The 54,616-nt window shown below is 72.5% G+C and carries 54 protein-coding genes and 5 tRNA genes (3 of these 59 only partly in view); 42 read left to right on the forward strand and 17 right to left on the reverse strand.

What is annotated here, in order from left to right; translation table 11 throughout:
• From pheS to ACZ3OF_RS23800, 8 genes are all read left to right on the forward strand, one after another.
• On the forward strand, nucleotides 1-557 hold the 3' end of the coding sequence (gene pheS / locus ACZ3OF_RS23765; RefSeq protein ID WP_361438928.1) for a phenylalanine--tRNA ligase subunit alpha. Its footprint begins 571 nt before the window's first position; the window shows 557 of its 1,128 coding nt (coding positions 572-1,128); the start codon falls outside the window, past its left edge; the stop codon is at nucleotides 555-557.
• Entirely contained in the window at nucleotides 557-3,085 is a 2,529-nt protein-coding gene (pheT, locus tag ACZ3OF_RS23770; protein WP_361670945.1) for a phenylalanine--tRNA ligase subunit beta, read from the forward strand. The genes pheS and pheT overlap by 1 nt, the downstream gene beginning before the upstream one ends.
• A 144-nt stretch (nucleotides 3,086-3,229) precedes the next feature.
• Complete coding sequence (locus ACZ3OF_RS23775; RefSeq protein WP_467306623.1) at nucleotides 3,230-4,018, forward strand: hypothetical protein; 789 nt, start codon at nucleotides 3,230-3,232, stop codon at nucleotides 4,016-4,018.
• Between the two features lie 8 nt (nucleotides 4,019-4,026).
• Nucleotides 4,027-4,491 carry an NAD(P)/FAD-dependent oxidoreductase gene (locus ACZ3OF_RS23780; protein WP_361670939.1) on the forward strand — a complete coding sequence of 155 codons (465 nt, stop codon included), beginning with the start codon at nucleotides 4,027-4,029 and terminating at the stop codon, nucleotides 4,489-4,491.
• A 9-nt stretch (nucleotides 4,492-4,500) separates the two neighbouring features.
• Nucleotides 4,501-4,902, forward strand: coding sequence for a tetratricopeptide repeat protein (locus tag ACZ3OF_RS23785; RefSeq protein ID WP_467306625.1), 402 nt, complete (start codon nucleotides 4,501-4,503; stop codon nucleotides 4,900-4,902).
• Between the two features lie 216 nt (nucleotides 4,903-5,118).
• Nucleotides 5,119-6,198, forward strand: coding sequence for a PP2C family protein-serine/threonine phosphatase (locus tag ACZ3OF_RS23790; protein ID WP_361670933.1), 1,080 nt, complete (start codon nucleotides 5,119-5,121; stop codon nucleotides 6,196-6,198).
• 266 nt (nucleotides 6,199-6,464) lie between these two features.
• On the forward strand, nucleotides 6,465-7,805 hold the full coding sequence (locus tag ACZ3OF_RS23795) for a transcriptional regulator (RefSeq protein WP_467306627.1): 1,341 nt from the start codon (nucleotides 6,465-6,467) through the stop codon (nucleotides 7,803-7,805).
• 51 nt (nucleotides 7,806-7,856) lie between these two features.
• The gene (locus ACZ3OF_RS23800; RefSeq protein ID WP_467306629.1) at nucleotides 7,857-8,387 is read left to right on the forward strand and encodes an NUDIX hydrolase; all 531 of its coding nucleotides are present in this window, start codon (nucleotides 7,857-7,859) and stop codon (nucleotides 8,385-8,387) included.
• An 81-nt stretch (nucleotides 8,388-8,468) separates the two neighbouring features.
• Here the strand turns inward: ACZ3OF_RS23800 and ACZ3OF_RS23805 are convergent, their stop codons facing one another.
• Nucleotides 8,469-9,329 carry a 3-hydroxybutyryl-CoA dehydrogenase gene (locus ACZ3OF_RS23805; protein ID WP_361438912.1) on the reverse strand — a complete coding sequence of 287 codons (861 nt, stop codon included), beginning with the start codon at nucleotides 9,327-9,329 and terminating at the stop codon, nucleotides 8,469-8,471.
• Between the two features lie 170 nt (nucleotides 9,330-9,499).
• Between ACZ3OF_RS23805 and ACZ3OF_RS23810 the strand changes: the two genes are divergently transcribed.
• Nucleotides 9,500-10,732 (forward strand): glycoside hydrolase family 10-like protein, encoded by a 1,233-nt coding sequence (locus tag ACZ3OF_RS23810; RefSeq protein ID WP_467306632.1) that lies wholly within the window; start codon nucleotides 9,500-9,502, stop codon nucleotides 10,730-10,732.
• Nucleotides 10,733-10,742: 10 nt separating this feature from the next.
• On the opposite strand, the gene ACZ3OF_RS23815 is transcribed toward ACZ3OF_RS23810, so the two are convergent.
• Both ACZ3OF_RS23815 and ACZ3OF_RS23820 read right to left on the reverse strand, forming a co-directional pair.
• Nucleotides 10,743-10,937 carry a DUF1918 domain-containing protein gene (locus ACZ3OF_RS23815; protein WP_352186468.1) on the reverse strand — a complete coding sequence of 65 codons (195 nt, stop codon included), beginning with the start codon at nucleotides 10,935-10,937 and terminating at the stop codon, nucleotides 10,743-10,745.
• Nucleotides 10,938-11,086: 149 nt separating this feature from the next.
• Entirely contained in the window at nucleotides 11,087-12,010 is a 924-nt protein-coding gene (locus ACZ3OF_RS23820) for a DMT family transporter (protein ID WP_467306634.1), read from the reverse strand.
• On the opposite strand from ACZ3OF_RS23820, the gene ACZ3OF_RS23825 reads away from it, so the two are divergent.
• The 3 genes from ACZ3OF_RS23825 (at nucleotide 12,009) to ACZ3OF_RS23835 (ending at nucleotide 15,476) form a co-directional block, all read left to right on the forward strand.
• On the forward strand, nucleotides 12,009-13,445 hold the full coding sequence (locus ACZ3OF_RS23825) for an aminotransferase-like domain-containing protein (RefSeq protein ID WP_361670923.1): 1,437 nt from the start codon (nucleotides 12,009-12,011) through the stop codon (nucleotides 13,443-13,445). The two genes, ACZ3OF_RS23820 and ACZ3OF_RS23825, sit on opposite strands and share 2 nt — an antisense overlap.
• Nucleotides 13,446-13,659: 214 nt before the next feature.
• Nucleotides 13,660-14,235 (forward strand): histidine phosphatase family protein, encoded by a 576-nt coding sequence (locus tag ACZ3OF_RS23830; protein ID WP_361670920.1) that lies wholly within the window; start codon nucleotides 13,660-13,662, stop codon nucleotides 14,233-14,235.
• A gap of 41 nt (nucleotides 14,236-14,276) precedes the next feature.
• Nucleotides 14,277-15,476 (forward strand): methyltransferase, encoded by a 1,200-nt coding sequence (locus tag ACZ3OF_RS23835; protein WP_467306638.1) that lies wholly within the window; start codon nucleotides 14,277-14,279, stop codon nucleotides 15,474-15,476.
• On the opposite strand, the gene ACZ3OF_RS23840 is transcribed toward ACZ3OF_RS23835, so the two are convergent.
• The 3 genes from ACZ3OF_RS23840 to ACZ3OF_RS23850 form a co-directional block, all read right to left on the reverse strand.
• A complete protein-coding gene (locus tag ACZ3OF_RS23840) occupies nucleotides 15,421-16,164 on the reverse strand; it encodes a DUF2071 domain-containing protein (protein ID WP_361670914.1) in 744 nt (247 codons plus the stop codon). The genes ACZ3OF_RS23835 and ACZ3OF_RS23840 overlap by 56 nt on opposite strands.
• Before the next feature lie 77 nt (nucleotides 16,165-16,241).
• Nucleotides 16,242-17,843: an ABC-F family ATP-binding cassette domain-containing protein gene (locus ACZ3OF_RS23845; RefSeq protein ID WP_467306640.1), complete on the reverse strand. Its 1,602-nt coding sequence runs from the start codon at nucleotides 17,841-17,843 to the stop codon at nucleotides 16,242-16,244.
• Between the two features lie 244 nt (nucleotides 17,844-18,087).
• A complete protein-coding gene (locus ACZ3OF_RS23850; RefSeq protein WP_467306642.1) occupies nucleotides 18,088-18,936 on the reverse strand; it encodes a sigma-70 family RNA polymerase sigma factor family protein in 849 nt (282 codons plus the stop codon).
• 176 nt (nucleotides 18,937-19,112) lie between these two features.
• On the opposite strand from ACZ3OF_RS23850, the gene ACZ3OF_RS23855 reads away from it, so the two are divergent.
• The 8 genes from ACZ3OF_RS23855 to ACZ3OF_RS23890 all read left to right on the forward strand — a co-directional run bounded on the left by ACZ3OF_RS23855 (nucleotide 19,113) and on the right by ACZ3OF_RS23890 (nucleotide 27,204).
• Nucleotides 19,113-19,553, forward strand: a complete 441-nt coding sequence (locus ACZ3OF_RS23855) for a helix-turn-helix transcriptional regulator (RefSeq protein ID WP_361670905.1) — start codon at nucleotides 19,113-19,115, stop codon at nucleotides 19,551-19,553.
• A 274-nt stretch (nucleotides 19,554-19,827) separates the two neighbouring features.
• Nucleotides 19,828-21,255 (forward strand): rifampin monooxygenase, encoded by a 1,428-nt coding sequence (gene rox / locus ACZ3OF_RS23860; protein ID WP_361670902.1) that lies wholly within the window; start codon nucleotides 19,828-19,830, stop codon nucleotides 21,253-21,255.
• Nucleotides 21,256-21,515: 260 nt separating this feature from the next.
• The gene (locus ACZ3OF_RS23865; protein WP_361670899.1) at nucleotides 21,516-22,256 is read left to right on the forward strand and encodes a VOC family protein; all 741 of its coding nucleotides are present in this window, start codon (nucleotides 21,516-21,518) and stop codon (nucleotides 22,254-22,256) included.
• 78 nt (nucleotides 22,257-22,334) lie between these two features.
• Nucleotides 22,335-23,363 (forward strand): N-acetyl-gamma-glutamyl-phosphate reductase, encoded by a 1,029-nt coding sequence (gene argC / locus ACZ3OF_RS23870; protein WP_467306646.1) that lies wholly within the window; start codon nucleotides 22,335-22,337, stop codon nucleotides 23,361-23,363.
• Nucleotides 23,360-24,526: a bifunctional glutamate N-acetyltransferase/amino-acid acetyltransferase ArgJ gene (argJ, locus tag ACZ3OF_RS23875; protein WP_361670893.1), complete on the forward strand. Its 1,167-nt coding sequence runs from the start codon at nucleotides 23,360-23,362 to the stop codon at nucleotides 24,524-24,526. Before argC ends, argJ begins: the two co-directional genes overlap by 4 nt.
• Nucleotides 24,523-25,434 carry an acetylglutamate kinase gene (gene argB, locus ACZ3OF_RS23880; RefSeq protein WP_361670890.1) on the forward strand — a complete coding sequence of 304 codons (912 nt, stop codon included), beginning with the start codon at nucleotides 24,523-24,525 and terminating at the stop codon, nucleotides 25,432-25,434. Before argJ ends, argB begins: the two co-directional genes overlap by 4 nt.
• Nucleotides 25,431-26,660, forward strand: coding sequence for an acetylornithine transaminase (locus ACZ3OF_RS23885; RefSeq protein WP_467306649.1), 1,230 nt, complete (start codon nucleotides 25,431-25,433; stop codon nucleotides 26,658-26,660). The genes argB and ACZ3OF_RS23885 overlap by 4 nt, the downstream gene beginning before the upstream one ends.
• Nucleotides 26,661-26,667: 7 nt before the next feature.
• Entirely contained in the window at nucleotides 26,668-27,204 is a 537-nt protein-coding gene (locus ACZ3OF_RS23890) for an arginine repressor (RefSeq protein WP_361438879.1), read from the forward strand.
• Between the two features lie 42 nt (nucleotides 27,205-27,246).
• On the opposite strand, the gene ACZ3OF_RS23895 is transcribed toward ACZ3OF_RS23890, so the two are convergent.
• Nucleotides 27,247-27,843, reverse strand: coding sequence for a pyridoxamine 5'-phosphate oxidase family protein (locus tag ACZ3OF_RS23895; protein WP_361670885.1), 597 nt, complete (start codon nucleotides 27,841-27,843; stop codon nucleotides 27,247-27,249).
• Between the two features lie 138 nt (nucleotides 27,844-27,981).
• Between ACZ3OF_RS23895 and ACZ3OF_RS23900 the strand changes: the two genes are divergently transcribed.
• Both ACZ3OF_RS23900 and argH read left to right on the forward strand, forming a co-directional pair.
• Nucleotides 27,982-29,175, forward strand: a complete 1,194-nt coding sequence (locus ACZ3OF_RS23900; RefSeq protein ID WP_361670882.1) for an argininosuccinate synthase — start codon at nucleotides 27,982-27,984, stop codon at nucleotides 29,173-29,175.
• Nucleotides 29,176-29,257: 82 nt separating this feature from the next.
• Nucleotides 29,258-30,685, forward strand: a complete 1,428-nt coding sequence (argH, locus tag ACZ3OF_RS23905; RefSeq protein ID WP_361670880.1) for an argininosuccinate lyase — start codon at nucleotides 29,258-29,260, stop codon at nucleotides 30,683-30,685.
• 11 nt (nucleotides 30,686-30,696) lie between these two features.
• On the opposite strand, the gene ACZ3OF_RS23910 is transcribed toward argH, so the two are convergent.
• Complete coding sequence (locus ACZ3OF_RS23910; protein ID WP_467306654.1) at nucleotides 30,697-31,206, reverse strand: HAD domain-containing protein; 510 nt, start codon at nucleotides 31,204-31,206, stop codon at nucleotides 30,697-30,699.
• 85 nt (nucleotides 31,207-31,291) lie between these two features.
• Between ACZ3OF_RS23910 and ACZ3OF_RS23915 the strand changes: the two genes are divergently transcribed.
• Complete coding sequence (locus ACZ3OF_RS23915; RefSeq protein WP_361670874.1) at nucleotides 31,292-31,843, forward strand: TetR/AcrR family transcriptional regulator; 552 nt, start codon at nucleotides 31,292-31,294, stop codon at nucleotides 31,841-31,843.
• Complete coding sequence (locus ACZ3OF_RS23920; protein WP_361670872.1) at nucleotides 31,840-33,384, forward strand: MFS transporter; 1,545 nt, start codon at nucleotides 31,840-31,842, stop codon at nucleotides 33,382-33,384. The genes ACZ3OF_RS23915 and ACZ3OF_RS23920 overlap by 4 nt, the downstream gene beginning before the upstream one ends.
• Before the next feature lie 103 nt (nucleotides 33,385-33,487).
• Here ACZ3OF_RS23920 and ACZ3OF_RS23925 read toward each other — a convergent pair whose 3' ends face one another.
• Nucleotides 33,488-34,159, reverse strand: coding sequence for a lysophospholipid acyltransferase family protein (locus ACZ3OF_RS23925; RefSeq protein ID WP_352186489.1), 672 nt, complete (start codon nucleotides 34,157-34,159; stop codon nucleotides 33,488-33,490).
• Nucleotides 34,160-34,384: 225 nt separating this feature from the next.
• Here ACZ3OF_RS23925 and ACZ3OF_RS23930 point away from each other — a divergent pair, with 225 nt between their 5' ends.
• The 3 genes from ACZ3OF_RS23930 to ACZ3OF_RS23940 all read left to right on the forward strand — a co-directional run bounded on the left by ACZ3OF_RS23930 (nucleotide 34,385) and on the right by ACZ3OF_RS23940 (nucleotide 36,758).
• On the forward strand, nucleotides 34,385-35,560 hold the full coding sequence (locus ACZ3OF_RS23930; RefSeq protein WP_361670869.1) for a glycerophosphodiester phosphodiesterase: 1,176 nt from the start codon (nucleotides 34,385-34,387) through the stop codon (nucleotides 35,558-35,560).
• A 152-nt stretch (nucleotides 35,561-35,712) separates the two neighbouring features.
• Entirely contained in the window at nucleotides 35,713-36,258 is a 546-nt protein-coding gene (locus ACZ3OF_RS23935) for a sigma-70 family RNA polymerase sigma factor (protein ID WP_361670867.1), read from the forward strand.
• A gap of 17 nt (nucleotides 36,259-36,275) precedes the next feature.
• Nucleotides 36,276-36,758, forward strand: coding sequence for a GNAT family N-acetyltransferase (locus tag ACZ3OF_RS23940; protein ID WP_361670864.1), 483 nt, complete (start codon nucleotides 36,276-36,278; stop codon nucleotides 36,756-36,758).
• A 15-nt stretch (nucleotides 36,759-36,773) separates the two neighbouring features.
• Here the strand turns inward: ACZ3OF_RS23940 and ACZ3OF_RS23945 are convergent, their stop codons facing one another.
• Both ACZ3OF_RS23945 and ACZ3OF_RS23950 read right to left on the reverse strand, forming a co-directional pair.
• Nucleotides 36,774-37,184 carry a hypothetical protein gene (locus ACZ3OF_RS23945; protein WP_361670861.1) on the reverse strand — a complete coding sequence of 137 codons (411 nt, stop codon included), beginning with the start codon at nucleotides 37,182-37,184 and terminating at the stop codon, nucleotides 36,774-36,776.
• A complete protein-coding gene (locus tag ACZ3OF_RS23950) occupies nucleotides 37,184-37,546 on the reverse strand; it encodes a hypothetical protein (protein ID WP_361670858.1) in 363 nt (120 codons plus the stop codon). The genes ACZ3OF_RS23945 and ACZ3OF_RS23950 overlap by 1 nt, the downstream gene beginning before the upstream one ends.
• Before the next feature lie 227 nt (nucleotides 37,547-37,773).
• Between ACZ3OF_RS23950 and ACZ3OF_RS23955 the strand changes: the two genes are divergently transcribed.
• From ACZ3OF_RS23955 to ACZ3OF_RS23995, 9 genes are all read left to right on the forward strand, one after another.
• Nucleotides 37,774-37,911 (forward strand): hypothetical protein, encoded by a 138-nt coding sequence (locus tag ACZ3OF_RS23955; RefSeq protein ID WP_361670855.1) that lies wholly within the window; start codon nucleotides 37,774-37,776, stop codon nucleotides 37,909-37,911.
• A 369-nt stretch (nucleotides 37,912-38,280) separates the two neighbouring features.
• Nucleotides 38,281-39,333, forward strand: a complete 1,053-nt coding sequence (locus ACZ3OF_RS23960) for a methionine ABC transporter ATP-binding protein (protein ID WP_361670852.1) — start codon at nucleotides 38,281-38,283, stop codon at nucleotides 39,331-39,333.
• The gene (locus ACZ3OF_RS23965; RefSeq protein ID WP_361670849.1) at nucleotides 39,330-39,998 is read left to right on the forward strand and encodes a methionine ABC transporter permease; all 669 of its coding nucleotides are present in this window, start codon (nucleotides 39,330-39,332) and stop codon (nucleotides 39,996-39,998) included. Before ACZ3OF_RS23960 ends, ACZ3OF_RS23965 begins: the two co-directional genes overlap by 4 nt.
• A gap of 91 nt (nucleotides 39,999-40,089) precedes the next feature.
• Complete coding sequence (locus tag ACZ3OF_RS23970; RefSeq protein WP_361670845.1) at nucleotides 40,090-40,947, forward strand: MetQ/NlpA family ABC transporter substrate-binding protein; 858 nt, start codon at nucleotides 40,090-40,092, stop codon at nucleotides 40,945-40,947.
• Between the two features lie 204 nt (nucleotides 40,948-41,151).
• On the forward strand, nucleotides 41,152-41,787 hold the full coding sequence (locus tag ACZ3OF_RS23975; protein ID WP_467306662.1) for a GNAT family N-acetyltransferase: 636 nt from the start codon (nucleotides 41,152-41,154) through the stop codon (nucleotides 41,785-41,787).
• A gap of 70 nt (nucleotides 41,788-41,857) precedes the next feature.
• The gene (gene cbiE / locus ACZ3OF_RS23980) at nucleotides 41,858-43,063 is read left to right on the forward strand and encodes a precorrin-6y C5,15-methyltransferase (decarboxylating) subunit CbiE (protein WP_361670840.1); all 1,206 of its coding nucleotides are present in this window, start codon (nucleotides 41,858-41,860) and stop codon (nucleotides 43,061-43,063) included.
• A gap of 331 nt (nucleotides 43,064-43,394) precedes the next feature.
• Entirely contained in the window at nucleotides 43,395-46,928 is a 3,534-nt protein-coding gene (cobT, locus tag ACZ3OF_RS23985; protein ID WP_467306664.1) for a nicotinate-nucleotide--dimethylbenzimidazole phosphoribosyltransferase, read from the forward strand.
• A 276-nt stretch (nucleotides 46,929-47,204) separates the two neighbouring features.
• Nucleotides 47,205-48,446 (forward strand): uroporphyrinogen-III C-methyltransferase, encoded by a 1,242-nt coding sequence (gene cobA, locus ACZ3OF_RS23990; RefSeq protein ID WP_467306666.1) that lies wholly within the window; start codon nucleotides 47,205-47,207, stop codon nucleotides 48,444-48,446.
• 73 nt (nucleotides 48,447-48,519) lie between these two features.
• Nucleotides 48,520-49,338: a TrmH family RNA methyltransferase gene (locus ACZ3OF_RS23995; RefSeq protein WP_260230355.1), complete on the forward strand. Its 819-nt coding sequence runs from the start codon at nucleotides 48,520-48,522 to the stop codon at nucleotides 49,336-49,338.
• A gap of 25 nt (nucleotides 49,339-49,363) precedes the next feature.
• Here the strand turns inward: ACZ3OF_RS23995 and ACZ3OF_RS24000 are convergent, their stop codons facing one another.
• Nucleotides 49,364-50,524, reverse strand: coding sequence for a serine/threonine-protein kinase (locus ACZ3OF_RS24000; RefSeq protein WP_361670833.1), 1,161 nt, complete (start codon nucleotides 50,522-50,524; stop codon nucleotides 49,364-49,366).
• 195 nt (nucleotides 50,525-50,719) lie between these two features.
• On the opposite strand from ACZ3OF_RS24000, the gene ACZ3OF_RS24005 reads away from it, so the two are divergent.
• From ACZ3OF_RS24005 to ACZ3OF_RS24020, 4 genes are all read left to right on the forward strand, one after another.
• Nucleotides 50,720-50,953: a hypothetical protein gene (locus ACZ3OF_RS24005; protein WP_260230356.1), complete on the forward strand. Its 234-nt coding sequence runs from the start codon at nucleotides 50,720-50,722 to the stop codon at nucleotides 50,951-50,953.
• Between the two features lie 185 nt (nucleotides 50,954-51,138).
• Complete coding sequence (locus tag ACZ3OF_RS24010; protein ID WP_361438831.1) at nucleotides 51,139-51,306, forward strand: hypothetical protein; 168 nt, start codon at nucleotides 51,139-51,141, stop codon at nucleotides 51,304-51,306.
• Nucleotides 51,307-51,499: 193 nt separating this feature from the next.
• The gene (locus tag ACZ3OF_RS24015; protein ID WP_361670830.1) at nucleotides 51,500-52,456 is read left to right on the forward strand and encodes a phosphotransferase family protein; all 957 of its coding nucleotides are present in this window, start codon (nucleotides 51,500-51,502) and stop codon (nucleotides 52,454-52,456) included.
• 40 nt (nucleotides 52,457-52,496) lie between these two features.
• On the forward strand, nucleotides 52,497-52,784 hold the full coding sequence (locus ACZ3OF_RS24020) for a TFIIB-type zinc ribbon-containing protein (RefSeq protein WP_361438827.1): 288 nt from the start codon (nucleotides 52,497-52,499) through the stop codon (nucleotides 52,782-52,784).
• A gap of 60 nt (nucleotides 52,785-52,844) precedes the next feature.
• Here the strand turns inward: ACZ3OF_RS24020 and ACZ3OF_RS24025 are convergent.
• The 5 genes from ACZ3OF_RS24025 to ACZ3OF_RS24045 form a co-directional block, all read right to left on the reverse strand.
• Nucleotides 52,845-52,916, reverse strand: a tRNA-Val gene (locus ACZ3OF_RS24025).
• Nucleotides 52,917-52,962: 46 nt separating this feature from the next.
• Nucleotides 52,963-53,034: transfer RNA gene (locus tag ACZ3OF_RS24030), tRNA-Val, on the reverse strand.
• A 39-nt stretch (nucleotides 53,035-53,073) separates the two neighbouring features.
• Nucleotides 53,074-53,145, reverse strand: a tRNA-Val gene (locus tag ACZ3OF_RS24035).
• A 1-nt stretch (nucleotide 53,146) separates the two neighbouring features.
• Nucleotides 53,147-53,220: transfer RNA gene (locus ACZ3OF_RS24040), tRNA-Cys, on the reverse strand.
• 39 nt (nucleotides 53,221-53,259) lie between these two features.
• A tRNA-Gly gene (locus ACZ3OF_RS24045) sits at nucleotides 53,260-53,332 on the reverse strand.
• A 233-nt stretch (nucleotides 53,333-53,565) separates the two neighbouring features.
• Between ACZ3OF_RS24045 and ACZ3OF_RS24050 the strand changes: the two genes are divergently transcribed.
• Nucleotides 53,566-54,616 carry the 5' portion of a chorismate-binding protein gene (locus ACZ3OF_RS24050; protein ID WP_467306672.1) on the forward strand. The gene runs 2 nt beyond the window's last position, so only the first 1,051 of its 1,053 coding nucleotides appear in the window; it begins with the start codon at nucleotides 53,566-53,568; the stop codon is cut by the window's right edge — 1 of its three bases falls inside, at nucleotide 54,616.
• A protein-coding gene (locus ACZ3OF_RS24055) for an aminotransferase class IV (protein ID WP_361670825.1) crosses the window boundary here: on the forward strand, nucleotides 54,615-54,616 show a 2-nt sliver of it. 829 nt of this gene lie beyond the right edge of the window; only 2 of the gene's 831 nt are visible here; its start codon straddles the right edge of the window (only 2 of its three bases are visible, at nucleotides 54,615-54,616); its stop codon lies beyond the right edge, outside the window. The genes ACZ3OF_RS24050 and ACZ3OF_RS24055 overlap by 4 nt, the downstream gene beginning before the upstream one ends.

Here is a 54,616-nt window from a genome sequence, read left to right on the forward strand (position 1 = left end):
TGCTGCGGACGCACACCTCCCCGGTGCAGGCCCGCACGCTCATCGACCGGGAGCCCCCGGTCTACGTGGTGTGCCCCGGCCGCGTCTACCGCACCGACGAGCTCGACGCCACGCACACCCCGGTCTTCCACCAGATCGAACTGCTCGCCGTCGACGAGGGCCTGACCATGGCCGACCTCAAGGGCACCCTCGACCACATGGTCCAGGCGCTCTTCGGGCCCGACATGAAGACCCGGCTCCGCCCGAACTTCTTCCCGTTCACCGAGCCGTCCGCCGAGATGGACATGCTCTGCTACGTCTGCCGCGGCGAGTCCGTCGGCAACCCGGACCGGCCCTGCCGCACCTGCGGCAGCGAGGGCTGGATCGAGCTGGGCGGCTGCGGCATGGTCAACCCCAAGGTGCTCGTCGCCTGCGGTGTCGACCCGGAGAAGTACAGCGGATTCGCCTTCGGGTTCGGCATCGAGCGGATGCTGATGTTCCGCCACAACGTCGAAGACATGCGAGACATGGTCGAGGGTGACGTCCGGTTCACCCGGCCGTTCGGGATGGAGATCTGATGCGGGTCCCGCTTTCTTGGCTGCGGGAGTACGTCGACCTGCCGGCGACGGAGACCGGACGTGACGTCCAGGCCAAGCTCATTTCGGCAGGACTCGAGGTCGAGACCGTCGAGCAGCTCGGCGCCGGCCTGACCGGCCCGCTGGTGGTCGGCAAGGTCCTCACCATCGAGGAGCTGACGGAGTTCAAGAAGCCCATCCGCTTCTGCACCGTCGACGTCGGCCAGGCCAACGGCACCGGCGAGCCCCAGGAGATCATCTGCGGCGCCCGGAACTTCGCCGAGGGCGACAAGGTCGTCGTGGCGCTGCCCGGCGCCGTCCTCCCCGGTGACTTCCGGATCGCCGAGCGCAAGACGTACGGCCGGGTCTCCCGCGGCATGATCTGCTCCGGCGACGAGCTGGGCATGGGCGACGACGGTTCGCACGGCATCATCGTGCTGCCGCCCGAGCTCGAGATCGGCATCGACGCCACGAAGCTCCTGGAGCTGTACGACGAGGTCCTCGACATCGCCGTCACGCCCGACCGCGGCTACTGCCTCTCGATGCGCGGTGTCGCCCGCGAGACCGCCATCGCGTACGGCCTGCCGCTGCGCGACCCGGCGCTGCTCGACGTGCCCGCGCCGAACTCGTACGGCTACCCGGTCCAGGTCGCCGACCCGATCGGCTGCGACCGCTTCACCGCCCGTACGGTCGTCGGTGTCACGCCCGAGGCGCGCACCCCGATCTGGATGCAGCGCAGGCTCCAGAAGGCCGGCATGCGCACGGTCTCGCTCGCCGTCGACATCACCAACTACGTGATGCTGGAGCTCGGCCAGCCGCTGCACGCCTACGACCGCACCCGGCTCGACGGCCCCATCGGCGTCCGCCGCGCCGCCGCCGGAGAGACGATCACCACGCTCGACGGCGTCAAGCGCGTCCTCGACTCCGGGGACCTGCTGATCACCGACAACACCGGCCCCATCGGTCTCGCCGGCGTGATGGGCGGCGCCCACACGGAGATCGCCGACCCGGTGACCGACCCCGAGACGGGCATCGTCACGGGCACCACCGAGGTCGTCATCGAGGCCGCGCACTTCGACGCGATCTCGATCGCCCGTACGGCCCGCCGGCACAAGCTGGCCTCCGAGGCGTCCAAGCGCTTCGAGCGCGGGGTCGACCCGCAGGCCGCGGCCGCCGCCGCGCAGCGCTGCGTCGACCTGCTCGTGCTGCTCGCGGGCGGTACGGCCGAGGCCGGGGTCACCGAGATCGTCGCGCCGTCCGCGCCGCGCACGGTCACCATGCCGGCGAACCACCCGGACAAGGTCGCGGGTGTCGCCTACGGCCGCGAGACCGTCGTCCGCCGTCTCCAGGAGATCGGCTGCGACGTCTACGGGCAGGACGAGCTCGTCGTCACCGTCCCGTCGTGGCGCCCCGACCTCTATGTGCCGAACGACCTGGCCGAAGAGGTCATCCGCCTGGAGGGCTACGAGAACCTGCCCTCCACGCTGCCCAAGCCGCCCGCCGGGCGTGGCCTCACCGAGCGCCAGCGCACCCACCGCCGGGTCGGCCGCGCGCTGGCCGGCGCCGGGTACGTGGAGGCGCTGAACTACCCGTTCATCGGCGCGCAGGTCTTCGACCAGCTCGGCCTGGACGCGGACGACGCCCGCCGCCGTGTGGTCACGCTCGTCAACCCGCTCTCCGACGAGGAGCCCGCGCTCCGTACGACGCTGCTGCCGGGCCTGCTCGGCGCGCTGCGCCGGAACGACGGGCGCGGCAGCCACGACCTGGCGCTCTTCGAGACCGGTCTGGTCTTCCGGCCGGGCGAGCAGCCGGGCGTCGCCGTGCGGCTGCCCGTCGACCGCCGTCCCACCGACGAGGAGATCGAGGGCGTCAACGCCGCGCTGCCCGCGCAGCCGCGTCGCGTCGCCGTCGTCCTCGCCGGGGCCCGTGAGCAGGCCGGCTGGTGGGGCAAGGGCCGTCCGTCCAACTGGGCCGACGCGATCCAGGCGGCGCGCACCGTGGCCGCCGAGGCCGGTGTCGAGCTGATCATCAGCGCCGACCAGCACGCCCCGTGGCACCCGGGCCGCTGCGCCGCGTTCCACGTGGTGGTGGACGGCGAGAAGGTCCTCGTCGGCCATGGCGGCGAGCTGCACCCGCGCGTCGTGAAGGCGCTCGGTCTGCCGGACCGCACCTGCGCGATGGAGCTGGACCTGGACCTGGTGGAGCAGGCGAACGAGGGCCCGCTGAAGGCCCCCGCCATCTCCTCCTTCCCGGTCGCCACGCAGGACGTCGCCCTGGTCGTCGACGCGTCGGTCCCGACCGCCACGGTCGAGGCCGCGCTGCGCGACGGCGCCGGTGAACTCCTGGAGGCCATCCGGCTGTTCGACGTGTACACCGGCGACCAGCTCGGCGAGGGCAAGAAGTCCCTGGCGTACGCCCTGAAGTTCCGCGCCACGGACCGCACCCTCACGGTCGACGAGGCCAGCGCCGCCCGCGACGCGGCCGTCGCCCTCGCGTCCGAGCGCACGGGCGCGGCACTGCGCGGCGCCTGAACGCGGTGACCCCAGGAGGGGGCCGGACCGGTGGTCACCGGTCCGGCCCCCTCCGGCGTTCTCCCGCGACGCCTCCTCCTGCGTTCCCGGGGCCCTCGGCCTGACAGGCCCCCGATCGCGAGGTGCAATGGGGGAGGAGGCGCCATGGACGTCGCTGCGGAACTCGAACAGGCCAGGGATGCCTTCGGTCGCCAGGCGTGGCTGGATGCCTACACCTCGTTGTCGCACGCCGACCGGGAGCAGCCGCTCGGGCCCGACGACCTCGTACGGCTGGCCACCGCCGCCTACCTGGTCGGACACGACGCGGAGAGCGGCGCGGCGACCGAGCGGGCGCATCACGCGTACCTGCGTGAGGGCCTGCCGGCGCGAGCGGTGCGGTGCGCCTTCTGGATGGCGATGCCGCTCATCCTGAAGGGCGAGGTGGCCCGCGGCGGCGGCTGGCTCGCCCGGGGGCAGCGACTGATCGACGACGCGCGGCTCGACTGCGTGGAGCAGGGCTATGTGCTGTTCCCCTCCGGCGTGCGGCTCATTTACGAGGGAGACGCCGAGGCCGCGTACGCCGTCTTCACCAAGGCCGTCGAGATCGGCGAACGCTTCGCGGAACCGGAGCTGGTGGCCCTCGCACGGCACGGCCAGGGCCGGGCGCTGATCGCCGGGGGAGAGATCGCCGCCGGTGTGACGCTCCTCGACGAGAGCATGGTCGCGGTCACCTCCGGAGAGCTGTCGCCGCTCGTGACCGGCATCGTCTTCTGCAGCGTCATCGAGGCCTGCCAGGAGATGTTCGACCTGCGCCGCGCGCAGGAGTGGACGGCGGCGCTGTCCGACTGGTGCGCCTCCCAGCCGGACCTGGTGCCGTATCGCGGCCAGTGCCTGGTCCACCGCTCCCACGGTGCGAGATCCCGTTCGACATCGAGGGCGGGCCAGCGCACGTGATCTTCCCGGTGCTGTGGTTGCTGGCGCAGCACCTGCTGACTCTCCGGACCCCCATCGGCCGTGCGATGCGTCCCGAGGTCAGAGCCCATGGCGGGCCGCTGATCCGGATCAAGCGGGCCGACCTCGCCCGCGCCGGCGTCGAGATGGTCCCGGAGCGGACCGCCGGTGTGAGCGACGGGCTGCCGGTCCTCGACGGGGGCCGTGTGCTCGACGTCGCCAACGTCGTCTGGTGCACCGGCTTCCGGCAGGATTTCTCCTGGATCGACATCCCGGTCACGGACGACGACGGCTGGCCGCTCGAGGAACGCGGCGTGGTGCCCTCGTCGCCCGGTCTGTACTTCGTCGGCCTGGCCTTCCAGTACGCCTTCGCGTCGATGCTCGTCGGAGGCGCCGGCCGGGACGCGGAGTATGTCGTCCGGCACCTCGCGGGAAAGGGCGTGCACCACCGTCCGAAGGCGAAGGCCCTCGCGTAGGGGTGCTTCGTGGACACGACGACGGACACGACGGCACTCCGGCGCCGCGTGGGCGAGCATCTGGCGCGGGCACGGTGGCACCGGGCCGGCGGCCGTTACACGGAGGCCGAGCGCGCGCTGCGGGCGGCCCTCCGGCTCGCGCGCGGCACGGCCGGTCCGGCCTCGGCCGATGTGGCCGACGCGGCGTCCGCCCTGGGCATCCTGCTCGAAGCGCTGGGCCGTCCCGCCGAGGCGGAAGAGGCCCTGCGCCACGTGGTGCACCTCTACGAAAGCGTCTACGGCCCCGACGACACGCGTCTCGCTCCGCCGCTGAACGCCCTGGGCGCCGTCCTGCGCCTGCACGGCGACCTGACCGGGGCGGAGCGGCTCTGCCGACGGGTGGTCGACATCGTGGGCCGCACGACGGCCTGAGGCCGAGGGGGCGCATCCGTGCGGGACTGCGCCTTCTGTGCGGGTGGCGCACGGGTGGCGCGCTGCGGCGTACCCGGGGCGCTCACTCCTTCGGGTGAGATGTCCGGACCGTGTTCCCCCGGGCCCGGTGCGGTCGGGAGAATCGACGCGGCCACAGGGGCGGGCCTGTGCGCCGCAGGGCCTTCGGGCGCTGCAGGGCCTCAGGAAGGGCCGTGCATGATCCGTACAAGGACGTTGCTCCCCCACGACTCCCGGCTGCGCCGGCTGGGACCACTCGCCCTTCCCACCCTCTGGGGTGCCGTGGCCGTGACGTGGAAACTCGGCTGTCCCCTGGCGCAACAACCCGGTCTCCCCATGCGCATCGCCACCAGCGTGCTCTTCTTCACCGTCGGCACCGGGCTCATCCTCGGCATCCGCCGTGGCCTCTCGCGCGAGCTGGAGCGGATGAGGGCCATCGCGGACGCCACCCAGCGCGTACTGCTGCGCCCGCCCGCGCCCCGGCTCGACGGCCTCTCCGTCGCCGCCGGCCAGCTCTCCGCCTCCCGGGGCGCGTCCGTCGGCGGGGATCTGTACGAGGCGGTGGCCACGCCGTACGGCGTGCGGGTCGTCATCGGCGACGTCCGGGGTCATGGTCTCGCGGCCCTCGGCGCCGTGGTCGCCGTGCTCGGCAGCTTCCGCGAGGCCGCCCACGACGAGCGCGAACTCGGCGGCGTGCTGCGCCGGCTCGACCGTGCGCTCGCCCGCCATCTGCGGGAGCGGGCCCGCGACGAGCACCCGGCGGTCTGCGCCGGGCGGGAGCCGGAGCACCCCGCGGCCGAGGAGTTCGTCACCGTGCTGCTCCTGGAGATCCGTGCGGACGGGGAGGTGTACGCCCTCAACTGCGGGCACCCGGGCCCGTACCGGATCGCCCATCGCGTGGAGGCCGTCGCCGGGGGCGACCCGCTTCCGCCGCTCGGTGCCTTCCCGCTCCCGGCGGAACTCCCCGTGTACCCCTGCACCCGGCTGCTGCCGGGCGAGACGCTCTTCCTGCACACCGACGGCGCGGAGGACGCCCGGGACCGGGCGGGCCGGTTCTTCGCCCTCGAACGGGCCCTGGCCGAGGCCGCCCGTGACGCGCCCGTCTCCCCGGCCGCGCTGGTCCGCCGTGTGCATGAAGCCCTGTTGCGGCACACCGGCGGCCGACTCGCCGACGACGTGGCGCTGCTGGTCGTCCGCAACGACCGCGTGCGGGTTCCGGCGCAGCCCGCCGAACCCGGGCTGCGCCGTACCCGACCTGCACCCTCCCCTCACTGTTGAGCGACGGGACATGAGGCCGGCGCCGCCCGGACCGCCGCGGAGTGTCGGGCAGGTCGGCGGGCGGGCGGCGCGGGGCGGGCCGCCGCACTGTACGAGGGGGGAGCCCGGCGGCCCGGGTCGCCTTGCGGCGAGGCGCTCAGTCAACCGGCAGCGGGGCGGCGGCGGCAGAGCGCTCGGACCGGAAGAACGGGCACTTCATTCACACCCCGTGCGAAATCGCCCTCCACTACGGTGGTCGGGCGCGGACCGAGTCATCGGAGGGGCCCATGCAGCCCAACACCCTGCTCGACGCCCTGCTGGACGAGGCGGGCATCTCGCGGGCGGGCCTCGCCGCCCACGTCAACCGCGCCGGTCGTGCCCGGGGGCTCGCGCTGCGGTACGAACACACGGCCGTGGCCCGGTGGTTGAAGGGCCAGCGGCCGCGCGGCCAGGTGCCCGACCTGATCTGCGAGGTGCTCGGGTCGCGGCTGCACCGGGCGGTCACGCTCGACGACATCGGGCTCGGCGTCGGCGGCGGTGACGCCGTCGCGTCCAGCTCGCCGCTCTCCGGCTTCGTCGAGCGGGCCACCGCCCTGTGGCGCTCCGACGAGCAGCAACGGCCGCACATACTCGGCGCGCAGGCGGTCACCGGTACGCCCGCCGTGATGCCGGTCTGGGAGTGGGAGAACCCGCCGGAGGACTCCGACGTCTCCCGCGACGGCCGGACGCGGGTCTCCATGGCCGACATCACCATGCTCGGCGCCGCCCGGACGCACTACGAGCAGATGTACCGCAAGGCCGGCGGCGTCGCGACGCGCGTGCGGATCGTCGGCTTCCTCAACTCCGAGACCGCGCCGCTGCTGCGCGGGTCGTACAGCGACAGCCTCGGCCGGCAGCTGCACCGCGCCACCGGCGGACTGGTGGCGGTGGCGGGCATCTGCGCGTACGACTCCGACGCCCATGGTCTCGCGCAGCGCTACTTCCACCAGGCGCTGCGGCTGGCGAAGGCGAGCGGGGACCGGGGCCTCGGCGCCTATGTGGTCGCGCTCCTCGTCAACCAGTCGCTGTTCATGGGGGAGTACCGGCAGGGGGTGGCCTTCGCCGAGGCGGCGCTGCGGTCGGCCGGACGGCAGATCACCCCGGCGCTCGCGGCGGACCTCTCCGCGATGCAGGCGAAGGCGTACGCCCATCTCGGGGACGGCGCCTCGGCGCTGGTCTGCATCCGGCGCGCGGAGGCGGAGGCGGAGCGGATCCGGCCGGGCCATGAGCCGGCCGAGACCGGCTATGTCCAGCCGGGGCTGGTCAACGTGCAGGTCGCCGAGGCGCTGCTCAGTCTGGGGGATCTTCCGGCGGCCCGGGAGCACGCGCGGGAGGCCGTGGAGACACCGGCGCACGACCGGGGCCGGGTGCACCGGCTGGCCATGCTCTGTCAGATCGAGCTGCGGCAGGGGGAGGCCGACGCGGCGGCGCGGACGGCCGTGGAGATGACGGAGCGGGCGCGCGGGATGGAGTCGCAGCGGCTGCGTGACCGGCTGAGGCTGGTGCGGGAGTACCTGCTGGCCACCGACTGCGCGGACGCGAGGCAGGCGGCCGAACTCATCGACGGGGCGCTACGCGTTCCCCTGTGAGCCCCGGGCTGCTGCCATATTGCCACCGACCAATCGGAAGGTGGCAAAAACGTGCAGTGGACGAAACTGAGCGAACAACCTGTCTATGAGAACCGCTGGTTCCGGGTGAACCTCGCGGACGTCGAGCTCCCGGACGGCCGCCACCTCGACCACTATCTGATCCGGCTCCGCCCGGTCGCCGTGGCGACCGCCGTCAACGAGGCCAACGAAGTCCTCATGCTCTGGCGGCACCGCTTCATCACCGACAGCTGGGGCTGGGAGCTGGCCGCCGGCGTCGTCGAGGACGGCGAGGATCTCGCGGCCGCCGCCGCCCGCGAGATGGAGGAGGAGACGGGCTGGCGCCCCGGCCCCCTGCGCCATCTCCTCACCGTCGAGCCCTCCAACGGCCTCACCGACGCCCGGCACCATCTCTACTGGGCCGAGGAAGCCACGTACATCGGCCCGCCCGAGGACGAATTCGAGTCCTCACGGCGTGAGTGGATACCCCTCAAGCTGATCCCGGACATGATCGCCCGGGGTGAGATCCCGGCCGCCAACATGGCCGCCGGACTGCTCCTGCTCCACCATCTGCGCCTCGGCTGACCGGCCGGCGCCGCACACGTGGCGGAACGCCGAACGGCCCGTACCTGTGCGGGTGTACGGGCCGAACGGTGATCGTGGGGCTCAGGGGTACGGGTAGAAGCCCGAGCCCGTCTTGCGGCCGAGCCGGCCCGCGTCCACCATGCGCTGGAGCAGCGGGGGAGCGGCGTACAGCGGCTCCTTGTACTCGGTGTACATGGAGTCGGCGATCGAGGCGATCGTGTCCAGGCCGATCAGGTCGGCGAGCTTCAGCGGACCCATCGGGTGGGCGCAGCCGAACTCCATGCCGTTGTCGATGTCCTCACGGCTCGCGATGCCCGACTCGAACATCCGGATCGCGGAGAGCAGGTACGGGACCAGCAGTGCGTTCACCACGAAGCCCGACCGGTCCTGCGCGCGGATCGCGTGCTTGCCGAGCACCTTCTCGGCGAAGACCTGGGCGCGGCTGATCGTGCCCTCGGAGGTGGTGAGGGCCGGGATCAGCTCCACCAGCTTCTGCACGGGCGCCGGGTTGAAGAAGTGGATGCCGATGACCTGGTCCGGGCGGGAGGTCGCCACGGCCAGCTTCACCAGCGGGATGGAGGAGGTGTTCGAGGCCAGGATCGCGTCGGGCCGGGTCATCACCTGGTCCAGCACCTGGAAGATCTCGGTCTTGATCTGCTCGTTCTCCACCACGGCCTCGATGACGAGGTCGCGGTCGGCGAACTCGCCGAGGTCGGTGGTGAAGCTGAGGCGCGCCAGCGTCGCGTCGCGCTCCTCCTCGCTGATCTTGCCGCGTTCGGCGGCCTTCGCGAGCGAGTTGTACAGCCGCGTACGGCCGATCTCCAGCGCCTCGCCGGTCGTCTCGGCGACCTTCACCTCGAGGCCGCTGCGGGCACACACCTCCGCGATGCCCGCGCCCATCTGGCCGCAGCCCACCACTCCGACGCGCTCAATGTCGGCCATGGAGTCCGTCACCTCGTGCCTTTCGCTCTTCACTGGCGGCGGGCCCCGTGTGATTCCGGTGCGTCCGCCTCGACCCCACGACGTTACCGCTCATTAACCGATGATCGATCGCCCGGGGCGGGCATGCTCTGCCTGGGGGTGTGACGTATCCGACAGAAGAGGACAGGTGGATGGGACGTATCGGGAGAAGAGGGTTCGTGGCGGGTGCGGCACTGGCGGCGCTCGGTGTGACCGGTTCGGGCACCGCGGGGGCGGTACGGAAGAAGCCGAGGGCGGGCGGCGAGTTCCGCGGCATGTGGATGGCGACGGTCTTCAACGTCGACTGGCCCTCGGCTCCCGGTCTCACTCCCGGGCGGCAGCGGGCCGAACTCCTCGCCCATCTGGACATGGCCGTCGAGCGCAGGCTGAACGCGGTGATCCTCCAGGTGCGGCCGAGCGCCGACGCCCTGTGGCCCTCACCGCACGAGCCGTGGGCGGAGTGCCTCACCGGCGTGCAGGGCCGCGATCCCGGCTGGGACCCGCTGGGGACGGCCGTCGAGGAGGCCCACCAGCGGGGGCTCGAGCTGCACGCCTGGTTCAACCCGTACCGCGTGGCGAATCACACGGATCCCACCCGGCTGACCCCCACCCATCCGGCCCGGCGCAACCCGGAGTGGATCGTCCCGTACGGCGGGAAGCTCTACTACGACCCCGGGCTGCCCGAGGTCCGCCGCTTCGTCCAGGACGCGATGCTCGACGCAGTCCGGCGCTACGACATCGACGCCGTGCACTGGGACGACTACTTCTACCCGTACCCGGTCGACGGTGAGGTCTTCGACGACGACGACGCCTACGCGCGGTACGGCGGGGACTTCACGAGCCGGGCGTCCTGGCGGCGGAACAACATCGATCTCCTGGTCTCCGAGATGTCCGCCCGGATCAAGGAGGCCGACTCCCCGCCGAGCTTCGGGATCAGCCCCTTCGGGATCTGGCGCAACGCCGCCACCGACCCCGCGGGATCGGACACCCCGGAGGGGCTGCAGAGCTACGACGACCTCTTCGCCGACACCAGGAAGTGGATCAGGGAGGGCTGGATCGACCACGTGGTGCCGCAGCTCTACTGGCACATCGGCTTCGCCGAGGCCGACTACGCCACGCTCGTGCCCTGGTGGGAGGCGGCGGTGCGGAACACCGGCGTCCGTCTGTACATCGGCGAGGCCCTCTTCAAGTGCGGTGACCCCGACCAGCCGGCGGCGTGGCAGGACCCCGACGAACTCTCCCGCCATCTGACACTCGCCGGCCGTCATCCGGGGGTGGCCGGGCACTGCTTCTTCTCGGCGACGCAGGTCACGGCAGACCGGATCGGGGCGATGGCCGCCGTCGTGGCCGACCACTACCCGACCGCGGTCCGCCCGGCGCGCTAGACGGCTCGCGTCACATCTTCTCGTGGTGGCGTACGACGGTGTCGGGGCCCGGAGCCATCAGGGCCTCGTGGCCGTCGTCGTCGAACTTGACGCGGTACGGGGGGTTGCCGTTCTCGCCCAGTACCTGAAGTACCTCGGCCGTACGGTCGTGCTGACCGACGGTCCGGCCGTGCACCAGCAGTTTGTCGCCCACGCTCGCTTGCATCGGGGTGACCTCCTCGCGGCCGCGCTCGTCCTCTTCGGGAGCCTATGTTCGCCATTGTGTCCCGCATCGCCTCCGGCCGCGCGCCCAGTCCGGCGTCGCGGCTCCGCGCGGTGTCCCGGCTCCAGGCGGTGCCGGCTCCGCGCGGTGTCTCAGCTCTTCGCGCGCTGGGTCACCGCGATGCAGACCAGGACCGCCACGGCCGCGAGCGGCGCGGCGAGGGGCAGGGACTCGCCGAGCAGCGAGACCGACCAGACGAGGGTGAGGAGCGGCTGGGCGAGCTGGAGCTGGCTCGCCTTGGGGATGCCGATCGCCGCCATGCCGCCGTACCAGACGTACATGCCGACGAAGGTGGAGCCGGCCGCGACCCAGACCAGCCCGATGACGCCGTGGGCGCCCAGCCGGACGGGTTCGAGGGTGAGCGCGACGGCCGAGCCGACGACCATCAGCGGCAGGCAGAGGATCAGCGCCCAGCCGATGACCTGCCAGCCCGGCATGAGCCGGGCGAGCCTGCCGCCCTCGGTGTATCCGGCCGCGCAGACCAGGAGCGCGCCGAAGAGGTACAGGTCGCCCGTGGACAGGGCGCCGCCGCTCTGCTGGACCGTGAAGGCGATGACGACCGCCGCTCCGGCGAGAGCCGCGATCCAGAACGTACGCGACGGGCGGCGGCCCGTGCGGATCGCGGCGAAGGTCGCCGTGGTGAGCGGCAGCAGGCCCACGACCACGGCGGCGTGCGAGGTGGTCGAGGTCTGCAGGGCGAGGGTCGTCAGGAGCGGGAAGCCCACCACCACGCCACCGGCCACGACGGCGAGCCCCGCCCAGTGGCGGCGCTCGGGCAGCGGGACCCTCATGGCGAGCAGGAAGGTGCCCGCGAGGAGCGCGGCGAGCGTCGACCGCAGGGCGACGAGCGACCACGGGCCGAAGCTCTCCAGACCCCAGGCGGTGGAGGGGAAGGTGAGCGAGAACGCCACCACGCCGAGGCCGGCGAGGAGCGTGCCGCGGGCCTGGGGGGAGGCCCATGGGGTGCTGCCGACCGCTATCGTGGAGGTGGGAGTAGCGCTATCCTGTGCTGTCATGCACGAGCGTAGCAGTGTGGGTGAACTGGCCAACTCCCTGAGGGCGGAACTGAACCGCTACTCACCTGGTGGGAAGCTGCCGTCGAGCCGGGCCCTCGTCGAGCGGTACCGCGTCTCCCCGGTGACGGTGACCCGGGCGCTCGCCCAGCTCGCCGCCGAGGGCCTCGTCGTCACCCGGCCGGGAGCCGGGGCGTACCGCGCGGAGCCGCGCGGCCGGACGCCCGTGGCCGGCGACACCTCCTGGCAGGAGGTGACGCTGAGCGCCGACACGGCGACCGAGCTGGTCCCGCGCAGCGTCGACGCCTCCGGCGTCCTCGTGACCCTCTCGGCGCCGCCGCCGGGCGTCGTCGAGTTCAACGGCGGCTATCTCCACCCCTCGCTCCAGCCCGAGCGCGCCATGGCCGCCGCCCTGGCCCGGGCGGGCCGCCGCCCCGGCGCCTGGGGCAGGCCGCCCACCGACGGCCTGCCCGAACTGCGCGAGTGGTTCGCCCGCGAGATCGGCGGTACCGTCACCGCCGCCGACGTCCTCGTCACCGCGGGCGGGCAGCCCGCGATCACGACCGCCCTGCGCGCCCTCGCCCCGCCCGGCACGCCCGTCCTCGTCGAGTCGCCCACCTACCCGGGCATGCTCGCGGTCGCCCGCGCGGCCGGCCTGCGTCCCGTACCCGTACCGGTCGACGCCGACGGGGTACGTCCCGAGCTCCTCGAAGCCGCCTTCCGCGCCACCGGCGCACGGGTCTTCGTCTGCCAGCCGCTCTTCCAGAACCCGACCGGCGCCGTGCTCACCGCCGAGCGGCGGCGCGAGGTGGTCCGGATCGCCAGGGCCGCCGGAGCCTTCGTCGTCGAGGACGACTTCGCCCGCCGGCTCGTCCACGAGGACTCCGGGCCGCTCCCCGCGCCCCTGGCCGCCGAGGACCCGGACGGCGTCGTCGTCCACGTCTGCTCCCTGACCAAGCCGACCTCGCCCAGCCTGCGCGTCGGCGCGCTCGCCGCCCGTGGCCCCGTCCTCGAACGGCTGCGCGCCATCCATGTCGTCGACAGCTTCTTCGTCCCGCGCCCCCTCCAGGAGACCGCCCTGGAGCTCGTCGGCTCGCCCGCCTGGAGCCGCCATCTGCGCGCCGTCTCCCAGGAGCTGAAGAACCGCCGCGACGCCATGACCGGCGCCCTCGGCCTCCACCTCCCCGAGCTGGCCCTGCCCCACGTTCCCTCCGGCGGCTACCAGCTCTGGCTCCGGCTCCCCGACGGCCTCCCGGAGGCCGCGCTCCTCACGAGTGCCCTGCGGGCCGGCGTCGCCGTGGCCCCCGGCCGCCCCTACTTCAGCGCCGAACCGCCCGCAGGACACATCCGCCTCAGCTTCGCCGGCGTGGCCGGGCCGACGGAGATCGCCGAGGGGGTGCGCAGGCTGCGGTCGGCCGTCTCCGAACTCACGGCCTGACCGGCCAGCCGCCGACCGCACACCGCTCCGCGCCCTTCCCGCCACCACGGACGCGCGCGGTGTGTACGGGAACGCCGGTTTCGCGCACCGGCGGAACCGGGACAAGTGGAGGACTTTCGGACGCGACCGGCCCGCAGGGGCCCCCACGACCTCGGCCGGAGCCCGCGCATATGACCTCTTGACCTGCCAGGCATCCGGCCTCACGATCGCGGCCATGGGTCTTCGGGTCACGCTCGTCGCAGCGGCGCGCAGCTCCTCCCTGCTCGCCGAGCGCTTCGACGACGACCGACCGCTCGACGAGGCCGGCTGGTACGAGGTGCAGCTCGCCGCGCACTCGCTGGTCCCGCTCGGCGCGGCCGAGCTGCGCTACTGCTCCCCGACGCCCCGCAGCCGGGCCACCGGCACCGCCCTCGGCTACGCACCGCTCGCCCAGCCCGCCCTCCGCGACTGCGACATGGGCCGCTGGCGCGGACTGACCCTCGCCGAGGTCGCGGCCCTCGAACCCGCCGCCGTCGACGCCTGGCTCTCCGACCCGCGCATCGCCCCGCACGGCGGTGAGAGTCTGCTCGCCTTCATCTCGCGGATAGGGAGCTGGCTCGACACCCGCCCCGCCGACGACGGCTCCATCGTCGCCGTCGCCGAACCCGCCGTCGTCCGCGCCGCCCTGGTGTACGCGCTGAAGGCCCCGCCCTCCACGTTCTGGAACGTGGACGTCCGCCCGCTCTCCACGGTCACGCTCACCGGCCGCCCCGGCCTCTGGCACCTCCACCTCCAGGCGGCCGTCGGCTGAGCGACGGGGCAGGGGCGGCGACCGGCTAGCCTGAGACCACGATGAACCGTCTGACCACGTCATGGGGCGAGTTCCCGCTCACCCGCTTCCCCGAGGACCCTCGCGACCCGCTCCGTGCCTGGGACGCGTCCGACGAGTACCTGCTGCGCCACCTCGCCGAGACGGACACCGACCTGTCCGGCACGGTCGCCGTCGTCGGCGACCGCTGGGGCGCCCTCGCCACCGCCCTCGCCGCCCGCCGCCCGGGCGCGCTCGCGCAGATCACCGACTCCTACCTCGGCCGCCGGGCCACGGAGGAGAACCTGGCCCGCTCCGGGGCCGCCCCGGACGCGGTCCGGCTCCTCACCACCCAGGACGCGCCGCCCGAGCGGATCGACGTGCTCCTCGTCCGCGTCCCCAAGAGCCTCGCGCTCCTGGAGGACCAGCTGCACCGGCTCGCGCCCGCCCTGCACGAGGGCACCGTGGTCGTCGGGACCGGCATGGTCAAGGACATCCACACCTCCACGCTCCAGCTCTTCGAGACGATCCTCGGCCCCACCCGCACCTCGCTCGCCGCGAAGAAGGCCCGACTGATCCTCTGCACCCCGGACCCAGGGCTGGGCCGGGTGTCCAATCCCTGGCCGTACCGGTACGCACTCCCCGCCGACACCGGGACCGTCGCCGGCCGGACGGTGGTCAACCAGGCCGGGATCTTCTGTGCCGACCGCCTCGACATCGGCACGCGCTTCTTCCTGAAACACCTGCCGACGGGCCTCGACCGCACCCGCGTCGTCGACCTGGGCTGCGGCAACGGCGTCGTCGGCCTGGCCGTCGCACTCGCCGAGCCCGCGGCGGAGCTGGTGTTCACCGACGAGTCGTACCAGGCCGTCGCCTCCGCCGAGGAGAACTTCCGCACCCACGCGGCCGCCGGCCGTACCGCCGAGTTCGTCGTCGGGGACGGGACGGCCGAGCTCGCGGCGGAGTCGGTGGACCTCGTCCTGAACAACCCGCCCTTCCACAGCCACCAGGCCACCACCGACCGCACCGCCCGCCGGATGTTCACGGACGCGCGGCGCGTCCTCCGGCCGGGCGGCGAACTGTGGGTCGTCGGCAACCGGCACCTCGGCTACCACGTCACGCTGCGCCGGATCTTCGGCTCCTGCGAACTGGTCGCGAGCGACCCGAAGTTCGTGGTCCTGCGGGCCGTCAAGCGGACAGGCGGGCCGGCCCGACGACCCGACCGGGCAGCGGCAGCCACCTGACCGGCACCTGACGCATGACGAGGACCGAGTCCAGCTCGGCGGTGCCGGGCGGGAAGCGGTCCGGGTCCTCGAAGAAGCTGGAGCGGGCGGACGTGATCCGGCCGGGCTCGATGTGCCAGGCGTCCGTGTCCAGCTCCATCCCGTCGAGGCGAGGGCCGGTGCGGGTCGCCGACCAGCCCTTGGCGCCGCCGCGGAAGAACACCGACGCCTCGTCGAGGTCGGCGAACAGCCCGCTGCCCTCCAGGCTGTCGGTGATCTCCGCGGCGACGTCCACGCGCGTCTCACCGTCGCGGGTCGCGAAGGCCACCCGCACCGCGTCCGCGCTCTCGCTCACCTCGAAGTCCGCGCGCCCGTGCTCGCCGGGGAAGAGCCGGCCGCCCGCCCAGCGGTTGACCAGCGAGGCGGTGTCCCGGCGCGGGATGTACACACCCGTCTCGACGCCGTCCGGACCGTCCCACTCGACGGCGATCCGGTGCGCCGCGTTCTCGCTGCGCAGGCCCACCGCGGCGGGCGCCCATACGGGCCGCACGGAGCCGAGCCGCAGGAGACAGATCCCGGCGACGGCGTGCCCGCGGACCAGCTGCGGGCGCAGCCCCTCCGGCAGGAGACGGGCGGCCACCTCCGGCTCGACCCGGTAGTTGACGAGCAGCCGTCGCTCGATGACGCTCGCCAGCGTGAGGTGGTTCATGGGACCGGACTCCGCTCGTACGGGAAGGGCACGCGCCCGGGAGGGCGACGACTCGGGGGGAGCGTAGCCCCGCGCCCTCAGGCCAGGGCGACGAGGTCCCGGTACTCCTCGCTCCAGAGGTCCTCGTCCCCGTCCGGGAGCAGCAGCACCCGGTCCGGCCGGAGCGCGTCGATCGCCCCTTCGTCGTGCGTGACCATCACGATCGCGCCCGGGTACGTGCCCACGGCCGCCAGGACCTCGTCCCGGGAGGCCGGGTCCAGGTTGTTCGTGGGCTCGTCGAGGAGCAGGACGTTGGCGCCCGAGTGGACGAGCCCGGCCAGCGCGAGCCGGGTCTTCTCGCCGCCCGACAGCACCCCGGCCGGCTTGTCGGCGTCTTCGCCCCGGAACAGGAACGCCCCGAGCACCCGCCGTACCTCACCGTCCGTCAGATGCGGCGCCGCTGCGGCGAGGTTGGCGCGGACCGTGCGGCCCGCGTCGAGCGTCTCGTGCTCCTGGGCGAAGTAGCCGATCCGCAGACCGTGACCGCGCACCACCCGCCCGGAGTCGGGCTGCTCCTCGCCCGCGAGGAGCCGCAACAGCGTGCTCTTCCCGGCGCCGTTGAGGCCCAGCACCACGAGGCGGCTGCCCCGGTCCACGGCGAGGTCGATCCCGGCGAGGACCGGGCGCCCATCCCCGTACGACTTGACCAGGGAGACCGCACCCAGCGGCATCCGCCCGCACGGAGCGGGCTCGGGGAGCCGGATCCGAGCCACGCGCTCGGCCTGCCGTACGGGATCGAGCCCGTCGAGCAGCCGGTCGGCGCGCCGCGCCATGCTCCGGGCCGTCGTCGCGGTCGCGACACGGGACTTCATCTTCTCCGCCTGCGCGTGCAGCGCTGCGGCCTTGCGCTCGGCGTTGGCGCGCTCGCGCGTGCGGCGTCGCTCGTCGGCGTCCCGCTGGGCGAGGTAGCCGGCCCAGCCGGTGTTGTGGACGTCGATCGCGGCGCGCTGCGGATCGAGATGGAAGACCCGGTTGACCGTCTCGGCCAGGAGCGAGATGTCGTGGCTGATCAGGACGAGGCCGCCCTGGTGCGCGGCGAGGAAGCCGCGCAGCCAGCCGATCGAGTCGGCGTCGAGGTGGTTGGTGGGCTCGTCCAGCAGCAGCGTGCCGTCGCTGCCGTGCCCGGCGAAGAGGATCCTGGCGAGTTCCACACGGCGCTTCTGGCCGCCGGAAAGCGTGCCGACGGCCCGCCCCATGACCTCGGCGGGCAGCCCGATCCCGGCGGCGACCCGGGCGGCCTCGGCCTCCGCGGCGTACCCGCCGCGGGCCTCGAACTCCGCCTCGGCGCGCGCGTACGCGGCCATGCGCCGCTCGTCGGGCGTCTCGCCGAGCGCGAGGGCGGCCGCGTGCAGCTCGCGCACGGCCCGGTCGAGCCCGCGCGCGGACAGGATCCGGTCGGTGACCGACACGCCGGGGTCGGCGGCGCGGGAGTCCTGGGCGAGATGCCCGACGGCGCCGGTACGGGTGACGGTCCCGGCGGCCGGCGCGCGCAGCCCGGCCAGGGTGTCGAGGAGGGTCGTCTTGCCGGCGCCGTTGCGGCCGACGAGGCCGATCCGGTCGCCCGGGGCGATGTGGAAGGAGAGGTCGGCCAGCAGGAGACGGGCGCCGACGCGCACGTCGGCACCACGAACGGTGATCATGAGGTAACGCTCCGAAACAGCAGAAGGACACACGGGTGGCGTGGAGGTGGGTCCTTGAGCTAGGAGATTCGGGGCGTAGACATGGGATCGAGGCTAACGCGACCCGGGGGAGGGACGCATCGCATTAATCGCGGGCGGCGGACCGGGGCGGCGGGCGGTGCGCGGGGGCCGCCGGGCGGGCGGTGCGCGGGGGCCGCCGGGCGGGCGGTGCGCGGGAGCCGCGCTCCGGGTCCACGTGCCTCCGTCACCAGTCCGGGAACGCCAGGTCGAGACCCCCTACCCGCTCCGGACCCGTCGTGATGTCGAGCGTGACGATCCTGTCCTGGCGGAGCGTGAGCGCCACCGCCGAGACCGGCCGCCCGCCGGCGAAGGCCACGAGCCCGATCGACCCGTCGACCAGCGCGGGCCGCGTCACCGCCCCGGTCCGCGCGAACGCGGCCACGCCCTCCGCCACGGCGGGCGCCCCATGGACCGGTCCGCGCTCGGAGTACGCCACGACGTCAGGGTCGAGGGCGGCGGAGAGGCCGCGGGCGTCCCCCGCGCGGGCGGCACCGAGGAACCGCTCCACGATCGCGCGGTGCCGCGACAGGTCCGCGCCGGACGCCTCCGTACCGCAGCCACCGCCGCGACCGCCCCCGGCGCCCCGTACATGCCGCCGGGCGCCGCGGGCGAGCCGTGCCGCCTCCGGCGTCGTACGGCCGGTGAGGCGGGCGACCTCGGGCAGCGGCAGGGCGAACAGCTCGTGCAGCACGAGGACGAGCCGCTCGTCCGGGGCGAGGGACTCCAGGACCACGAACAGCGCGAGCTCCGCGCCGTCCGCGAGCTCCACCCCGTCCGCGACCTCCACCCGCTCCGGCCGCGCGACGTCCGCGTCCCGCCCGCACCCACCCCGCCGTGCCCGCAGGCGCTCCACGCACACCCGAGCGACGGCCGTCGTCAGCCAGCCGTCGATGCCGCCGAGCCCGGCTGCCCTGGCCTCGCGCAGCGCCTCCTCGGCCTCCCGCCGCGACCCCAGCATCCGCAGGGCGACAGCCCCCAGCCGCTCCCGCTGGAGGTCGAACCGCCTGGCCAGAAACGCGTCGCCGTCGTCCATGGGCGCATCACTCCTCTTCGTCCGCGTACGAAGCCATGACGCGTCCGGCGGAGGCGATGTGACAGCGGTCGTCGTCCGGCCGCCATCGACCCCTGCGCCCACCGCATTTCGCTCCGTCAAGCTCGATGAATCGGAACGGGCGAGGCATGTCGGACCCATCTGCCATGCTGGATGACGTGACGCTCGAAGACCTGGTGCGCCTCCGCCGCGCGCGCGACACGATGGACCGCGACTACGCGCAGCCGCTGGACGTCCAAGCGCTGGCGAACGTCGCCCTCATGTCGGCCGGCCACTTCTCCCGCAGCTTCCGTGCGGCCTTCGGGGAGACGCCGTACAGCTATCTGATGACGCGCCGTGTCGAGCGGGCGAAGGCGCTGCTGCGGCGCGGGGACCTGAGCGTGACGGAGGTCTGTTTCGAGGTCGGATGTACCTCGCTCGGCTCCTTCAGCTCACGCTTCACCGAACTGGTCGGCGAGAGCCCCAGTGCCTACCGCGCCCGCTCCCACGAGGCGGGGGCCGCGATCCCGGCCTGCGTGGCGAAGATCCACACGCGCCCTGTCCGGAACGGCGCCGCCGCCGGAAGGGACCGGCCGGTCGGGATCGGAGAGGCGGAGTAGGACGTCGACTTCGCTTCGACGCCATGCGCCTCACGCTCGCCCCGGGCTCCCTCGCGCCCTGGAGGGCGAAACACGAAAGGCAAGGAGGTCGGACGCTCCTTGCCACTCTCAACTTATAGCGCACAGGGGGCCTTGCGGCAAGGCCCCCGTCGTGGCGCAGAATGGCCGACCTGAGCCGGGGACCTGCACGAACGAGAGATTTGTGCGGACTTCGCGGGACCGTGCGGAGCGGTGGCCGGCCGGAGAGACGAATGGGCGAGTGGGGCGGTTTCCGATGATGGACGTGATCGTTGCCGGCGGTGGGCCGACCGGCTTGATGCTGGCCGCGGAACTGCGGCTGCACGGTGTGCGGGTGGTCGTACTGGAGAAGGAGGCGGAGCCGACCCTGCAGTCCCGTGCGCAGGGACTGCATGTGCGCAGTATCGAGGTGATGGAGCAGCGCGGTCTGCTGGAGCGCTTCCTCCCGCTCGGCAAGCAGGTCACCGCCGGTGGTTTCTTCGCCGGTCTCAGTGAGACCTGGCCGGAGGGGCTGGACACGGCGCACTCGTACGTCCTCGCCGTCCCGCAGCAGATCACCGAGCGCCTGCTGGGCGAGCGCGCCACGGAACTCGGCGCCGAGATCCTTCGCGGGTCCGAACTGGTCGGGCTGAGCCAGGACGACGACGGAGTGACCGTCGAACTGGCGGACGGCACACGGCTCCGCTCGCGCTACCTCGTCGGCTGCGACGGCGGCCGCAGCACGGTGCGCAAGCTGCTCGGGATCGACTTCCCGGGCGACCCGTCGACGGTCGAGACGCTGCTGGGCGAGATGGAGCTGACCGCGTCGCCGGAGGAACTGGCCGCCGTGATGGCCGAGGTCCGCAAGACCCAGCTGCGGTTCGGCGCCATGCGCCAGGCCGACGGGACGTACCGCGTCGTGGTGCCCGCCGAAGGGGTGGCCGAGGACCGTACGACCGCGCCGACCCTGGAGGAGTTCAAGCAGCAGCTCCGGGCTTACGGCGGAACGGACTTCGGCGCTCACTCCCCGCGCTGGCTCTCCCGCTTCGGCAACGCGACCCGGCTCGCCGAGCGTTACCGGAGCGGTCGCGTGCTGCTGGCCGGCGACGCGGCGCACATCCACCCCCCGACGGGCGGACAAGGGCTCAACCTCGGCATCCAGGACGCGTTCAACCTCGGCTGGAAACTGGCCGCCGAGGTCGCCGGCTGGGCACCGGAGGGCCTCCTCGACAGCTACCAGACCGAGCGGCACCCGGTGGCGGCCGACGTACTGGACAACACGCGCGCGCAGATGGAGCTGATGTCCACCGCGCCCGGTGCCCAGGCGGTGCGCCGGCTGATGTCGGAACTGATCGGTTTCGAGGAGGTGAACCGCTACCTGATCGAGAAGATCACCGGCATAGGGATCCGCTACGACTTCGGCGAGGGCCACGACCTGCTCGGCCGGCGGCTGCGGGACGTGAAGCTGAAGCGCGGCAGCCTGTACGAGCTGACGCACGAAGGCCGCGGCCTGCTCCTCGACCGGACCGGCCGCCTCTCGGTGGACGGCTGGGCGGACCGGGTCGACCACGTCGTCGACGTCAGTGAGGAACTGGACGCCCCGGCGGTACTGCTCCGGCCGGACGGCCACGTGGCCTGGGTGGGCGAGGACCAGCAGGACCTGCTGAGCCACCTGCCCACGTGGTTCGGCGCTCCGCTGGGCTGATCACCACACCGCGGTACCGCTCGGCCCCGGGGTCGGACGCCGTGGAGCTCACCCGGCCGCGAGCGGGCGGTACCGCACGTCCACCTCGGTGCCGTCCCATGTTCGTCACGGGCGGGGTGGGCGTGTTGTCGGGCATGATCGATCCTCTCGGCGCGGGCTGAAACCGGTCCCGTACGGGTGGACCGCGCACGCCCCGCCAACTCATCGCGTCGGGCGGCATTGCGGGTGTCGCCGCGGAGCGTGTGCTTAGGATCACCGGTATGGCACTGCGCCCTGTTCAGGTGAACATCAAGGCCCTTGACGGCTCGGCGGTGGGCCGGTTCTGGGCGGAGGCGCTCGGCTGGAGCGCCTACAGCCCCGGCGTGACCACCTATGTCGGCCCCGCCGGCGGACTCGTATGGCCGGACCCGGTCGGTGTCGGCATCGACGTCGTGCCCGTCCCGGAACCCAAGACGCCGACCAAGAACCGTATGCACCTCGATCTCGCCACCACCTCCGCGACCCATCAGGCGGAGCTGGTCGCGCGTCTCCTGGCCCTCGGTGCGACGCCCGCCGACGTGGGCCAGGGCGATGTGCCGTGGACGGTCCTCGCCGACCCGGAGGGCAACGAGTTCTGCGTGCTGGAGCCCCGGGAGATCTACCGGGACACCGGGCCGATCGCCGCGATGGTGGTCGACTGCGCGGATCCGCGTGCGATGGCCCGGTTCTGGGGCGAGACGCTCGACTGGACGCTGCACGAGGTGACCGACGACCAGGCGACGTTGCGCTTCGCCCAGGGCGGCGGCCCCTATCTGGAGTTCCTCCGCACACCCGGCGCGAAGACCGTGCCGGACCGCGTCCACCTCGACCTCCTGCCCCACCCCGGTGACGACGAAGCGGCGGAGGTGGCCCGGCTGCGCGCCCTCGGCGCCACCGACCTCGACCTCGGCCAGGGCGACGTCCCGTGGACGTGCCTGGCCGACCCGGAGGGCCACGAGTTCTGCGTCCTCGCCCTGCCCTGACGCCCGGGCCCCGGAATCCGGCTTTGCATAAAACTGCGGTGATGCGTATAGTCATGCCATCGATGGAGGAGGGTTCCGATGACGGTACGAGCAGCAGTGGCAGGCGCGAGCGGGTACGCGGGCGGCGAGCTTCTGCGTCTGCTTCTGGCGCACCCCCACGTCGAGATCGGGACCCTGACCGGGCACTCCAACGCCGGTCAGCGGCTCGGTGGGCTCCAGCCGCATCTGGTGCCGCTCGCCGACCGCGTCCTCGCGCCGACCACCCCCGAGGCGCTCGCCGGGCACGACGTCGTCTTCCTCGCGCTCCCGCACGGGCAGTCCGCCGCCGTCGCGGAGCAGCTCGGGCCTGACGTCCTCGTCGTCGACATGGGCGCCGACTTCCGGCTCCAGGACTCGGCCGACTGGGAGACCTTCTACGGCTCCCCGCACGCCGGCACCTGGCCCTACGGCCTCCCGGAACTGCCGGGCGCGCGCGCCGCGCTGGAGGGGTCCAAGCGCATCGCGGTGCCCGGTTGCTACCCCACCGCCGTCTCCCTCGCGCTCTTCCCCGCGTACGAGAACGGCCTCGCCGAGCCCGAAGCGGTGATCGTCGCCGCCACCGGTACCTCCGGTGCGGGCAAGGCCCTCAAGCCGCATCTGCTCGGCAGCGAGGTCATGGGCTCCATGTCCCCGTACGGCGTCGGCGGCGGCCACCGCCACACCCCCGAGATGATCCAGAACCTCAGCGCCGTGGCCGGCGAGCGGGTGGCGGTCTCCTTCACGCCGACCCTCGCCCCCATGTCCCGCGGCATCCTCGCCACCTGCTCCGCCAAGGCGAAGCTGGGCGCCACGGCCGAGACCGTGCGCGCCGCGTACGAGAAGGCCTACGCGGACGAGCCGTTCGTCCACCTGCTTCCCGAGGGGCAGTGGCCCGCCACGGCGTCCGTATACGGTTCCAACGCCGTTCAGATCCAGGTCGCCCACGACCCGGCGACCCACCGGATCATCGCGATCAGCGCCATCGACAACCTGGCCAAGGGCACCGCCGGCGGCGCGGTGCAGAGCATGAACATCGCCCTCGGGCTCCCTGAGGACACCGGACTTTCCACGATTGGAGTCGCTCCATGAGCGTCACCGCAGCGAAGGGATTCACGGCAGCGGGCATCGCCGCCGGGATCAAGGAGAACGGCAACCCGGACCTGGCCCTCGTGGTCAACGACGGGCCCCGCCGCGCCGCCGCGGGCGTCTTCACCTCCAACCGCGTCAAGGCCGCACCCGTCCTGTGGTCGCAGCAGGTCCTGGCCGACGGCGAGCTGGCCGCCGTCGTCCTCAACTCCGGTGGCGCCAACGCCTGTACGGGCCCGCAGGGCTTCCAGGACACCCATGCGACGGCCGAGAAGGTCGCCGAGGTGCTCGCCGCGAAGGGCAAGGACATCGGCGCCGGCGAGGTCGCCGTCGCCTCCACCGGCCTCATCGGCCTGCTGCTCCCCATGGACAAGGTCCTGGCCGGTGTCGAGAAGGCCGCGGGCGAACTCTCCGAGTACGGCGGCGAGAAGGCCGCCATCGCCATCAAGACCACCGACACCGTCCACAAGACCGCCGTCGTCACCAAGGAAGGCTGGACGGTCGGCGGCATGGCCAAGGGCGCGGGCATGCTCGCCCCCGGCCTCGCCACCATGCTCGTCGTCCTCACGACCGACGCCGACGTCGAGAGCAAGGACCTCGACGCCGCGCTGCGCCGGTCCACCAAGGTCACCTTCGACCGGGTCGACTCCGACGGCTGCATGTCCACCAACGACACCGTCCTCCTGCTCGCCTCCGGCGCCTCCGGCATCACGCCCGCCCAGGACGAGTTCGCCGAGGCCGTGACGGCCGTCTGCGACGACCTCGCCCGCCAGCTCATCGGCGACGCCGAGGGCGCCAGCAAGGACATCCGTATCGAGGTGGTCAACGCCGCGACCGAGGACGACGCCGTCGAGGTGGGCCGCTCCATCGCCCGTAACAACCTCCTCAAGTGCGCCATCCACGGCGAGGACCCCAACTGGGGCCGGGTGCTCTCCGCCATCGGCACGACGGCGGCCGCCTTCGACCCCGACCAGCTGAACGTCGCCATCAACGGCGTCTGGGTCTGCAAGAACGGCTCGGTCGGCGAGGACCGTGACCTCGTCGACATGCGCTTCCGGGAGGTCACCATCACCGCCGACCTCGCCGCGGGCTCCGAGACCGCCGTCATCTGGGCCAACGACCTCACCGCCGACTACGTCCACGAGAACAGCGCCTACTCGTCATGACCGAGACCCGGAAGCACACCGCGCTCCCCAAGGCCGAGATCCTCATCGAGGCCCTGCCGTGGCTGACCCGCCACAACGGCAAGACGGTCGTCATCAAGTTCGGTGGCAACGCCATGATCGACGAGGAGCTCAAGGCGGCCTTCGCCCAGGACGTCGTCTTCCTGCGCCACGCCGGCCTCAAGCCGGTCGTCGTGCACGGCGGAGGCCCGCAGATCAGCGCCGCGCTGGACCGGCACGGCATCGTCAGCGAGTTCAAGGCCGGCCTGCGCGTCACCACCGAGGACGCCATGGACGTCGTACGGATGGTCCTGGCGGGCCAGGTCCAGCGCGAGCTCGTCGGGCTGCTCAACCAGCACGGCCCGTTCGCCGTCGGAATGACCGGCGAGGACGCGCACACCATCAGCGCCACCAGGCACCAGCCGGTCATCGAGGGCGAACAGATCGACATCGGCCGGGTCGGCGAGATCACCGCCATCGACACCGGCGCCATCGAGGCGCTCCTGGAGGACGGCCGGATCCCGGTCATCTCCTCCATCGCCCGCTCCGAGGACGACGGACATGTCTACAACGTCAATGCTGATACGGCGGCTGCGGCTCTCGCTGCGGCGCTGGGCGCCGAGACCCTGATGGTCCTGACCGACGTCGAGGGCCTCTACGAGGACTGGCCGAACAGCGACGAGGTCATCAGCCGGCTCACCGCGAGCCAGCTGGAGAAGCTGCTGCCCGAGCTCTCCAGCGGGATGGTCCCCAAGATGGAGGGCTGTCTGCACGCGGTACGGAACGGGGTCACCACGGCCCGTGTGATCGACGGGCGCGTCCAGCACTCGATCCTGCTGGAAATCTTCACCGACTCGGGCATCGGCACGATGGTCGTGCCCGACGAGACGACGGGGGACGGGAAAAAATGAGCACGACGGACCCGAGCACGACGGCACCGGGCAACGCGGACCTGACCCGGCGGTGGCGGGGCTCGCTGATGGACAACTACGGCACCCCCAAGCTGTCGCTCGTCCGCGGCGAGGGCGCCAAGGTCTGGGACGCCGACGGCAACGAGTACCTCGACCTCGTCGGCGGCATCGCCGTCAACGCGCTCGGTCACGCCCACCCGGCGATCGTCGAGGCCGTGTCGCGGCAGGTCGCGACCCTCGGCCATGTCTCCAACCTCTTCGTCGCCGAGCCGCCCGTCGCGCTCGCCGAGCGGCTGCTCCAGCTCTTCGGCCGGCCGGGCCGGGTCTTCTTCTGCAACTCCGGCTCCGAGGCCAACGAAGGCGCCTTCAAGATCGGCCGGCTGACCGGCCGGTCCCACATGGTCGCCACCCAGGGCGGATTCCACGGCCGGACCATGGGCTCGCTCGCCCTCACCGGCCAGCCCGGCAAGCAGACCCCGTTCCTCCCGCTCCCCGGTGACGTCACGCACGTCCCGTACGGAGACGTCGAGGCGCTGCGCGCCGCGGTCACCGAGGAGACCGCGCTGGTGATCATCGAGCCGATCCAGGGCGAGAACGGCGTCGTCGTACCGCCCGTCGGCTATCTCCAGGCCGCCCGCGAGATCACCCGCGCCACCGGCACCCTGCTCGTCCTCGACGAGGTCCAGACGGGTATCGGCCGGACCGGCCACTGGTTCGAGTACCAGGGCCACGAGGGCGTCGAGCCCGACATCGTGACCCTGGCGAAGGGCCTCGGCGGCGGTCTGCCGCTCGGCGCGACGGTGGCCTTCGGCGAGGCGGCCGAGCTCTTCCGGCCCGGTCACCACGGCACGACCTTCGGCGGGAACCCGGTCGCCTGCGCCGCCGGACTCGCTGTCGTCGACACCCTCGCGGCCCACGGAACCCTCGACGACGTGAAGCGGCTCGGCGAGAAGCTGCGCAGCGGAATCGAGGGTCTGCACCACCCGCTGGTCTCCCATGTCCGTGGTGCGGGCCTCCTGCTGGGTATCGTGCTCACCGAGTCCCTCGCGCCCCAGGTGCAGCAGGCGGCTCAGGACGCCGGTCTCCTGGTGAACGCGCCCGCCCCCGATGTCGTACGGCTCATGCCGGCACTGATCATCGGAGACGCTGAGGTGGACGCGTTCCTCGCGGCCCTCCCCGGTGTCCTCGACGAAGCGGTGAACGGGGAAGGACGAACCGGAGAATGAGACGACGATGACCGACGCGCAGGAAACCGAGCACGGCGGGCCGTCCGTTCCGCAGACCCGCACCGCACGCCACCGCAGGATCGTCGACATCCTCAACCGGCAGCCGGTTCGCTCCCAGAGCCAGCTCGCCAAGCTCCTCGCGGACGACGGGCTGAGCGTCACCCAGGCGACGCTCTCCCGCGACCTCGACGAGCTCGGCGCGGTGAAGATCCGCAACACGGGCGGCGAGCTGATCTACGCGGTTCCCAGCGAGGGCGGCTTCCGCACCCCGCAGGCGCCGCTCGGCGAGTCCGCCAAGGAGGAGCGCATGCGGCGCCTCTCCGGCGAACTGCTGATCTCCGCCGAGGCCTCGGCCAACCTGGTGGTCCTGAGGACTCCACCGGGTGCGGCCCAGTTCCTCGCGTCGGCCATCGACCAGGCCGAACTCCACGCGATCCTCGGCACGATCGCGGGAGACGACACCCTGCTCCTGATCTCCCGCGACCCGCTGGGCGGCCAGGCACTCGCCGACCATCTGCTGCGCCTGGCGCAGAACGACCGCTAGGCGGTCGGGGCCGGCGGGGCGACCCGTACGGCCCCGCCCGGCCTAGTGCCCCGGCCGGGGGAGCGGCGGCAGCGGCAGCGGCAGCCCAGGCAGCCCGTCCATGCTGACGCCGATGTGGTCCTTCTTCTCGAAGTACGCGCTCAGCGAGGCGTCGTCCTCGCGCGCGAACCGCCTCCCGTGCAGATCGCGGTCCTCGTCGTACGTCATGAACGGCACGGCGTACCCGCAGGAGTCCCGGATCACCTCGGCCGTGACGACGATGATCGCGCGCAGCCCGTGCTGCGTCACGTCGATCGAGGGGAAGTGCGCCATCAGCCCTTCCCACCGCGGATCGTCCCGGAACACGGGCTCGCCCCGCCCGTGCACGCGCACGATGCTCGGCGGTCCCTGAAACGCGCACCACATGAGCGTGATGCGCCCGTTCTCGCGCAGATGCGCGACGGTCTCGGCGGTGGACCCGGCGAAGTCCAGGTAGGCGACGGTCAGTTCGTCGATGACGGCGAAGGATCCCGTCAGCCCCTTGGGCGAGAGGTTGACGGTGCCGTCGGCGTCGAGCGGGGCAGTGGCGTGGAAGAAGATCGGCTGGGCCTCGATGAAGGTCCGAAGCCGGCCCTCGATGCGTTCATATGTCTTTCCCATGTGGCTCATTCTGCGCGCCGGCCTCCCGCCGGAGCCGTCCGCCCCATGATCGCCCGCGCCCCTTTCGACTGCATTGACAAAACATACGGAGGACTGCATAGTTATACCTATCAGTGCTTGCAAGGTAAGGAGAAGCCCGTGACCGAGCGTGTCGTACTCGCCTACTCCGGCGGCCTGGACACCTCCGTCGCCATCGGCTGGATCGCCGAGGAGACCGGCGCCGAGGTCATCGCCGTCGCCGTCGACGTCGGCCAGGGTGGCGAGGACCTGGACGTCATCCGCAAGCGCGCCCTCGCCTGCGGCGCGGTCGAGGCCGAGGTCGCCGACGCCAAGGACGAGTTCGCCGACGAGTACTGCCTCCCGGCGATCAAGGCCAACGCCCTCTACATGGACCGCTATCCGCTGGTCTCCGCCCTCTCCCGGCCCGCCATCGTCAAGCACCTCGTCGCGGCCGCCAGGAAGCACGGCGCCGGCGTCGTCGCCCACGGCTGCACCGGCAAGGGCAACGACCAGGTCCGCTTCGAGGCGGGGATCCAGGCTCTCGGGCCCGACCTGACGTGCATCGCCCCGGTCCGTGACTACGCCATGACCCGCGACAAGGCCATCGCCTTCGCGGAGAAGGCGCAGCTCCCGATCGCGACCACCAAGAAGTCCCCGTACTCCATCGACCAGAACGTGTTCGGCCGCGCCGTCGAGACCGGATTCCTCGAGGACATCTGGAACGCGCCGATCGAGGACATCTACGAGTACACCGCGAACCCGGCCACCCCGCGCGAGGCCGACGAGGTCGTCATCTCCTTCGAGGAGGGCGTCCCGGTCGCCCTCGACGGCAGGCCCGTCACCGTCCTCCAGGCGATCCAGCAGCTCAACGAGCGCGCCGGCGCCCAGGGCATCGGCCGGATCGACATGGTCGAGGACCGGCTCGTCGGCATCAAGTCCCGTGAGGTCTACGAGGCTCCCGGTGCGATCGCCCTGATCACCGCCCACCAGGAGCTCGAGAACGTCACCGTCGAGCGCGAACTGGCCCGCTACAAGCGGCAGGTCGAGCAGCGCTGGGGCGAGCTGGTCTACGACGGCCTGTGGTTCTCCCCGCTCAAGCGCGCCCTGGACGGCTTCATCCACGAGGCCAACCAGCACGTCACCGGAGACATCCGGATGACTCTGCACGGCGGCCGCGCCGTCGTCACCGGCCGGAAGTCCGAGGAGTCGCTGTACGACTTCAACCTCGCGACCTACGACTCGGGCGACACGTTCGACCAGTCCAAGGCGCAGGGCTTCATCGACGTCTTCGCCCTCTCCGCGAAGATCGCCGCACGGCGTGACCTCGCCTGACCGCGATTCGTTCCCCAGCCGCCTCCCCACCGCAGGGACCGGGGAGGCGGCCTGTTATCCACCCTCCTGAGGAGCAGTAGCTGTGAGCAGCAACAACGGTGACGTCCGGCTCTGGGGCGGCCGTTTCGCCGACGGGCCGGCCGAGGCCCTCGCGAAGCTGTCCGCGTCGGTCCACTTCGACTGGCGGCTGGCGCCGTACGACATCGCCGGTTCCCGCGCCCACGCGCGCGTGCTCCACAAGGCCGGGCTGCTCACCGAGGACGAGCTGACGCGCATGCTCGCGGGTCTCGACCAGCTGGAGGCGGACGTCGCCGACGGCTCCTTCGTGGGCACCATCGCCGACGAGGACGTCCACACCGCCCTGGAGCGGGGCCTCCTGGAGCGCCTCGGCGCGGACCTCGGCGGCAAGCTGCGCGCCGGCCGGTCCCGCAACGACCAGGTCGCCACCCTCTTCCGGATGTACCTGCGCGACCACGCCCGGATCATCGGCGGCCTGATCGCCGAGCTCCAGGACGCCCTCGTGGGCCTCGCCGAGGCGCACCCGGACGTCGCCATGCCGGGCCGGACCCACCTCCAGCACGCCCAGCCGGTGCTCTTCGCCCACCATGTCCTCGCCCACGTCCAGTCCCTCTCCCGGGACGCCGAGCGGCTGCGGCAGTGGGACACCCGTACGGCGGTCTCGCCGTACGGCTCCGGAGCCCTGGCCGGCTCCTCCCTCGGGCTCGACCCGGAGGCGGTCGCCAAGGACCTGGGCTTCGAGCGGGGCTCGGCGGGCAACTCCATCGACGGCACGGCCTCGCGCGACTTCGTGGCCGAGTTCGCCTTCATCACCGCGATGATCGGGATCAACCTCTCCCGGATCGCGGAGGAGATCATCATCTGGAACACGAAGGAGTTCTCCTTCGTGACCCTCCACGACGCCTTCTCCACCGGCTCGTCGATCATGCCGCAGAAGAAGAACCCGGACATCGCCGAGCTGGCCCGGGGCAAGTCCGGCCGTCTCATCGGCAACCTCAGCGGTCTGATGGCCACGCTCAAGGCCCTGCCGCTCGCCTACAACCGCGACCTCCAGGAGGACAAGGAGCCCGTCTTCGACTCCTGCGACCAGCTGGAGGTCCTGCTCCCCGCCTTCACCGGCATGATGGCCACGCTCACCGTCAACCGGGAGCGCATGGAGGAGCTGGCCCCGGCCGGCTTCTCGCTCGCGACCGACATCGCCGAGTGGCTGGTCAAGCAGGGCGTGCCGTTCCGGGTGGCGCACGAGGTGGCCGGCGAGTGCGTGAAGGTCGCCGAGGCGGAGGGCAAGGAGCTCGACGAGCTCACGGACGACCAGTTCGCCAAGATCTCCGAGCACCTCACCCCCGAGGTCCGCACGGTGCTCAATGTTCCGGGCGCGCTGGCCTCGCGTGACGGCCGGGGCGGTACGGCCCCGTCGGCGGTCGCCGCCCAGCTGGTCGAGGTCAAGGCCGACCTGGTGATCCAGCACGCCTGGGCCACCGCGAAGAAGTAGCCCTCAGAGCGTCACAGCGCCGCCGCCCAGTTCGCGAGCGCGTCGAAGTCCGGCCGGGTCAGCCCGATCCGCTCGTCGACGCGCAGCAACAGGGCGGCGGCGAGGTGGTTCTGCTCCACGTACTCGTGGTCGTACGGCGTGATGTCGTCGTCCACCCAGGCGAACGGCCGCCCCGCCGCGTACTCCAGGATGTACTGCGTCTTCCAGAAGGTCCCGCGAGGGGCCCTTCCGTGCATCTGGGGCCAGTCGATGAACGGCAGCTCGGGCAGCCCGAGGTGGGGCCCGATCGAGTCGTTCGCCTCGCCCTTCCAGGTCGTCGCCCACACCAGCTCGTACGCCTCCGCCAGCGCGAGCAGCTCGCCCCCGTGCGCCGGATTCAGCCACACCCGCAGCGGCTTCCGATCGGTCCACCCGCTCGGCCGCATCCGGTGCGTGGTGTACCCCTCCGGACGGCGTTCGCGCTGCGCCGCATAGGGATTCAGCGGCCCGTCCACGTCGATCAGCAGCAGTGGCTTCGTCATGCCCACAGCATTCCTTTCCGCCTCCTGATGAGGCGTCGAATTATCGAATGAGACATCAACGTCTCATTCGGGGTATGGTTGTCTCATGTCAGTCGACCGCACCCAGGTGCTCCGCTCCGCTGCCGCCCTGCTCTCCCGGAAATCGACCGCCACCATGGACGAGGTCGCCCGGGCCGCGGGGATCGGCCGCGCCACCCTGCACCGGCACTTCGCCGGGCGGGACGCGCTGGTCAGGGCGCTGGAGGCGATGGGGCTCGAGGAGTTCGAGGCCGCGTGCGACGCCGCCCGCCTCGACGACGGCCCGGCCGACGAGGCGCTCCGGCGGCTCGTCGCCGAAACGGAGCCCAACGCCCCGCTGCTGGCCTTCCTCGTCACCGAGAACCAGCTCTTCGAGGGCGACGACGTCGACGAGGGCTGGTCCCGGCTCGACGCCAGGGTCAGCGCCCTCTTCCGGCGCGGCCAGGAGGAAGGCACCTTCCGGATCGACCTGAGCCCCGCGTGGCTCACCGAGGCCCTCTACGGCCTCGTCTCGGCCTGTGCCTGGTCCGTGATGGACGGCAGGGTCGCAAGCAACGACTTTCAGTACATGATCACCGAGCTGCTGCTCGGTGGCGCACGACGGAGCGTGGAGAAATGAGCAGGACCCAGGAGCTGAGCCCGACGACGGGGACGGAGGTGAAGAGCCCCGGCCGCTGGCTCGCGCTCTCGGTACTCGTCCTGGCCGTCCTGCTGGTCGCGGTGGACGCCACCGTACTCGGTCTCGCGACGCCCTCGCTCAGCGAGGACCTCAAGCCGTCCGGTACGCAGCTGCTGTGGATCGGCGACATCTACTCGTTCGTGATCGCCGGCCTGCTCGTCTCCATGGGCTCCCTCGGTGACCGGATCGGCCGCAAGAAGCTGCTCCTGATCGGTGCGACCGCGTTCGGTGCCGTCTCGGTGCTCAACGCGTACGCGACCAGCCCGGAGATGATGATCGTCGCCCGCGCGCTCCTCGGTGTCGCCGGCGCGACGCTGATGCCGTCGACCCTGGCGCTGATCCGGAACATCTTCCACGACCCCAAGGAGCGCAGCCTCGCCATCGGCATCTGGGGCGCCACCGCCTCGGCCGGTGCGGCCGTCGGTCCGGTCGTCGGCGGAGCGCTGCTCCAGCACTTCTGGTGGGGCTCGGTCTTCCTCATCAACCTCCCCGTCATGATCGCCCTGGTCCTCGTCGGTATCAAGCTGCTGCCCGAGTCCAAGAACCCGGTCTCCGGTCCCTGGGACCTCGTCAGCGTCGGACTCTCGCTCGTCGGTGTCATCGGCGTCGTCTACGCCATCAAGGAAGTCGCCTCGCACGGCCTGACGTGGGAGGTCGGCGCGGCCGTCGTCATCGGCGCCGCGGCCCTGTACGCCTTCGTCCGGCGGCAGCACACACTGACCGCACCCCTGCTCGACATGCGGCTCTTCAAGCACCGCGGCTTCTCGGGCGCGGTCCTGGCGGACCTGCTCACCGTCTTCGGACTGTCCGGACTGGTCTTCTTCCTCTCCCAGTTCCTGCAGCTCGTCCAGGGGCGTGACCCGCTGGAGGCCGGACTCGCCGAACTGCCAGCCGCCGTCGGCGCGGTGGCCACCGGTCTGCTCGCCGGCCGGTACGCCCGGCGGTTCTCCGTACGCGCCGTCGTCACCGGCGGTCTCGGCGCGATCGGACTGGCGCTCGCCGCGATCACCCTGGTCCACAAGGAGACCGGCTACCCGCTGCTCGGCGCGGCTCTGCTCGTCGTCGGCCTCGGCGCCGGATTCTCGTTCACCGTCACCGCCGACGTGATCCTCTCCAGCGTGCCCAAGGAGCAGGCGGGTTCGGCCTCCGCCGTCTCCGAGACGGCGTACGAGCTGGGCGCGGCGCTCGGTATCGCGCTCCTCGGCTCGATCGTCACGGGCGTCTACCAGGGCTTCACGACTCCGGCGGGCGTCCCGGCGGACGCCGCCGCGGCGGCCCACGACTCGCTCGGCGGCGCGGTCGAGGCCTCCGCGGGTCTCGACCCCGCCACGGCCACCGGCCTGGTCTCCACCGCCCAGGAGGCCTTCGTCGACGGCCTGAACATCGCGGCGGGCGTCGGCGCGGCGGTCCTCCTCGCGACGGCGGTCGCGGCCTGGTTCCTCCTGAAGGGCCAGAAGCTGGAGGACGGCATCGAGCACTGACGCACACCGCGGGCGTCACGAACGACGCGCGTCCCTGGGCGTCACACACGAAGGGCCCCGCACGGCGACTGCCGTGCGGGGCCCTTCGGCCACGTCGTGCCGGCTACGCGGCCTTCGCCTTCGTGGCGTACATGTCCACGTACTCCTGACCGGACAGCCGCATCACCTCGGACATCACCGAGTCCGTCACGGCCCGCAGCACATAGCGGTCCCGGTCCATCCCCTCGTACCGCGAGAACTCCATCGGCTCACCGAAGCGGACCGTCACCCGGCCCGGCCGGGGCAGCCCCGCCCCGCCCGGCTGGATCTTGTCGGTACCGATCATCGCGAACGGCACCACCGGCGCGCCGGTCATCAGCGTCAGCCGCGCGATGCCGGTACGGCCCCGGTAGAGCCGGCCGTCGGGGGAGCGGGTGCCCTCGGGGTAGATGGAGAAGATCTTGCCCTCCTCCAGGACGCGGCGGCCGGTCATCAGCGCCGCGACACCGCCCCGGCCGCCGTCGCGGTCCACCGGGATCATGCCGACGCTGGTGAAGAACCAGGCCATCAGCCGGCCCTTGAAGCCCTTGCCCGTGACGTACTCGTCCTTGCCGATGAAGAAGACCGGGCGGTCCGTGCAGATCGGCATGATCATCGAGTCGATGAAGGTGAGGTGGTTGCCCGCCAGGATCACCGGACCCGTCCCGGGGATGTTCTCGACACCTTCCACACGTGGGCGGAACATCAGACGCAGGATCGGTCCGAGCACTGCCTTGATGAGTGCGAGACGGGACAACGGTTCCTCCGGTGTCGGGGGCGGGGCGGCGTCGTACGGGGGCCGTGCAGGTGAGGACGATACTCGCGGGTCATGGTCGTGCGCACATCGGGTTCACCGAGTGGATACACAGTGTTGACGTGTGTTTCCGCCATGTTCGACCAGGGTCTGCCGCAGGTAAGGGGTGACTGCCTACGGTCGGAGCGTCGTTTGACAGGTGCGGGACATCACATCGAAGGAGTCTTCATGACACAGGGTGCGCACGGCAGCCCGGCTCGGCGGACGGTCCTCGGAGCGGCGGGCGCGGCGGTGACGGGCGTGGCGGGAGCCGCCGTCCTCGGCGCCTCCTCGGTCCTCGCCGCCGGCAACGCCCAGGCCGCCGAATCGAACGGCGCGGGCCGCGGGCACGGCCACCGTTCCCTCCCCGTCCCCACCGTCATCGCCCACCGCGGCGCGAGCGGCTACCGCCCCGAGCACACCCTCGGCTCCTACCAGCTCGCCCTCGACCTCGGCGCGCACGTGATCGAGCAGGACCTCGTCCCCACCAAGGACGGCCACCTGGTCTGCCGTCACGAGAACGACATCACCGGGACGACCGATGTCGCCGACCACCCCGAGTTCGCCTCGCGCAGGACCACCAAGTCCGTGGACGGCGTCTCTTACACCGGCTGGTTCACCGAGGACTTCACGCTCGCCGAGCTCAAGACCCTCCGCGCCAAGGAGCGCATCCCGGGCACCCGCCAGGAGAACACGCTGTACGACGGCCGCTGGCAGATCCCGACCTTCGAGGAGATACTGCGCTGGGCCGAACGGGAAGGCCGCCGCCGCGGCCGCGACGTCTGGCTGCATGTCGAGACCAAGCACCCCACCTACTTCCGCTCCCTCGGCCTCGGCCTGGAGGAGCGCCTCGCCACGCTGCTGCGCCGGTACGGGCGTCACCGCGCCGACTCCCCGGTCTTCCTGCAGTCCTTCGAGCCCAGCAGCATCCAGCGCCTGGCGAAGCTGGTGAACTCCCCGCGGGTCGTGCTGCTCTCGGCCGCGGCGAGCCGCCCCTGGGACTTCGTCCAGGCGGGCGACCCGCGCACGGTCGCCGACCTCGTCACGCCCGAGGGCCTGCGCTGGATCGCCTCGTACGCGCAGGGCATCGGGCCCACCCTGGACCTTGTCATCCCGCGCGACGCGAGCGGCCGCCTCGGCACCCCGACCACGCTGGTGCGCGACGCGCACGCGCAGGGCCTGATCCTCCACCCGTACACCCAGCGCAACGAGAACAGCTTCCTGCCGGCCGAGTTCCGCCGCGGCACGGACCCGAACGCCTACGGAGACGTCTTCGGCGCCCTGAGGGCCTACCTGGCGACGGGCATCGACGGCATCTTCTCGGACAACCCGGACACGGCACTCCTGGCGGTGTCCGACCTCTGATCCGCCGTGTGGCCCGTCGGGGGAGGGCGTCGCCCGTTGCCGTGGTCCGTACGGCCCAGGACCCTGGGCCCGGACCACGGCAACGGCACCCGCCCGGGTGGTTTGACCCCAGGACCGCAACCACCCCCGGCGGCTCCCGCATCGTGCCGTGCATGACCCCCACCGACCGCCACCTCCTCCGCACCCTCGCCCCGCTGCTCGCCGCCGAGTCCAGTGCGGAGGCCTCCGCCGCCGGCGTCGAGGCGGGCGACCTCGAACAGGCCGTCTGGCTCAAGCTCCTCGAACGGCTCCAGGACGACGCGGCACCGAGCCACCCCGCCGACTGGCTCCGCCGAGCCGTCCGCGCCGAGGCCCGCCGCGCCCGGCGCGCCGCCCTGCGGGAACGCCCGTACCGCGGAGAGGAGGCCACCGAGTCGCACGACTCTCCCGAGAGCTCCGCGCTGACGACCGAACGCCGTCGCGCCGTGCGCGCCGCCGTCCGTCGCACCCCCGGCCACTGCCCGCGTCTGCTCACCGCGATGCTCGACCCGGCTGACCCCACCTACCGGGAAATCGCAGGGGAGTTGGGTATCTCACAGGGGAGTCTGGGGCCGATGCGTTCCCGTTGCCTGGGATGCCTGCGCAGAATGCTGGCTTCAGAGGTTCCCGCGGCGACCCCGAGGGGAAGGGTGCGGGAGACCGACCGATGGACCAGGTGAGCGGGAGGCATGCACACATGGGCATGAGCGTGACCATCTCAGCCGCGGACGCACAGGACGCGGAGCACATACTCAAGCTGCAGTACCTCTGTTACCAGAGCGAGGCCGAGCTCTACGGCGACTACTCGATCGAGCCCCTCACCCAGACCCTGGACGCCCTGCGGGCCGAACTGGCCCAGGGGCACGCGCTCGTGGCGCGCCTCGGTGACGAGATCGTCGCCTCCGTACGCGGGCAGGTCGACGAGGCCGGCACCGTACGGATCGCCAAGCTCATCGTCCACCCGCGCATGCAGCGCCACGGTCTCGGCGGCCGCCTGCTCGACGCCATCGAGGGCCACTTCGCCGCCGACCCGGCGCCCACCGCCAAGCGCTTCCAGCTCTTCACCGGCCACCGCAGCGAGCGGAACCTGCGGCTCTACCGCAGCAAGGGATACGAACAGGTCGCCGCGCGCGAGATCGGCCCCCGGCTCACGCTCGTGACCCTGGAGAAGGCCGCCTAGGCCCGGCGCCCACGCCTAGGCGGTCGCCCGCGACCGCCGCAGCCACCAGATCCCGGTGACCGGCAGGAGCACCGGGATGAAGATGTAGCCGTAGCCGTAGTCCGACCAGACCGTGGCGTCGGGGAACGCCGACGGGTCGGCCAGCGTCCAGGTCCCCACGGTCAGCACGCCCACCAGCTCGGCGGCGCAGCACACCAGCGCCGCCCTGCGGGCCGTCTCCCCGCCCCTCACCAGCGTGTACGTGATGAAGGCGTACACCACGGCAGCCACCGCCGACAGCGCGTACGCGAGCGGCGCCCGGTCGAACTCGGTCGCGATCTGGTAGATCGACCGCGAGACCGCGCCCACCGACATCACGCCGTACAGCCACACCAGCAGCATGCCGGGGCCCTTGACCAGGCGTCCGGCTCCCTCGATCGCGCTCATCAGCCCACCGTCCAGATGTCGAAGAGGCGTACCTCGAGGACCGCGAGCACGACACCGCTCGCCGCCACCGTCGCCGAGCCCCAGCGGCTCCGCTCGCTGAGCGACATGAAGGCGGCCGCGGGCACCGCGCACAGCGAGCCCAGGAGATAGGCGACGAAGATCGTCGAGCCCTCCTCGGCCTTCTCGCCGCGCGACAGCTGCACGATGCCGACGATCAGCTGCACCAGTGCCAGGAACGTCACCACGGCCATGCCGATGAAGTGCCAGTCCTTGGTCGGCTGGTCGCGGGAGAAGGCGAAGCCGCACCAGGCGGCGAGGGCGAGCGCGGCCACCGAGACCGCGACCGTCAGGGCGTCAAGCATGGGCCCGAGGGTATTACGGGCCAAAAGACCCGATGCGCTCGCCCCCCACCCGCCCCGCACGGGCCGAGACTCGTGACGACGCGCGCCGAAGCCCTGCGCCGGATCGAGGGGTCGGCGGTCGCCGACGTCCCCGGCGGGGCGAGCGCTGCCCGGGGCCGAGGAGCCGCTCCCCGCGCTGCTCGCCGGCCGCCGGGCCGTCGTCACCTCCGCGCGTGCGGACCGTGGCCTTGGCCACAACCCACGACCGTTCCGGGCTCGACACCGATGTCGTCGTGACCGACCTCTCGGAGGCATCGGCGCAGGCCACCGACGGGGGAGCGGGGAGCACCGCCGGGGTGCGACGGCCGGACGGGGTGTCCGCATGATGTCTCAACGATGTCCGCTATACGGACACCCCCGTTTTGGTCGAACAGGTGCGTGCTTTACTTGCAGACATGACCACGACGAGCAGCCGCACCCTTGCGACCGAGGCGATCACGACGCCCGGTGCTCGTTGTATGTGTCGAATGTGCGCCATCTGAGGGCCCCCGCCGAGCCTCGCGCCCCGAAGCGAGACCCCGACGGCCGAGCCGATCCGCCCGCCGAAACCGGCGCCGGACGTGCCCGCCCCGCGCACGCGCTGCCTTCCGGTTCACCCACCGAAGCCGGCCCACCTGCGCCTGACTGTCCGAACGACGAATGCCCCGTGCCCGGCGGACCCCGCGCCGCGCACTCGACAGTGACGGAAACCCCCTGTGATCACCACTTCGGGCCTGACCAAGGTCTATGAGTCGCGAGGCCGCCAGGTCACCGCTCTGGACGGCGTCGACCTCCACGTCCGCGAGGGCGAGGTGTACGGCGTGATCGGCCAGAGCGGCGCCGGCAAGTCCTCGCTCATCCGCTGCGTCAACCTCCTGGAGCGCCCCACCTCCGGCACCGTGACCGTGGACGGCGTCGACCTCACCGCGCTCGCCGCCACGGGCCGCCGCGCGGGCAAGGACCTGCGCCGCGCCCGCAGCAGCATCGGCATGGTCTTCCAGCACTTCAACCTGCTGTCCTCCCGCACGGTCAAGGACAACATCGAACTCCCCCTGGAGATCCTCGGCGTCTCCGGCGCCGAGCGCACCCGCCGTGCGCTGGAGCTCCTCGACCTCGTCGGCCTCGCCGACAAGGCGAAGGCCTACCCCGGTCAGCTCTCCGGCGGCCAGAAGCAGCGCGTCGGCATAGCCCGTGCCCTGGCCGGCAACCCCAAGGTCCTGCTCTCCGACGAGGCCACCAGCGCGCTCGACCCGGAGACCACCCGCTCCATCCTTCAGCTGCTGCGCGACCTCAACCGGCAGCTCGGCCTCACCGTCCTGCTCATCACGCACGAGATGGACGTCGTCAAGACGATCTGCGACTCGGCCGCGCTGATGCAGAAGGGCCGGATCGTCGAGTCCGGCACCGTGAGCGAACTGCTCGCCACCCCCGGCTCCGAGCTGGCCGCCGAGCTCTTCCCGGTCAGCGGCGCCCCCACCGGACCCGACCGCACGGTCGTCGACGTGACCTTCCACGGCGAGGCCGCCACCCAGCCGGTGATCTCCCAGCTCTCCCGTACGTACAACATCGACATCTCGATCCTCGGCGCCGCCATGGACACCGTGGGCGGCAAGCAGATCGGCCGGATGCGGATCGAACTGCCCGGCCGGTACGAGGAGAACGTCGTCCCCGTCGGCTTCCTGCGCGAGCAGGGCCTCCAGGTCGACGTCGTCGAAGAGGAGACCGCGCCCGAGGCGGCGCCCGCGCTCGTCAAGGAAGGTGCCAAGTGACCTGGTCGGAGATGCAGCCCCTCCTCGAGCAGGGCACGGTCGACACCCTCTACATGGTCCTGTGGGCCACGATCGTCACGATCGCCGGCGGACTGCCGCTCGGCATCCTCCTCGTCCTCACGGACAAGGGCGGCCTGCTGCAGAACACCGTCGTCAACAAGGTCGTCGGCGTGATCGTGAACATCGGCCGCTCGCTGCCGTTCATCATCCTGCTGATCGCCCTGATCCCCTTCACGACCTTCGTGGTCGGCACCTTCATCGGCCCCACCGCGATGATCGTGCCGCTCGCCATCGGCGCCATCCCGTTCTTCGCGCGCCTCGTCGAGACCGCGATCCGTGAGGTCGACCACGGCCTGGTCGAGGCCGTCCAGTCCATGGGCGGCTCCGTGACCACGATCGTCCGCAAGGTGCTCCTGCCGCAGGCGCTGCCCTCGCTGGTCTCCGGCGTCACCACCACCGTCATCGTGCTCATCGGTTACTCCGCGATGGCCGGCGCGGTCGGCGGCGAAGGCCTCGGCTCGAAGGCCATCACCTACGGATACCAGCGCTTCGACACCCAGTTCATGCTGGTCACCGTCGTCGTCCTGATCGCGATCGTCACCGTGGTCCAGCTCATCGGCGACCTCGCCGTCCGCCTCCTCGCCCGCCGAGGACGCACCGCCTGACCCACGGCGCCACCCCAGACTTCGTCCTTCGAAGAAGAGCCCGGACTTGTTGTCCAGGCGTCCACCGCACCACCAGAAAGAGGCACTCTTCGTGCGTAAGAACATCAAGCTCACCGCCGGTATCGCCGCCACCGCCGCGCTCGCCCTGGGCCTCACCGCCTGCGGCACCGCGTCGGACCCGTCCTCCGCGAAGGACGGCGCCGGCTCCGCCGACAAGCCGCTCGTCGTCGCCGCGTCCCCGACGCCGCACGCCGACATCCTGAACTACGTCAAGGACAACCTCGCCGCGAAGGAGGGCCTGAAGCTGGAGGTGAAGGAGTTCACGGACTACGTCCTGCCGAACACCGCCACCGAGTCCGGCCAGGTCGACGCCAACTTCTTCCAGCACAAGCCGTACCTCGACGACTTCAACAAGAAGAACAACACCCACATCGTCCCGGTGTTCAACGTCCACCTGGAGCCGCTCGGCCTCTACTCCAAGAAGGTCAAGGCCCTCTCGGACATCAAGGCCGGCCAGACCATCGCCGTCCCCAACGACACCACCAACGGCGGCCGCGCGCTCCAGCTGCTCGCCGAGAACGGTCTCATCACCCTCAAGGACGGCGTCGGCACCAACGCCAAGCTCTCCGACATCACGGACAAGAAGGGCCTGGAGTTCAAGGAGCTGGAGGCCGCCACCGTGCCCCGCGCCCTGAATGACGTGGACGCCGCCGTCATCAACGGCAACTACGCCATCGAGGCCAAGCTCTCGCCCGCCAAGGACGCCATCGCCCTGGAGAAGGCGGAGGGCAACCCGTACGCCAACTTCCTCGCCGTCAAGGAGGGCAACGAGAAGGACGCGCGCGTGCAGAAGCTCGCCAAGCTCCTCAACTCGCCCGAGGTGAAGAAGTACATCGAGGACACGTACACCGGCTCGGTCATCCCGGCCTTCGGCGCCGTCGCCAAGTAAGGCCCGCGGCACAGTCCTTGCGACGAGAGTCCGCAGTACAGTTCCTCACGACGAAGGCCTCCGCACCCCGTCCGGTGCGCGGGGCCTTCGCCGTATCCCGCCGTATCTGACGCCACATCGGACCCGGCCATGCACACCGGCGACTGCATGCTGCATGCTGTGCGTTCACGGTCGATTCGGACGGTTCACGGCATGGAGCTGCGCATGACTACCACCTTTCCGGACATCTCCATCAACACGGACCGGTTGGTGCTGCGCGCGCTCGAAGAGGCGGACGCGCCCGCCCTCACCGAGATGATGAACGACGAGATGGTCGCGGCCTGGACGGCCGTCCCCCAGCCCTTCACCGAGGACGGCGCGCTCCGCTGGATCACCGAGTACGCCCCCGCCGAACGCGAGGCCGGCCGGGGCCTCGGCCTCGCCGTCACCGAGTTCCTCACCCAGCGCCTCGTCGGCATCATCCAGCTGGGCAAGACCAATTGGCACGTCCGGTCCACCGAGATGTCGTACATCATCGCGCCCTGGGCCCGCGGCGAGGGATACGCCTCCGAAGCCGCCCTCGCCACCGCCCAGTGGCTCTTCGGCGACCAGGGATTCGAACGCATCGAGCTGCGCACCGCGGCCGACAACACCGCCTCCCAGCAGGTCGCCCAGAAGATCGGCTGCATCAGCGAAGGCGTCCTGCGCGGCGCCTGCATAGCCCGCACCCGCACCGAGGACGGCACCTGGGCCGACCTCCGCACCGACTTCATCGTCTGGGGACTGCTCCCCGAGGACCTCGAAGGCGTCGCCGACCAGATGGCGGAGGCCGGCTACTCCTCCTTCACCGACTGGAGCTGAGCCCGCAACCGAAGCCGGGTACCCTCGACACGCCCCCGACCTGCGACGAGACCTCAGGAGACTGACGACGATGGCCGACCGGGTCACGGTGATCGGCTGGGACGGATCGCCCCTCACCCCAGCGGCCCGGTCCGCGCTCTCCGCCGCGACGCTCGTGGCCGGCGCCGCGCACCACCTCGCCCTGCCCGAGGTCCCGCCGGGAGCCGAGCGGATCCGCCTCGGCAGCGTCGACCTCGCCGCCCGCCGCATCGCGGGCCACCGCGGCACCGCCGTCGTCCTCGCCGACGGCGACCCCGGCTTCTTCGGCGTCGTCCGCACCCTGCGCGCCCCCGAGCACGGCCTGGAGGTCGAGGTCGTCCCCGCCGTCTCCCCGGTCGCCGCCGCCTTCGCCCGCGCCGGCATGCCCTGGGACGACGCCCGGATCGTCGTCGCCCACCAGCGCACCCTGCGCCGCGCCGTCAACGTCTGCCGCGCCCACCCCAAGGTCGCCGTCCTCACCTCGCCCGGTGCCGGACCCGCCGAACTCGCCCTCCTGCTCGACGGCGTCCACCGCACGTTCGTCATCTGCGAGGAGCTCGGCACCGACCGCGAGCAGGTCACCGTCCTCACCTCCGACAAGGCCGCCGACCACGCCTGGCGCGACCCCAACGTCGTCATCGTCATCGGCGGCACGGCCGGCGCCCCGCCCGGAGGCTGGCTCATGGGCCAGGAGACCCCCGCCGTACGCGGCTGGGCCCTGCCGCCGGACGACTCCGCCGCCGCGCGCGGCGGCAGCGGCGAGGACCCCACCCTGCGCGCCGCCCAGCTCGCCCGCCTCGGCCCCCGCGTCGGCGACCTCGTCTGGGACATCGGCTGCGGCGGCGGCGCGCTCGCCGTCGAGGCCGCCCGCTTCGGCGCCGCCGTCATCGCCGTGGACGCCGACCCGGACGCCTGCGCCCGCACGGAGGCCGCCGCCCGCCGGCACGGCGTCCAGCTCCAGGCCGTACGAGGCCGCGCCCCGCACGTCCTCGAGCGGCTCCCCGAACCCGACGTCGTACGGATCGGGGGCGGCGGCGTGCCCGTCGTCACCGCCTGCACCGACCGCCGGCCCGAGCGGATCGTCGCCCACGCGTCCACCCGCGACGAGGCCGAGGCCATCGGCGCCGCCCTCACCGAGGGCGGCTACACCGTCGAATGCGCCCTGCTGCAGAGCGTCGGACTCGACCCCGGCGACTGGTCGGAACGCGACCGGTCCGTCGTCTTCCTGCTCTCCGGGCGCCGGTCGACCTCCCCTTAGCCGCGCCGGGGGCACCCCCACCCGTGATCGAAGCCGTCCACCCGGCCAGGTAGGCTGGCCGATCGTCGTACCGCACCGGACCTTCGGCCTTTTGTTCGCCAATGTCCGGAAGTAGTGACCGCTTCGGGTCGCTGATGTGGTACGCAGCGACCGGGGGACGCGCGACGTGGCGCAGTCCACAGCAAACCGTGGCGGATCCGCCTGTCATGACGGCCGATGGCCGCGACAATGCTGGGGTGTCCGCGCGTCATTCGTGCCGCACGGCGCGCACGCTCGTTCTTGTTGACGGGCGAAGGTCTGAAGGAGCACAACCGATGGGCGAGGGGTACGCATGACGGACACCGGCCAGGTCCCGGGCGAGGGGCTGCCGGAGAACGCAGGCATGGTCGAGCAGCCGGGCATCCCCGCTCCGGGCGCGTACACCTTCCTGGACCCCTCCGAGAGCGCAGCCGACGACGACGATCTGCTTCTGATGCCCGGCGCGCAGGGCGCGTGGAGCGAGCACCAGCCCGGCGCCGTCCCCGCGCCGCCGGTAGCCGTCCCCGCCCAGGTTCCGGCCCAGGCCTCCGCCCCGGGCATGATGCCGGGCCAGCTGCCGCCGCCCGGTGACCCGCTCACCGACCCGCTGGCCGGACCGATCGCCGACGCCCTGGCCGCCCAGGCCCCGATGGCCGCCCCGGTCGCCCACGAGGCCGTCTCCACCCCGGCGCACGGTGTCCCGACGGCCCCGGAGGCCGCGCACGGCATGCCCGTGGCGCCCGAGAACGTCCACCACGGCGTCTCGACCCCCGCGCACGGCGTGCCGATGCCCGTCGAGTCCGGTCAGATCCTCTCCACCCCCGCCCACGGCGTACCCGTGGCGTCGCAGGAGCCGTACGGCGCCGAGGTCGTGACCGACCACGGCTACGAGCCCGGGATCCTCGACACCGGCGCCCACGAGGCCGCCGGCCGCGACTCCGGTTCGGTGGACCTCGGTGGCGTACGCGTGCCGCCGTCGGTCTCCGTCCCGGCCGCGCCGCCCGCCCGCCGCCCCCTGCACATGGGCCCGCCGGTGCCGGAGACCAACGGGGGAGTCGTACGGTCCCTCGCCGACCGCGGCCCCGCCTCCGCCGTCCAGGCCCCCGCGCCCATGGCCGCGCCGGCCCCCGCCGCCGCGACGGCGCCCACCCCCGTCCCCAGCCGGGTCGCGGGTCCCCCGACGGCCGGCCCCGAGTACCTCGACATCCCCCAGGAGCAGCCGGCCGCCCCGGTCGCGCCCCAGCTCGGCGAGATGCCGCCGCAGGGCGGCGTTCCGTGGGACCCGCAGCCCCAGACGCACGTGCAGCAGCCGACGCCCGCAGAAACGGTCGGTCAGTTCGTCCAGGTCGAGGGAACGGTCCCGACGACCCCGCACCTGGCGCCGACGCCCGCCGCCGAACAGCCGTCGGCCGAGGCCCCCGTGACCGAGGAGCCCGCCGCCGAGGCGCCGACGGAGGTCCCCGCTCCCGTGGAGGCGTCCGCTCCGGTCGAGGCGCCCGCTCCGGTCGAGGCGCTCGTGGAGGAGACCCCCGTGGCCGTCCCGGCGCCGCGCGACGGCGGCCAGGCCGCCGCCGTACCCGTACCGCCGGCCGAGGAAGCCGCCGTCGTGGCGGCGCGGGAGCCCGAGGCCGCTGTCGAGACCCCCGCCGAAGCCGAGGTCGCGGCCGACGGCGAGGCCGTCGCCGAGCCGGTGGCGGAAGAGCCGGTGGCCGAGGAGCCCGCAGCAGCCGAACCGGTCGTCGAGCAGGCGGAGCCGGTCGTCGAGCCGGTCGAACTGACCGAGCACGTCGAGCCGGTCGACGAGGCCCCCGCGCAGGAGCCCGCCCCGGAGGCGCCGTCCGAGGAAGCGGTCGCGATCGCCGAGCCCGCCGTCGAGGCGGCCCCGGTCGCCGAGGAGACCGCCGTCCAGGAGCCGGCTGTCGAGGAGCCCGCCGTCGAGCAGCCGGTCCCGGACGAGGCTCTCGCCGACGAGACCGTTGTCGAGGCAGCGGACGCCGAGGCAGCCGACTCCGAGACCGCGGACGCCGAGGCCGCGGAGGCCCGGGCGGCCGACTCCGAGGCCGCGGACATCGAGGCGGAAGACATCGAGGCGGCCGGCGGCGACGAGCCCGTCGGTGCCCCGGCGCCCGGGTACGACGACGCCGAGCGCGAGGCCGTGCTCCGCGTCATGCGCGAGCGCCGCGACATCCGCAACGGCTTCCGCTCCGACCCGATCCCGCACGAGGTGCTGCTCCGCGTCCTGGAGGCCGCCCACACGGCCCCCAGCGTCGGCCACTCCCAGCCCTGGGACTTCGTGGTCATCCGCTCCGCCGAGACCCGCCGGAGCATGCACGAACTGGCCCAGCGCCAGCGCGAGGCCTACGCCAAGTCGCTGCCGAAGGCCCGGGCCAAGCAGTTCAAGGAACTGAAGATCGAGGCCATCCTCGACACCCCGGTCAACATCGTCGTGACCGCCGACCCCACGCGGGGCGGCCGGCACACCCTCGGCCGCTACACGCAGCCGCAGATGGCCCCGTACTCCTCGGCCCTCGCCGTCGAGAACCTCTGGCTCGCCGCCCGCGCCGAGGGCCTCGGCGTCGGCTGGGTCAGCTTCTTCGACGAGCGCGAGATGGTGCGCTCCCTCGGCCTGCCCGAGCACCTCGAAGTGGTCGCGTACCTCTGCGTCGGTTACGTCGACGAGTTCCCCGAGGAGCCCGAGCTGATGCAGGCGGGCTGGTCCAAGCGCCGCCCGCTGTCCTGGGTCGTCCACGAGGAGACGTACGGCCGCAGGGCGCTGCCCGGCGAGGAGCCGCACGACCTGCTCCAGGAGACCGTCGCCAACATCCGCCCGCTGGACGCCAAGGCGCTCGGCGAGGCGTGGGAGCGGCAGAAGCGCATGACGAAGCCCGCGGGGGCGCTCGGCATGCTGGAGATCATCGCCGCGCAGCTCTCCGGGCTCTCCCGGATGTGCCCGCCGCCGATCCCCGAGCCCGCGGCCGTCGCGATCTTCGCCGGCGACCACGGCGTGCACGCCCAGGGCGTCACCGCGTGGCCCCAGGAGGTGACCGGCCAGATGGTCGCGAACTTCCTCGGCGGGGGAGCGGTCTGCAACGCCTTCGCGAACCAGGTGGGCGCCGAGGTCTGTGTCGTCGACGTGGGCGTCGCCTCGGACCTGCCGGCCACGCCCGGTCTGCTGCCCCGCAAGGTCCGCGCTGGTACGGGTGACTTCACGACCGGTCTCGCGATGACCCGCGAGGAGGTGCTCGGCGCGATCGAGGTGGGCATCGAGACCGCCCGGGACCTCGTGGCGGCGGGCAACAAGGCACTGCTGACCGGCGAGATGGGCATCGCGAACACCACCGCTTCCGCGGCGCTGATCTCCGTGTACACGGGGGTCGACCCGGTCGAGGTGACCGGTCGCGGCACCGGCATCAACGACGAGATGCACGCGCGCAAGGTGGACGTGGTCCGTCGCGCCCTGGACCTCCACAAGCCGGACCCGGCGGACCCGATCGGTGTCCTCTCGGCGGTCGGCGGCCTGGAGCACGCGGCGCTCGTCGGCCTGATCCTGGGCGCGGCCTCGCTGCGTACCCCGGTCGTCCTGGACGGCGTCTCGACGGGCGCGGCGGCGCTCGTGGCCCGGGCGATCGCGCCCGAGTCCCTGGCGGCCTGCATCGCGGGCCACCGCAGCGCCGAGCCGGGCCATGTGGCGGCCCTCAACAAGCTGGGCCTGCGCCCCCTGGTCGACCTCGACCTCCGCCTCGGCGAGGGCACCGGCGCCCTGCTGGCCCTCCCGATCGTCCAGAGCGCGGCCCGCGCGATGCACGAGGTCGCGACGTTCGACTCGGCCGGCGTCACGGAGAAGTAGCCCGCGGCCCGGGTCCTCGGGGCCCGGGCTTCGCCCCCCGCTGTCGTGGGCACCCGCTCCGCCGGGGAAGAGTGAGGGACCGGAGCGGCGCGGCTCCCGGTCCGCCCCTCGATGCGGTCAGGGTCTCCACGGGCAGGGACATCCGTCACAGGCCGCCCGCCCCCGGTGACCGATATCGTGGGCACCGATCACCGCATCGATCACCGCACCGCGCCCCACCAGCCGCTTCACCGCCGCAGCGGCCCCTACCCCGCCCCTCCGAGGAGCCGCACACCCATGGCCGACCCCGTCGAGACCGCCGCGTACCCCGCCTACCCCGTCGGACTCCGCCTCTCCGGCCGGCGCGTCGTCGTCCTCGGCGGCGGCCAGGTCGCCCAGCGCCGGCTCCCGGCCCTGATCGCGGCAGGCGCCGACGTCACCCTGATCTCCCCGTCCGCCACCCCGTCCGTCGAGGCGATGGCCGAGGCCGGCGAGATCACCTGGGTCAAGCGCCGTTACGAGGACGGGGACATGGCCGACTCCTGGTACGCCCTCGTGGCCACCAGCGACCCCGTCGCCAACGCCGCCGCGTCCGCCGAGGCCGAGCGGACCAAGACCTGGTGCGTGCGGTCCGACGACGCCGATGCGGCCACCGCCTGGACCCCGGCCACCGGCCGCAGCGAGGGCGTGACCGTCGCCGTGCTCACCGGCCACGACCCCCGCCGGTCCGCGGCCGTGCGGGACGCGATCGTGGAGGGCCTGCGGGACGGTTCCCTCGCGGCCCCGCCGCACCGTTCCCGTACCCCCTTCGTGGCGCTGGTGGGCGGCGGCCCCGGCGACCCCGACCTGATCACGGTCCGCGGCCGCCGGCTGCTCGCCGAGGCGGACGTCGTCATCGCCGATCGCCTCGGCCCCCGGGACCTGCTCGACGAGCTGCCGCCGCACGTCCAGGTGATCGACGCGGCGAAGATCCCGTACGGCCGGTTCATGGCGCAGGAGGCCATCAACAACGCGCTGATCGAGCACGCCAAGGCGGGCAGGTCGGTCGTACGGCTCAAGGGCGGCGACCCGTTCGTCTTCGGCCGTGGCATGGAGGAGGCCCAGGCGCTGGCGGCGGAAGGCATCGCCTGCACCGTCGTCCCCGGCATCTCCAGCTCGATCTCCGTCCCCGGCGCGGCCGGCATCCCGGTGACGCACCGCGGCGTGGCCCACGAGTTCACGGTCGTCAGCGGCCATGTGGCGCCCGACGACCCGCGCTCCCTCGTCGACTGGGCGTCGCTCGCCAAGCTCACCGGCACGCTGGTGATCCTGATGGGCGTCGACAAGATCGGGAAGATCGCCGAGACGCTCGTCGCGCACGGCAAGTCCCCCGAGACACCGCTCGCCCTCGTCCAGGAGGGCACCACCGCCACCCAGCGCCGCGTGGACGCCACGCTGGCCACGGTCGCGGAGACGGTGAAGGCCCATGAGGTCCGCCCGCCGGCCGTGATCGTCATCGGCGACGTGGTCGCCGAGGGCCCCGACAAGCTCGTGAAGTAACCCGCGACCAGGGGCGTTCGAACCCCCCGTCGCACACATTGGCACCGCACCCCGGACAAGGCAGTATCACCTCGTGGCCGAACTCATCACGATCGACGATCCCGACGACCCGCGCCTGCGCGACTACACCGGCCTGACCGATGTGGAGCTGCGCCGCAGGCGCGAGCCCGCCGAGGGTCTGTTCATCGCCGAGGGCGAGAAGGTCATCCGCCGGGCCCGGCAGGCCGGGTACGAGATGCGGTCGATGCTGCTCTCCGCCAAGTGGGTCGACGTCATGCGCGACGTCATCGACGAGGTCCCGGCGCCCGTGTACGCGGTGCAGCCGGAACTCGCCGAGCGCGTCACCGGCTACCACGTGCACCGCGGGGCCCTCGCCTCGATGCAGCGCAAGCCGCTGCCGAGCGCCGAGGACCTGCTCCGTACGACCCGCCGGGTCGCCGTGATGGAGTCGGTCAACGACCACACCAACATCGGCGCCATCTTCCGCAGCGCGGCCGCCCTCGGCATGGACGCGGTGCTGCTCTCGCCGGACTGCGCGGACCCGCTGTACCGCCGGTCCGTGAAGGTCTCCATGGGCGCGGTCTTCTCCGTCCCGTACGCCCGTCTGGACACCTGGCCGCGCGGCCTGGAGGCGGTACGGGAGGCGGGCTTCAAGCTGCTCGCCCTCACGCCGGACGAGAAGGCCTCCCCGATCGACGTGGCCGCCCCGCACAAGCTCGAACGGGCCGCGCTGATGCTCGGCGCCGAGGGCGACGGCCTGTCCACGCAGGCGCTGCGCGCGGCGGACGAGTGGGTGCGCATCCCGATGGCCCACGGCGTCGACTCGCTCAACGTGGGCGCGGCGGCGGCCGTGGCCTTCTACGCGGTGGCGAGCGGCCGCCCGCAGGACTGACCGCCGGGCGGACCCGAGGCGCGCTCTAGCCCTGGAGGGCCTGCGCGGCGGCGATCCCCAGGGCGACGACCAGCGTCACCACGACGAAGACGAAGAGCCGCTGTCGCAGCAGCCGCGGATTGGCCGGACGGCGCCCGGTCGAGGTCGTGCGCGCGCCGCCGGGCCGGGAGGGCGCGGGACGTCCGTTCGGCCGGGACTGCGACGCACGCGCGGAGCCGCCGCCCGTACGGGGCGCGGACGGCCGTGAGGCGGGGCCCTGGTCCCGCCCCTGCGTCGTGCGCTCGGTGTACCGCTCCGTCGGCCGGCTGCCGGTCGACTGCTCCGTACGCTCCCGCTGCACCGGCGGGCGCCCCGCGGGCAGCCCCTGCGCCTCGCGGGCGGCGATCTCCTTGAGCCGCATCGACAGCTGGAGGGTGCTCGGCCGGTCCTCGGGATCCTTGGCCAGACACGCCCTGACGAGCGGGGCCAGCGCGTCCGGTACGCCGCCGAGCTGCGGCTCCTCGTGGACCACCCGGTAGAGCATGACCTCCGAACTGCCGTGCCCGAACGGCGAGTCCGCCATCGCCGCGTAGGCCAGCGTGGCGCCGAGCGAGAAGACGTCCGTGGCCGGGGTGACGGCCGCGCCGCGCACCTGTTCCGGCGCGAGGAAGCCGGGGGAGCCGACGGCCGTGCCCACGTGGGTCAGGGTGCTGGCGCCGGTGGCCCAGGCGATGCCGAAGTCGATGATCCGCGGGCCCTTGGGCGACAGCAGGATGTTCGAGGGCTTGAGGTCCCGGTGGACGACCCCGGCCTCGTGGACGGCGACCAGGCCCTCCGAGAGCGCCGCCCCGATCGCGGCCACGTCGGCGGCCCGCAGCGGACCCTCCTCGGCGACCCGGTCGTGCAGCGACGGGCCGGGCACGTACTGGGTGGCGAACCACGGGCGGTCGGCCTCCAGGTCGGCGGCGACCAGCCGGGCCGTGCAGCCGCCCCGGATCCGGCGGGCCGCGGAGACCTCGCGCGCGAAGCGCGACCGGAACTCCTGGTCCTCGGCAAGATCCGGCCGGATCACCTTCAGCGCCACCCGCTGTCCGCGCCGGTCCGACCCCAGGTACACGACCCCCATCCCGCCGGCCCCGAGCCGGCGGTGGAGCCGGAACGACCCGACGATCCGCGGATCCTCGCGCCGGAGCCGCATCATCGCCATGTCCGTCCCCTCGTCCGTTCGACGTGGCACAGCTTACGTATCGACGACCCGGTGTGCTCATAGGCCGCGCCCTCGCGCAGGGATCGATTGTCAGTGCTGGGGAGGACACTTGAGGGGTGGTCAGGACGGCGGCGCGGCTGCCCGTCCGGGCCACGGGATTCTCCAACATCCAATCGCAGAAGGGGGATTCGGCCGATGAAGGGTGATCGCGTGGAGATAGTCGTGGACGCGGGGGACACGACACGGACGTACGAAGTGGTGGCAAGCCGGGCGGGCCGGAGGGTGGAGACGGCCGTACGGCGAGGGGTCGTGGAAGTGAGCGAAGTCACGCGCACGGGGGTGGTCGTCCGGACGGCCCGATTCATGGCGAGCCGGGTCCTCGCACTGGTCGAACAGCCCGTCCCTCTCAGGGAAGACCCTCAGACCTAGCCCCGACCCTCCACCCTGGGGAGTACGCCGAACGGTGTTCGTCATCCTCCGGGAGGCCCGGAGATCGGTACGCGGGCATGACGTCCGGCCGCCCCCCGATCCCTAATCTTGAAGTCAAGCGGCGGGTGAGCACTCGTCCCCCGAGGTCAACACCCGCCGCTGCCAGACACGACAGGAGAGGACCCATGGCGTATTCGGCACCGCGGATCAGCACCCGACCTTCGGGCCGCCGTCACCCCCTGGTGGCGACCGCCATGGTCCTCCCTCTCGCGACCCTGCTGGTCGTCGCCTTCGGCGGCTGGGACGCAGTGGTCACACAGGCGTCGTCCGTGGGCGTGATGCTGGGGCGCTGAGCGGCGCCCCGGACCCGGGAGAGCGGCCCGGGTCGGGGACATCCGGCCAACAACCCCGTGGGGACGGGGGTGCGGCGGACGGCAGCGTGTGGCCGGTCAGCTGGGGAGCTGACCGGCCCTCGCGCTTTCCCGGGGCACCGGTCGCGGTCCCCCGAGCCCGCCGGGCCATCGCGGCAGCGCGTACGCTCCCCGCGTGGAGCACGCCGACCTCGAACAGCTGAGCGCCCTCGCGCGCGACGCCGCGCACCGGGCGGACGCCGCCTGCCCGTGCGCCTCGCACACCCGGACCGTCCTCGCCGACCGGGACGACGGCACCGTCGTCCGTCACGGGGCGGTCGTCGTCAAGGCCCACGCCCCCGGCACCGACCCCGAACAGCACGCGGCTCGGATCGCCGTCGCAGCCCTCGGCGCGCTGGCCGGCATCCTGCTCCCGCCCCACACCCACTCCACGGGCCAGGGCCAGGGCCACCCCATGGGCACCCTCGGCGCCCGCCCGCTCACGGCCTGGCCCTACGGCGCCCCCGTCGACCCGGACGATCCCGACGCCGCGCCCTGGGAGGACGCCGCCCGGCTCCTCGCCCGCCTCCACCGCACCCCGCCGCCCGCCGGCCTCCCGCCCATGCGCGCCCCGGCCAAGGCCGCCCACGCCGTCGAGCGGATGCGCCGCTCCGGCGCGCCCCGCGCCGCCGTCGAGACCGTGCTGCGCGCCTGGCGCACCCTCCCCGGGGAGCCGACGGCCGGCCGCCTCCTCTGCCACGGCGACTTCCACCTCGGCCAGCTCGTGCGCGACCCCCGTACCCCGGAACGCCCCTGGGTCCTCATCGACGTGGACGACCTCGGCCTCGGCGACCCCGCCTGGGATCTGGCCCGCCCCGCCGCCTGGTTCGCCGCCGGACTCCTGTCCCCGGACGTCTGGTCCCGCTTCCTCGACGCGTATGTGCAGGCCGAGGGCCCCGCCGTCGCCGCCGGCGACCCCTGGGTGCAACTGGACGTCCCCGCCCGCGCCCTGACCGTCCAGACGGCGGCGCTCGCCCTTGCCAAGTCCACCGCCGAGCGGCGCCCCCTCGACGAGGTCGAGGACGTGATGATCGACACGTGTGCCCGAATCGGGTCGCTCCGAACCGAGTTGGCCCGGCCTGCGTCCCCCTAAGCTGAAAGCACCCATCGAACGGCAGGGAGTTGAGCCGACCATGCAGTGTCCCAAGTGCCATGCAGCGATGCACACGTACAACCGCAACGGCGTCCAGATCGAGCAGTGCAGCGGGTGCCGGGGGATATTCCTGGACTACGGCGAGCTCGAGGCCCTGACCCGGCTCGAGTCCCAGTGGGTGCAGCAGGCCCCGCCCGCGCCCGCCCCGCCGGCCTACCCGGCTCACGGTGCCCCCGCCGCCCCCGCCTGGGGCGCCCCGCACCACGGCGGCCACCACGGCGGTCACCACCACCAGCGCGGCTTCGGCCGGATGCTCTTCTCCTCCTGAGAAGCGGGGACACGACGGAGCCCCCGGTCGCGAGAGGCGACCGGGGGCTCCGTCGTACGGTGCGCGATACTGGGATTGAACCAGTGACCTCTTCCGTGTCAGGGAAGCGCTCTCCCGCTGAGCTAATCGCGCGGGACGGTCCCAAACCATACAGGACCAGGGTTTACTGCGTGCTGCGTGCGCGATACTGGGATTGAACCAGTGACCTCTTCCGTGTCAGGGAAGCGCTCTCCCGCTGAGCTAATCGCGCGGGACGGTCCATGCGGACCGGATCTTCGGTTGTTCTGCGTGCGCGATACTGGGATTGAACCAGTGACCTCTTCCGTGTCAGGGAAGCGCTCTCCCGCTGAGCTAATCGCGCTTGGAGGTGGAGACGGGATTTGAACCCGTGTAGACGGCTTTGCAGGCCGTTGCCTCGCCTCTCGGCCACTCCACCAGGAGTGAATACGGGGGGTCGGGAAGATCCCCCACATCGAGCGGACGACGAGATTCGAACTCGCGACCCTCACCTTGGCAAGGTGATGCTCTACCAACTGAGCCACGTCCGCTTGTCGTTTCCGTTCCGCTTGCGCGTCCCGGCGACGTGTTGAACTCTAGCGGATTCCTGGGCCAGCACAAAAACGCGTTTCCGCAGCGTGCTGAGCTGCGCAGGGAGCCGGGTGGCCGAGAGCGTTCGCGCGGCGTTCACTCCCCGTGTCCCCGGGGTGGCGCGCAGCCGCGCTCGCGCGAGCCTCCGCACCGGACGCCGCACCGCCCCCTCCCGCGCGCCTAGACTCGATCCGTGCACGACCTTGCTCCTCTGGCCCGCTTCGGCGGCCTCGTCGCGACCGACCTGCGGGACGTCACCAGCGACCCCGCGGCCCTGGACTCCGTCGGCTTCTGGGCCGTCTCCGCGGACTTCGAGGGCCGTCTGACCTGCGCCCGCTTCGGTGACGTACGGGTCGACACCGTCCCCGCCCCCACCCCGGGCGCCTGGCGCGGCCCCGCCGCCGACGACTGGACGTCGTCCCTCGACCGCGCCGCGTACACGGCGGGCGTCCGCCGCATCCGCGAGCACATCGCGCGCGGCGAGGTCTACCAGGCGAACCTCTGCCGCGTGATGTCCGCGCCGCTGCCCGACCCCGACGCGGCCGACGTCGACGCCCTCACCGCGCTGCTGGCGCGCGGCAACCCCGCTCCGTACGCCGGAACGATTCGGCTGCCCGCCCACGGGGTGGAGATCGCCACCGCGTCCCCCGAGCTCTATCTGCGCCGCACGGGCACCACCGTCGAGTCCGGCCCGATCAAGGGCACCGGGAGGACCGCCGAGGACCTGCTCGAGAAGGACCACGCCGAGAACGTGATGATCGTGGACCTCGTACGGAACGACCTCGGCCGGGTCTGCGCCACCGGCTCGGTCACCGTGCCCGAGCTCTGCGCCGTCGAACCGCACCCGGGCCTGGTCCACCTCGTCTCCACCGTCCGCGGCGAGCTCGACGAGAAGGCGGGCTGGGCGGAGCTGCTCGCCGCGACCTTCCCGCCGGGCTCCGTCACGGGCGCCCCGAAGTCGAGCGCCCTGCGGATCATCGAGGCCCTGGAGACCACGCCCCGCGGCCCGTACTGCGGAGGCATCGGCTGGGTCGACGCCGACCGCCGTACCGCCGAGCTCGCCGTCGGCATACGGACCTTCTGGATCGACCGCCCCGAGGGCGTGCTCCGCTTCGGGACCGGTGCCGGCATCACCTGGGGCTCCGACCCCGAGCGGGAGTGGGCGGAGACCGAACTGAAGGCGTCCCGTCTGCTGGCGGTAGCGTCGGGCGCGTACGAGGCGAGCGGAAAGGCCATATCTCGAT

The organism is Streptomyces sp. NPDC022552, assembly GCF_055561875.1.

Excerpts from the sequence above, each read along its gene's own strand:
- pheT (WP_361670945.1), top strand. The coding sequence starts at position 557 with ATGCGGGTCCCGCTTTCTTGGCTGCGGGAGTACGTCGACCTGCCGGCG.
- ACZ3OF_RS23775 (WP_467306623.1), top strand. The coding sequence starts at position 3,230 with ATGGACGTCGCTGCGGAACTCGAACAGGCCAGGGATGCCTTCGGTCGC.
- ACZ3OF_RS23790 (WP_361670933.1), top strand. The coding sequence starts at position 5,119 with ATGATCCGTACAAGGACGTTGCTCCCCCACGACTCCCGGCTGCGCCGG.
- ACZ3OF_RS23795 (WP_467306627.1), top strand. The coding sequence starts at position 6,465 with ATGCAGCCCAACACCCTGCTCGACGCCCTGCTGGACGAGGCGGGCATC.
- ACZ3OF_RS23805 (WP_361438912.1), bottom strand. The coding sequence starts at position 9,329 with ATGGCCGACATTGAGCGCGTCGGAGTGGTGGGCTGCGGCCAGATGGGC.
- ACZ3OF_RS23810 (WP_467306632.1), top strand. The coding sequence starts at position 9,500 with ATGGGACGTATCGGGAGAAGAGGGTTCGTGGCGGGTGCGGCACTGGCG.
- ACZ3OF_RS23815 (WP_352186468.1), bottom strand. The coding sequence starts at position 10,937 with ATGCAAGCGAGCGTGGGCGACAAACTGCTGGTGCACGGCCGGACCGTC.
- ACZ3OF_RS23825 (WP_361670923.1), top strand. The coding sequence starts at position 12,009 with ATGCACGAGCGTAGCAGTGTGGGTGAACTGGCCAACTCCCTGAGGGCG.
- ACZ3OF_RS23820 (WP_467306634.1), bottom strand. The coding sequence starts at position 12,010 with ATGACAGCACAGGATAGCGCTACTCCCACCTCCACGATAGCGGTCGGC.
- ACZ3OF_RS23830 (WP_361670920.1), top strand. The coding sequence starts at position 13,660 with ATGGGTCTTCGGGTCACGCTCGTCGCAGCGGCGCGCAGCTCCTCCCTG.
- ACZ3OF_RS23835 (WP_467306638.1), top strand. The coding sequence starts at position 14,277 with ATGAACCGTCTGACCACGTCATGGGGCGAGTTCCCGCTCACCCGCTTC.
- ACZ3OF_RS23840 (WP_361670914.1), bottom strand. The coding sequence starts at position 16,164 with ATGAACCACCTCACGCTGGCGAGCGTCATCGAGCGACGGCTGCTCGTC.
- ACZ3OF_RS23845 (WP_467306640.1), bottom strand. The coding sequence starts at position 17,843 with ATGATCACCGTTCGTGGTGCCGACGTGCGCGTCGGCGCCCGTCTCCTG.
- ACZ3OF_RS23850 (WP_467306642.1), bottom strand. The coding sequence starts at position 18,936 with ATGGACGACGGCGACGCGTTTCTGGCCAGGCGGTTCGACCTCCAGCGG.
- rox (WP_361670902.1), top strand. The coding sequence starts at position 19,828 with ATGATGGACGTGATCGTTGCCGGCGGTGGGCCGACCGGCTTGATGCTG.
- ACZ3OF_RS23865 (WP_361670899.1), top strand. The coding sequence starts at position 21,516 with ATGGCACTGCGCCCTGTTCAGGTGAACATCAAGGCCCTTGACGGCTCG.
- argC (WP_467306646.1), top strand. The coding sequence starts at position 22,335 with ATGACGGTACGAGCAGCAGTGGCAGGCGCGAGCGGGTACGCGGGCGGC.
- argJ (WP_361670893.1), top strand. The coding sequence starts at position 23,360 with ATGAGCGTCACCGCAGCGAAGGGATTCACGGCAGCGGGCATCGCCGCC.
- argB (WP_361670890.1), top strand. The coding sequence starts at position 24,523 with ATGACCGAGACCCGGAAGCACACCGCGCTCCCCAAGGCCGAGATCCTC.
- ACZ3OF_RS23885 (WP_467306649.1), top strand. The coding sequence starts at position 25,431 with ATGAGCACGACGGACCCGAGCACGACGGCACCGGGCAACGCGGACCTG.
- ACZ3OF_RS23890 (WP_361438879.1), top strand. The coding sequence starts at position 26,668 with ATGACCGACGCGCAGGAAACCGAGCACGGCGGGCCGTCCGTTCCGCAG.
- ACZ3OF_RS23895 (WP_361670885.1), bottom strand. The coding sequence starts at position 27,843 with ATGGGAAAGACATATGAACGCATCGAGGGCCGGCTTCGGACCTTCATC.
- ACZ3OF_RS23910 (WP_467306654.1), bottom strand. The coding sequence starts at position 31,206 with ATGACGAAGCCACTGCTGCTGATCGACGTGGACGGGCCGCTGAATCCC.
- ACZ3OF_RS23915 (WP_361670874.1), top strand. The coding sequence starts at position 31,292 with ATGTCAGTCGACCGCACCCAGGTGCTCCGCTCCGCTGCCGCCCTGCTC.
- ACZ3OF_RS23920 (WP_361670872.1), top strand. The coding sequence starts at position 31,840 with ATGAGCAGGACCCAGGAGCTGAGCCCGACGACGGGGACGGAGGTGAAG.
- ACZ3OF_RS23930 (WP_361670869.1), top strand. The coding sequence starts at position 34,385 with ATGACACAGGGTGCGCACGGCAGCCCGGCTCGGCGGACGGTCCTCGGA.
- ACZ3OF_RS23935 (WP_361670867.1), top strand. The coding sequence starts at position 35,713 with ATGACCCCCACCGACCGCCACCTCCTCCGCACCCTCGCCCCGCTGCTC.
- ACZ3OF_RS23940 (WP_361670864.1), top strand. The coding sequence starts at position 36,276 with ATGGGCATGAGCGTGACCATCTCAGCCGCGGACGCACAGGACGCGGAG.
- ACZ3OF_RS23945 (WP_361670861.1), bottom strand. The coding sequence starts at position 37,184 with ATGAGCGCGATCGAGGGAGCCGGACGCCTGGTCAAGGGCCCCGGCATG.
- ACZ3OF_RS23950 (WP_361670858.1), bottom strand. The coding sequence starts at position 37,546 with ATGCTTGACGCCCTGACGGTCGCGGTCTCGGTGGCCGCGCTCGCCCTC.
- ACZ3OF_RS23975 (WP_467306662.1), top strand. The coding sequence starts at position 41,152 with ATGACTACCACCTTTCCGGACATCTCCATCAACACGGACCGGTTGGTG.
- cbiE (WP_361670840.1), top strand. The coding sequence starts at position 41,858 with ATGGCCGACCGGGTCACGGTGATCGGCTGGGACGGATCGCCCCTCACC.
- cobT (WP_467306664.1), top strand. The coding sequence starts at position 43,395 with ATGACGGACACCGGCCAGGTCCCGGGCGAGGGGCTGCCGGAGAACGCA.
- cobA (WP_467306666.1), top strand. The coding sequence starts at position 47,205 with ATGGCCGACCCCGTCGAGACCGCCGCGTACCCCGCCTACCCCGTCGGA.
- ACZ3OF_RS24000 (WP_361670833.1), bottom strand. The coding sequence starts at position 50,524 with ATGGCGATGATGCGGCTCCGGCGCGAGGATCCGCGGATCGTCGGGTCG.
- ACZ3OF_RS24005 (WP_260230356.1), top strand. The coding sequence starts at position 50,720 with ATGAAGGGTGATCGCGTGGAGATAGTCGTGGACGCGGGGGACACGACA.
- ACZ3OF_RS24010 (WP_361438831.1), top strand. The coding sequence starts at position 51,139 with ATGGCGTATTCGGCACCGCGGATCAGCACCCGACCTTCGGGCCGCCGT.
- ACZ3OF_RS24020 (WP_361438827.1), top strand. The coding sequence starts at position 52,497 with ATGCAGTGTCCCAAGTGCCATGCAGCGATGCACACGTACAACCGCAAC.